The sequence below is a fragment of the Streptomyces sp. NPDC001493 genome (genome assembly GCF_053597235.1).
Map to the genome: position 1 here is coordinate 1 of NZ_JBSFHV010000005.1, position 55,066 is coordinate 55,066.

General features: G+C 71.7%; 55 protein-coding genes and 2 pseudogenes (1 of these 57 cut by a window edge). 26 read left to right on the top strand and 31 right to left on the bottom strand.

Going from position 1 to position 55,066, the window contains the following annotated elements:
• Positions 1-489 (bottom strand): transposase (locus ACWCWD_RS09450; protein WP_450771908.1); only part of this gene is annotated, 489 nt, incomplete at its 3' end.
• A 167-nt stretch (positions 490-656) separates the two neighbouring features.
• Here ACWCWD_RS09450 and ACWCWD_RS09455 point away from each other — a divergent pair.
• Positions 657-1,280, top strand: a pseudogene (locus tag ACWCWD_RS09455) (RNA-guided endonuclease InsQ/TnpB family protein); the annotation flags it as partial.
• Positions 1,281-1,355: 75 nt separating this feature from the next.
• Here ACWCWD_RS09455 and ACWCWD_RS09460 read toward each other — a convergent pair.
• Positions 1,356-2,276, bottom strand: coding sequence for an alpha/beta hydrolase family protein (locus ACWCWD_RS09460; RefSeq protein ID WP_450771483.1), 921 nt, complete (start codon positions 2,274-2,276; stop codon positions 1,356-1,358).
• A gap of 178 nt (positions 2,277-2,454) precedes the next feature.
• Between ACWCWD_RS09460 and ACWCWD_RS09465 the strand changes: the two genes are divergently transcribed.
• From ACWCWD_RS09465 to ACWCWD_RS09475, 3 genes are all read left to right on the top strand, one after another.
• Complete coding sequence (locus ACWCWD_RS09465) at positions 2,455-3,342, top strand: helix-turn-helix domain-containing protein (RefSeq protein WP_450771484.1); 888 nt, start codon at positions 2,455-2,457, stop codon at positions 3,340-3,342.
• A 233-nt stretch (positions 3,343-3,575) separates the two neighbouring features.
• Positions 3,576-4,193, top strand: coding sequence for a response regulator (locus ACWCWD_RS09470; protein WP_450771485.1), 618 nt, complete (start codon positions 3,576-3,578; stop codon positions 4,191-4,193).
• Between the two features lie 391 nt (positions 4,194-4,584).
• On the top strand, positions 4,585-5,718 hold the full coding sequence (locus ACWCWD_RS09475) for a MarR family transcriptional regulator (protein ID WP_450771487.1): 1,134 nt from the start codon (positions 4,585-4,587) through the stop codon (positions 5,716-5,718).
• 106 nt (positions 5,719-5,824) lie between these two features.
• On the opposite strand, the gene ACWCWD_RS09480 is transcribed toward ACWCWD_RS09475, so the two are convergent.
• Both ACWCWD_RS09480 and ACWCWD_RS09485 read right to left on the bottom strand, forming a co-directional pair.
• On the bottom strand, positions 5,825-7,009 hold the full coding sequence (locus tag ACWCWD_RS09480; protein ID WP_450771910.1) for a UDP-N-acetylglucosamine--N-acetylmuramyl-(pentapeptide) pyrophosphoryl-undecaprenol N-acetylglucosamine transferase: 1,185 nt from the start codon (positions 7,007-7,009) through the stop codon (positions 5,825-5,827).
• A 231-nt stretch (positions 7,010-7,240) separates the two neighbouring features.
• Positions 7,241-8,179: an aldo/keto reductase gene (locus ACWCWD_RS09485; RefSeq protein WP_450771488.1), complete on the bottom strand. Its 939-nt coding sequence runs from the start codon at positions 8,177-8,179 to the stop codon at positions 7,241-7,243.
• Between the two features lie 120 nt (positions 8,180-8,299).
• Here ACWCWD_RS09485 and ACWCWD_RS09490 point away from each other — a divergent pair, with 120 nt between their 5' ends.
• Positions 8,300-8,899 carry a TetR family transcriptional regulator gene (locus ACWCWD_RS09490; protein WP_450771490.1) on the top strand — a complete coding sequence of 200 codons (600 nt, stop codon included), beginning with the start codon at positions 8,300-8,302 and terminating at the stop codon, positions 8,897-8,899.
• Positions 8,900-8,941: 42 nt separating this feature from the next.
• Here ACWCWD_RS09490 and ACWCWD_RS09495 read toward each other — a convergent pair whose 3' ends face one another.
• The 3 genes from ACWCWD_RS09495 to ACWCWD_RS09505 all read right to left on the bottom strand — a co-directional run bounded on the left by ACWCWD_RS09495 (position 8,942) and on the right by ACWCWD_RS09505 (position 11,012).
• The gene (locus ACWCWD_RS09495) at positions 8,942-9,352 is read right to left on the bottom strand and encodes a hypothetical protein (protein ID WP_450771491.1); all 411 of its coding nucleotides are present in this window, start codon (positions 9,350-9,352) and stop codon (positions 8,942-8,944) included.
• Complete coding sequence (locus tag ACWCWD_RS09500) at positions 9,349-10,494, bottom strand: methyltransferase domain-containing protein (protein ID WP_450771493.1); 1,146 nt, start codon at positions 10,492-10,494, stop codon at positions 9,349-9,351. The genes ACWCWD_RS09495 and ACWCWD_RS09500 overlap by 4 nt, the downstream gene beginning before the upstream one ends.
• Positions 10,495-10,754: 260 nt before the next feature.
• Positions 10,755-11,012, bottom strand: a complete 258-nt coding sequence (locus ACWCWD_RS09505; RefSeq protein ID WP_450771494.1) for a hypothetical protein — start codon at positions 11,010-11,012, stop codon at positions 10,755-10,757.
• Positions 11,013-11,116: 104 nt separating this feature from the next.
• Here ACWCWD_RS09505 and ACWCWD_RS09510 point away from each other — a divergent pair, with 104 nt between their 5' ends.
• From ACWCWD_RS09510 to ACWCWD_RS09525, 4 genes are all read left to right on the top strand, one after another.
• The gene (locus tag ACWCWD_RS09510) at positions 11,117-11,956 is read left to right on the top strand and encodes a helix-turn-helix domain-containing protein (protein WP_450771496.1); all 840 of its coding nucleotides are present in this window, start codon (positions 11,117-11,119) and stop codon (positions 11,954-11,956) included.
• Entirely contained in the window at positions 11,953-12,162 is a 210-nt protein-coding gene (locus ACWCWD_RS09515) for a DUF397 domain-containing protein (protein WP_450771498.1), read from the top strand. Before ACWCWD_RS09510 ends, ACWCWD_RS09515 begins: the two co-directional genes overlap by 4 nt.
• A 201-nt stretch (positions 12,163-12,363) precedes the next feature.
• A complete protein-coding gene (locus ACWCWD_RS09520; RefSeq protein ID WP_450771499.1) occupies positions 12,364-12,573 on the top strand; it encodes a DUF397 domain-containing protein in 210 nt (69 codons plus the stop codon).
• A gap of 613 nt (positions 12,574-13,186) precedes the next feature.
• Positions 13,187-14,518 (top strand): VanZ family protein, encoded by a 1,332-nt coding sequence (locus tag ACWCWD_RS09525; RefSeq protein WP_450771501.1) that lies wholly within the window; start codon positions 13,187-13,189, stop codon positions 14,516-14,518.
• A gap of 59 nt (positions 14,519-14,577) precedes the next feature.
• Here the strand turns inward: ACWCWD_RS09525 and ACWCWD_RS09530 are convergent, their stop codons facing one another.
• Positions 14,578-16,302 carry an eCIS core domain-containing protein gene (locus tag ACWCWD_RS09530; RefSeq protein WP_450771503.1) on the bottom strand — a complete coding sequence of 575 codons (1,725 nt, stop codon included), beginning with the start codon at positions 16,300-16,302 and terminating at the stop codon, positions 14,578-14,580.
• A 404-nt stretch (positions 16,303-16,706) separates the two neighbouring features.
• Between ACWCWD_RS09530 and ACWCWD_RS09535 the strand changes: the two genes are divergently transcribed.
• Together ACWCWD_RS09535 and ACWCWD_RS09540 are read left to right on the top strand one after the other, a co-directional pair.
• Positions 16,707-18,113, top strand: coding sequence for an MFS transporter (locus tag ACWCWD_RS09535; RefSeq protein WP_450771505.1), 1,407 nt, complete (start codon positions 16,707-16,709; stop codon positions 18,111-18,113).
• 39 nt (positions 18,114-18,152) lie between these two features.
• A complete protein-coding gene (locus tag ACWCWD_RS09540) occupies positions 18,153-18,668 on the top strand; it encodes a DinB family protein (RefSeq protein WP_450771506.1) in 516 nt (171 codons plus the stop codon).
• Between the two features lie 35 nt (positions 18,669-18,703).
• On the opposite strand, the gene ACWCWD_RS09545 is transcribed toward ACWCWD_RS09540, so the two are convergent.
• Together ACWCWD_RS09545 and ACWCWD_RS09550 are read right to left on the bottom strand one after the other, a co-directional pair.
• Positions 18,704-19,201 (bottom strand): SAM-dependent methyltransferase, encoded by a 498-nt coding sequence (locus ACWCWD_RS09545; protein ID WP_450771507.1) that lies wholly within the window; start codon positions 19,199-19,201, stop codon positions 18,704-18,706.
• Positions 19,202-19,241: 40 nt separating this feature from the next.
• The gene (locus tag ACWCWD_RS09550; protein ID WP_450771508.1) at positions 19,242-20,645 is read right to left on the bottom strand and encodes a Tat pathway signal protein; all 1,404 of its coding nucleotides are present in this window, start codon (positions 20,643-20,645) and stop codon (positions 19,242-19,244) included.
• A gap of 376 nt (positions 20,646-21,021) precedes the next feature.
• On the opposite strand from ACWCWD_RS09550, the gene ACWCWD_RS09555 reads away from it, so the two are divergent.
• A complete protein-coding gene (locus tag ACWCWD_RS09555; RefSeq protein WP_266708726.1) occupies positions 21,022-21,393 on the top strand; it encodes a hypothetical protein in 372 nt (123 codons plus the stop codon).
• A gap of 37 nt (positions 21,394-21,430) precedes the next feature.
• Here the strand turns inward: ACWCWD_RS09555 and ACWCWD_RS09560 are convergent, their stop codons facing one another.
• The 3 genes from ACWCWD_RS09560 to ACWCWD_RS09570 all read right to left on the bottom strand — a co-directional run bounded on the left by ACWCWD_RS09560 (position 21,431) and on the right by ACWCWD_RS09570 (position 25,177).
• Positions 21,431-22,711: an MFS transporter gene (locus ACWCWD_RS09560; RefSeq protein ID WP_450771509.1), complete on the bottom strand. Its 1,281-nt coding sequence runs from the start codon at positions 22,709-22,711 to the stop codon at positions 21,431-21,433.
• Positions 22,712-22,865: 154 nt separating this feature from the next.
• Positions 22,866-23,873: a glycoside hydrolase family 3 C-terminal domain-containing protein gene (locus ACWCWD_RS09565; RefSeq protein WP_450771511.1), complete on the bottom strand. Its 1,008-nt coding sequence runs from the start codon at positions 23,871-23,873 to the stop codon at positions 22,866-22,868.
• 32 nt (positions 23,874-23,905) lie between these two features.
• The gene (locus ACWCWD_RS09570) at positions 23,906-25,177 is read right to left on the bottom strand and encodes an RNA-guided endonuclease InsQ/TnpB family protein (RefSeq protein WP_450771513.1); all 1,272 of its coding nucleotides are present in this window, start codon (positions 25,175-25,177) and stop codon (positions 23,906-23,908) included.
• Positions 25,178-25,220: 43 nt separating this feature from the next.
• Here ACWCWD_RS09570 and tnpA point away from each other — a divergent pair.
• Positions 25,221-25,569: pseudogene (tnpA, locus tag ACWCWD_RS09575) on the top strand (IS200/IS605 family transposase); the annotation flags it as partial.
• 98 nt (positions 25,570-25,667) lie between these two features.
• On the opposite strand, the gene ACWCWD_RS09580 reads toward tnpA, so the two are convergent.
• From ACWCWD_RS09580 to ACWCWD_RS09615, 8 genes are all read right to left on the bottom strand, one after another.
• On the bottom strand, positions 25,668-26,348 hold the full coding sequence (locus ACWCWD_RS09580) for a GntR family transcriptional regulator (protein ID WP_266708738.1): 681 nt from the start codon (positions 26,346-26,348) through the stop codon (positions 25,668-25,670).
• Positions 26,349-26,486: 138 nt separating this feature from the next.
• Positions 26,487-27,419, bottom strand: a complete 933-nt coding sequence (locus ACWCWD_RS09585) for an NAD(P)-dependent oxidoreductase (RefSeq protein ID WP_450771515.1) — start codon at positions 27,417-27,419, stop codon at positions 26,487-26,489.
• Between the two features lie 141 nt (positions 27,420-27,560).
• A complete protein-coding gene (locus ACWCWD_RS09590; protein ID WP_450771912.1) occupies positions 27,561-28,979 on the bottom strand; it encodes a GntT/GntP/DsdX family permease in 1,419 nt (472 codons plus the stop codon).
• Positions 28,980-29,053: 74 nt separating this feature from the next.
• A complete protein-coding gene (locus ACWCWD_RS09595; protein WP_266708742.1) occupies positions 29,054-29,566 on the bottom strand; it encodes a ribose-5-phosphate isomerase in 513 nt (170 codons plus the stop codon).
• A gap of 63 nt (positions 29,567-29,629) precedes the next feature.
• Complete coding sequence (locus ACWCWD_RS09600; RefSeq protein WP_450771518.1) at positions 29,630-31,378, bottom strand: dihydroxyacetone kinase family protein; 1,749 nt, start codon at positions 31,376-31,378, stop codon at positions 29,630-29,632.
• 242 nt (positions 31,379-31,620) lie between these two features.
• Positions 31,621-32,556: a sugar phosphate isomerase/epimerase family protein gene (locus tag ACWCWD_RS09605; protein WP_450771519.1), complete on the bottom strand. Its 936-nt coding sequence runs from the start codon at positions 32,554-32,556 to the stop codon at positions 31,621-31,623.
• A 195-nt stretch (positions 32,557-32,751) separates the two neighbouring features.
• Positions 32,752-33,618 carry a transglutaminase-like domain-containing protein gene (locus ACWCWD_RS09610; protein WP_450771913.1) on the bottom strand — a complete coding sequence of 289 codons (867 nt, stop codon included), beginning with the start codon at positions 33,616-33,618 and terminating at the stop codon, positions 32,752-32,754.
• Positions 33,619-33,663: 45 nt separating this feature from the next.
• The gene (locus ACWCWD_RS09615) at positions 33,664-34,665 is read right to left on the bottom strand and encodes a GNAT family N-acetyltransferase (protein WP_450771521.1); all 1,002 of its coding nucleotides are present in this window, start codon (positions 34,663-34,665) and stop codon (positions 33,664-33,666) included.
• Positions 34,666-34,782: 117 nt separating this feature from the next.
• Between ACWCWD_RS09615 and fdxA the strand changes: the two genes are divergently transcribed.
• Together fdxA and dapC are read left to right on the top strand one after the other, a co-directional pair.
• On the top strand, positions 34,783-35,103 hold the full coding sequence (gene fdxA / locus ACWCWD_RS09620; RefSeq protein ID WP_065490770.1) for a ferredoxin: 321 nt from the start codon (positions 34,783-34,785) through the stop codon (positions 35,101-35,103).
• Between the two features lie 121 nt (positions 35,104-35,224).
• A complete protein-coding gene (gene dapC / locus ACWCWD_RS09625) occupies positions 35,225-36,325 on the top strand; it encodes a succinyldiaminopimelate transaminase (RefSeq protein WP_450771523.1) in 1,101 nt (366 codons plus the stop codon).
• A 92-nt stretch (positions 36,326-36,417) separates the two neighbouring features.
• Here dapC and ACWCWD_RS09630 read toward each other — a convergent pair whose 3' ends face one another.
• Together ACWCWD_RS09630 and ACWCWD_RS09635 are read right to left on the bottom strand one after the other, a co-directional pair.
• Positions 36,418-36,828: an ATP-binding protein gene (locus ACWCWD_RS09630; protein WP_450771524.1), complete on the bottom strand. Its 411-nt coding sequence runs from the start codon at positions 36,826-36,828 to the stop codon at positions 36,418-36,420.
• Between the two features lie 290 nt (positions 36,829-37,118).
• Complete coding sequence (locus ACWCWD_RS09635) at positions 37,119-38,174, bottom strand: hypothetical protein (RefSeq protein ID WP_450771525.1); 1,056 nt, start codon at positions 38,172-38,174, stop codon at positions 37,119-37,121.
• 148 nt (positions 38,175-38,322) lie between these two features.
• Here ACWCWD_RS09635 and dapE point away from each other — a divergent pair, with 148 nt between their 5' ends.
• On the top strand, positions 38,323-39,402 hold the full coding sequence (gene dapE / locus ACWCWD_RS09640; RefSeq protein ID WP_450771527.1) for a succinyl-diaminopimelate desuccinylase: 1,080 nt from the start codon (positions 38,323-38,325) through the stop codon (positions 39,400-39,402).
• 84 nt (positions 39,403-39,486) lie between these two features.
• A complete protein-coding gene (locus tag ACWCWD_RS09645; RefSeq protein WP_450771529.1) occupies positions 39,487-40,272 on the top strand; it encodes an LOG family protein in 786 nt (261 codons plus the stop codon).
• A gap of 80 nt (positions 40,273-40,352) precedes the next feature.
• On the opposite strand, the gene folP is transcribed toward ACWCWD_RS09645, so the two are convergent.
• Positions 40,353-41,225, bottom strand: a complete 873-nt coding sequence (gene folP / locus ACWCWD_RS09650) for a dihydropteroate synthase (protein ID WP_450771531.1) — start codon at positions 41,223-41,225, stop codon at positions 40,353-40,355.
• Positions 41,226-41,336: 111 nt separating this feature from the next.
• Here folP and ACWCWD_RS09655 point away from each other — a divergent pair, with 111 nt between their 5' ends.
• Together ACWCWD_RS09655 and ACWCWD_RS09660 are read left to right on the top strand one after the other, a co-directional pair.
• Positions 41,337-41,711: a DivIVA domain-containing protein gene (locus tag ACWCWD_RS09655; protein ID WP_450771533.1), complete on the top strand. Its 375-nt coding sequence runs from the start codon at positions 41,337-41,339 to the stop codon at positions 41,709-41,711.
• A complete protein-coding gene (locus ACWCWD_RS09660) occupies positions 41,708-42,295 on the top strand; it encodes a DNA-3-methyladenine glycosylase I (RefSeq protein WP_450771534.1) in 588 nt (195 codons plus the stop codon). Before ACWCWD_RS09655 ends, ACWCWD_RS09660 begins: the two co-directional genes overlap by 4 nt.
• Before the next feature lie 44 nt (positions 42,296-42,339).
• Here ACWCWD_RS09660 and chcB read toward each other — a convergent pair whose 3' ends face one another.
• Complete coding sequence (gene chcB / locus ACWCWD_RS09665) at positions 42,340-43,152, bottom strand: 2-cyclohexenylcarbonyl CoA isomerase (protein WP_450771536.1); 813 nt, start codon at positions 43,150-43,152, stop codon at positions 42,340-42,342.
• Positions 43,153-43,467: 315 nt separating this feature from the next.
• On the opposite strand from chcB, the gene ACWCWD_RS09670 reads away from it, so the two are divergent.
• Positions 43,468-43,635 (top strand): DUF3117 domain-containing protein, encoded by a 168-nt coding sequence (locus ACWCWD_RS09670; protein ID WP_003966491.1) that lies wholly within the window; start codon positions 43,468-43,470, stop codon positions 43,633-43,635.
• A 140-nt stretch (positions 43,636-43,775) separates the two neighbouring features.
• On the opposite strand, the gene ACWCWD_RS09675 is transcribed toward ACWCWD_RS09670, so the two are convergent.
• Positions 43,776-44,441 carry an O-methyltransferase gene (locus tag ACWCWD_RS09675; protein WP_386887463.1) on the bottom strand — a complete coding sequence of 222 codons (666 nt, stop codon included), beginning with the start codon at positions 44,439-44,441 and terminating at the stop codon, positions 43,776-43,778.
• Positions 44,442-44,620: 179 nt separating this feature from the next.
• Between ACWCWD_RS09675 and sigE the strand changes: the two genes are divergently transcribed.
• The 5 genes from sigE to ACWCWD_RS09700 all read left to right on the top strand — a co-directional run bounded on the left by sigE (position 44,621) and on the right by ACWCWD_RS09700 (position 49,657).
• On the top strand, positions 44,621-45,382 hold the full coding sequence (gene sigE / locus ACWCWD_RS09680) for an RNA polymerase sigma factor SigE (RefSeq protein WP_450771538.1): 762 nt from the start codon (positions 44,621-44,623) through the stop codon (positions 45,380-45,382).
• Positions 45,379-46,437, top strand: a complete 1,059-nt coding sequence (locus ACWCWD_RS09685; RefSeq protein ID WP_450771540.1) for a zf-HC2 domain-containing protein — start codon at positions 45,379-45,381, stop codon at positions 46,435-46,437. Before sigE ends, ACWCWD_RS09685 begins: the two co-directional genes overlap by 4 nt.
• 170 nt (positions 46,438-46,607) lie before the next feature.
• The gene (locus ACWCWD_RS09690) at positions 46,608-48,236 is read left to right on the top strand and encodes a trypsin-like peptidase domain-containing protein (RefSeq protein ID WP_450771542.1); all 1,629 of its coding nucleotides are present in this window, start codon (positions 46,608-46,610) and stop codon (positions 48,234-48,236) included.
• A gap of 120 nt (positions 48,237-48,356) precedes the next feature.
• Positions 48,357-48,869, top strand: coding sequence for a sec-independent translocase (locus tag ACWCWD_RS09695; protein ID WP_450771544.1), 513 nt, complete (start codon positions 48,357-48,359; stop codon positions 48,867-48,869).
• A 122-nt stretch (positions 48,870-48,991) separates the two neighbouring features.
• The gene (locus ACWCWD_RS09700) at positions 48,992-49,657 is read left to right on the top strand and encodes a hypothetical protein (RefSeq protein ID WP_450771546.1); all 666 of its coding nucleotides are present in this window, start codon (positions 48,992-48,994) and stop codon (positions 49,655-49,657) included.
• Positions 49,658-49,767: 110 nt separating this feature from the next.
• Here the strand turns inward: ACWCWD_RS09700 and ACWCWD_RS09705 are convergent, their stop codons facing one another.
• The 3 genes from ACWCWD_RS09705 to ACWCWD_RS09715 are packed head-to-tail and all read right to left on the bottom strand — an operon-like array spanning position 49,768 to position 52,768.
• On the bottom strand, positions 49,768-50,901 hold the full coding sequence (locus tag ACWCWD_RS09705) for an Mrp/NBP35 family ATP-binding protein (protein WP_450771548.1): 1,134 nt from the start codon (positions 50,899-50,901) through the stop codon (positions 49,768-49,770).
• 42 nt (positions 50,902-50,943) lie between these two features.
• A complete protein-coding gene (locus tag ACWCWD_RS09710) occupies positions 50,944-51,504 on the bottom strand; it encodes a DUF1003 domain-containing protein (protein WP_450771549.1) in 561 nt (186 codons plus the stop codon).
• On the bottom strand, positions 51,494-52,768 hold the full coding sequence (locus ACWCWD_RS09715) for a magnesium transporter MgtE N-terminal domain-containing protein (RefSeq protein WP_266708786.1): 1,275 nt from the start codon (positions 52,766-52,768) through the stop codon (positions 51,494-51,496). The genes ACWCWD_RS09710 and ACWCWD_RS09715 overlap by 11 nt, the downstream gene beginning before the upstream one ends.
• A 230-nt stretch (positions 52,769-52,998) precedes the next feature.
• On the opposite strand from ACWCWD_RS09715, the gene ACWCWD_RS09720 reads away from it, so the two are divergent.
• Positions 52,999-53,766 carry a hypothetical protein gene (locus tag ACWCWD_RS09720; RefSeq protein ID WP_450771551.1) on the top strand — a complete coding sequence of 256 codons (768 nt, stop codon included), beginning with the start codon at positions 52,999-53,001 and terminating at the stop codon, positions 53,764-53,766.
• Between the two features lie 27 nt (positions 53,767-53,793).
• Here the strand turns inward: ACWCWD_RS09720 and ACWCWD_RS09725 are convergent, their stop codons facing one another.
• Positions 53,794-54,312, bottom strand: a complete 519-nt coding sequence (locus tag ACWCWD_RS09725; protein WP_450771553.1) for a hypothetical protein — start codon at positions 54,310-54,312, stop codon at positions 53,794-53,796.
• Positions 54,313-54,367: 55 nt separating this feature from the next.
• On the bottom strand, positions 54,368-55,066 hold the 3' portion of the coding sequence (locus ACWCWD_RS09730) for a magnesium and cobalt transport protein CorA (protein ID WP_450771554.1). Its footprint extends 429 nt past the window's final position; only the last 699 of its 1,128 coding nucleotides appear in the window; the start codon falls outside the window, past its right edge — the gene reads right to left on this strand; its stop codon occupies positions 54,368-54,370.

Consider the following 55,066-nt stretch of genomic DNA (forward strand, 5'->3'; position numbering starts at 1 on the left):
AGGTCCCAGCCGGACCACGTCCAGGATCGCGGTCCAGGACGTGGCGCCCGGCTCCAGCACGGCCACGAACGAGTAGGGCCAGCCCGGAATGACCTGCGAGGCCGACTTCGCGCGGCCGTGGACGTGGCAGAACAGGCGCTCGGCCGAGCACGGCGCGTCCGAGCGGAGCCACGGCGACACATCGACCGCCAGGACCAGGCGCCCGCCCTCAAAACGCGGCAGCGCCAGCCCGGCCAGCGCCGCCCGTAACCGGTCGGCGTTGATCCGGCCGTGGTTCAAGCCGCCGTACATCGCTCCGTGCCCACGGCGATGCTCGGGTAGCAGCGTCAGGTCCACCGGCGACTTCACCGCACCCTCGGCACACAGCACCGCGTCCGCCAGCTCGAACAACTCGTCACGCCGAGCGGTCAGACACGCGTAGAACTCTCCCCGGAAGCGTGACGCTTCCGCGAACGCTTCCCGCCGGACATCATCAGGCAGCAGACTCACCCTCACGGCCTTCGTCGTGGTCACGTGCACCTTGGTCGGAGCACAGGATCAGACGAAGGCCGCCTCCATGTCCGGCGAACCCTCAGGTGAGCGACCCAGTACGAGACCTCGTTCGAGCCCGAAAGAAAAAGACCAAGTTTAGGCCGCGTGTCGGAAGTACCGCCTGCCCCGAACCGCAGGTGTACGAGCCCGCCGGGTTCGTCGGCGTGGATCTCGGCATCGTCGACATCGCCACCACCTCGACCGGCTACCGGGCCGCCGGCCGCGGCCTGAACAGGCACCGCAAGCGGCACGTGGAGCTGCGGAAGAAGTTGCAGGCCAAGGGCACCAAGTCCGCGAAGCGCCTGCTCAAGAAGCGCTCCCGCGAGGAAGCCCGGCACGCCGCCAACGTCAACCACATCATCTCCAAGACCATCGTCACCACCGCTGAACGCACCGGCGCGGGTATTGCCCTGGAAGACCTCACGGGCATCCGCGACCGGGTACGGCACTGCAAGGACCAGCGGACCTCTCTGCACTCGTGGAGCTTCCACCAGCTCGGCCGGTACATCGAGTACAAGGCCAAGCGGGCGGGGGTGCCGCTGGTGTACATCGAGCCGGCGTACACCAGCCGGCAATGTTCCGAGTGCGGTCACATCGACCGGAAGAACCGCGTCGATCAAGCGACGTTCGCGTGCCGGTCCTGCGGGGCCCTCATGCACGCGGACGACAACGCGTCCCACAACATCGGCCGCAAGGGCGAGACCGTGTGGACTGCGGGGCGTGAGTCACGCGTCCCTGCCACCCCCTAACGGGGTGTCTGAACGGAGGAGGCCACCCAGCAGCCAGCTGGGCCCTACCTCCAAGCCCGGTCCTTGAGGGCCGGGTCAAGTTGACTTCATGTGCGTGTCGAACCAGTCGAGCAGCTGCTCCGGGTGTTCGGGGAAGTAGGTGTAGCCGGACCAGCGGGCGGTGCTGCCCTCGATCCAGAACAGCTTCTTGTCGGCTACGGGGATCGCGTCGAAGATCGCCTGTACGTCCTCGGGCCGGGTGAGTACGTCATCGCGGACCTGGGTGATGAAGGTGGGCACCTGGCAGCTCTTCGCGTACTCGATGGGCGACACCTGGTCGATGGTGAAGCTGGTGACCAGCTGGAACGCTCGGTCGAAGTCGTCGATCCGGTCCGCGAGGCCCATCGCGCCGAGGGCCTGTCCGGCCATCACACGCAGGGAGACCGGCTGCGGGTTGACCAGGCAGCGGACGTCCTCGAAGAGTTCGGGGTGGCGGGCCATCGCGACATAGGTGGAGTTGCCGCCCATGCAGCGGCTGAGCAGACCGAGCGTCATGCCAGCGGTATCGGGCCGGGACTTGACGAACTTGAGTGAGCCGGCGACGTCACGGGACTCGAACAGGCCCCAGGTGAAGAGCCCCCCGTTGGCGGCACCGCTGTGACCGTGGTTACGGGCGTCGTAGGTCAGGATGTTGTAGCCGGCGTCGTGCAGGTGCTTGTACTCCGGCAGGAAGTTGACCTCGAAGTCGTTGCCGCCGGGGACCATCGACTTCCACGGATCCAAGTGCGAGGGGAAGCCGTAGCGGCACATGGGCAGCGGATGGTTGGCGACGATCAGCTTGTCCGAGCCGGGGGCGGGGATCCACCACGCTTCCAGCGGGGTGCCGTCCAGGGACGGGAAGGTGACCTCCTCATGGGCCATCCCGTACTCGTCGGGGGTGTGCAGCAGCGGTGTCCGGACCGGGTGGGTGAACATCCCGCCGACCAGGCCATTGATCATCTCCGAGGTGTCGGCCATGACACTTCCACCTTCACTTTCTACCTCATGGCGAAATCGCCCGATATGACCCTCCCTCAAAAAGGAACCTAGCTTCCGGACTGAAGGGAAGCCACTGGTCAAGGGTGTACTGGCATTACACCCCTCCGTGCCTCTTCCGCACCCCGTCCACCAGGCGAATTCCCCTAACCTGGCGTCCGTGGACCTTGCAGCCGAGACCCGGGCGTTTCTGACCTCCCGCCGCGCCGGAATCAGCCCCCAGGAGGCGGGACTGCCCGCCCCCGGCACCCGCCGGGTACCGGGGCTACGGCGTGCCGAGGTCGCCCGGCTCGCCGGGATCAGCGTCGAGTACTACGCCCGGCTGGAGCGCGGCAACCTGTCCGGGGTGTCGGACCAGGTCCTGGACGCCCTTGCCCGGGCGCTGCGGCTGAGCAAGCACGACCGCACCCATCTGGAAAGCCTCGCCCGTGCTGCCGGTACGGGACACCGGCGCCGACGCGGTCCGGCTCCCGCTGCCACGGTACGGCCGAATGTTCAGCATCTTCTGGACTCCATGACTGGCCCGGCCTTCGTCGTGAACGGCTGCGGTGACGTGCTGGCCGCCAACGCCGTGGGCCGCATCCTCTACGCCCCCATGATCGAGTCGGCCGGGGGTGCCACCCCCAACCACGCCCGGTTCACTTTCCTCGCCCCCGGCTCCCGCCAGTTCTGGGGCGACTGGGAGAGCGCGGCAGACAACCTCGTCGCCCTCCTGCACGCCCAGGCCGGCCGCGACCCGTACGACAGGGCCCTCACCGATCTCATCGCGGACCTGACCACCCGCAGCCAGGCGTTCCGCACCCGCTGGGCCAGCCACGGCATCCTCCAGTTCCATCAAGGCGCCAAGGCCATCCGTCATCCCGATGCAGGCCTTCTCCACCTCTCCTACGAAACGCTCGACCTCCCCGGTGACGATCTGATCCTCTTCACCTACGGTGCCGAGCCCGGCAGCGACTCCGAAGAGGCCCTGCACATCCTGGCCGGCCGTGCTGCCGAACCCGGCCTCGCCCCGGGTCGGCCGAGCCCTCCCCCGAGCAGGGGCGAGTAGCGGCAGCCGGCCAAACCCTTCGGCGAGACGCCCCCTCGCGGGAACGACGCCCTTCGAGAGCAGTCAGACACCCCGTCGACTTCGACACGCCGACGCGCCAACCCTGCGCGCCCCGATTGGATCGAGATCACTGTCAACAACGCTCGTGGTCATTACGCCTAAACCGTGTTGTGAAAGTAGCGCCGTCCGCCCGCCGGGAGCCTTCATGCCGGGCACGGTCTAGGATCGCCGGAATGAGCGAGAGCGTGATCAGGCTCCTCCTCGCCGAGGACCAGTCCATGGTGCGTGAGGCCCTCGCCGCGCTGCTCGGCCTGGAACCCGACATCGAGGTGGTGGCCCAGGTGGCGCGCGGCGACGAGGTTCTCGACGCCGCCCGTGCCCACGCGGTCGACGTGGCCCTCCTGGACATCGAGATGCCGGGCATGACCGGTATCGAGGCCGCCGGCGCGTTGCGCCGGGCACTCCCGGCCGTGAAGATCGTCGTCGTCACGACCTTCGGCCGCCCCGGCTATCTCCGCCGCGCGATGGAGGCGGGTGCCGACGCGTTTCTGGTGAAGGACGCGCCCGCCGCCCAACTCGCCGAGGCGGTACGGAAGGTGATCGCCGGAGAGCGCGTCATCGACCCCGCGCTCGCCGCCGCCGCGCTCGCGGAGGGCGCCGACCCGCTGACCGAACGCGAACGGGACGTGCTGCGCGCCGCAGCGGACGGCTCCACCAACGCCGAGATCGCCGCGGCCCTCCACCTCTCGCACGGTACGGTCCGCAACTACCTCTCGACCGCGATCCAGAAGACCGCCGCCCGCAACAGGGCCGACGCGGTACGGATCGCGGCGGACAAGGGCTGGCTGTAGGCCGCCGGTTCCGCGCGGCGCCGGTCCCGGAGCTCGGAGATCGGGTCTTGGGTCTCGGGATTCCGGATTCGAGCTTCGCCATGGGCTCATCACTCGTTCGAGGGAACAGAATGGGTGCGCGGGCCGACGCTTGAGCTTCGGGATTCGGGGGTCGGGATGCGAGGTCCGGGATTCGAGCGGTGTTGTTCATCCGGGAGGTAGGTAGGGGGGTTTGAGGAAAACCTCCCCCCCTCCCACCCCCCGTCACGGCCAGCAAGTATGACTAATGGTGAGCGAGTTGCGGCAGAGAGTTACGCGCGCTTACGGTGCCCACAACGAATCGACCCCGACGCGGTGTCCTACCACCAGGCCGGGGTCTCACCAAAGATCGACAACCTAGAAAGACGATCTCGTGGCTACCCAGCACCTTAGCCCCGCCCCGCCCGCGCCCGCAGCCTCGCGCCCGTACCGCAGGGCCAACGTCGGCTACGGCAAGCAGTCCGTTTCCGGCCAAGTCGCCGCCGGGCCGCGTGACTTCGCGTTCCTGCCGGAGCGTGAGCGGTATGTCGCCGCCTACGTCGACCACCTGCCCGACGGTGCCGCGATGGACATCAAGTCGCTGGCCAAGGACCTGCCCCTGTACGGGCAGATGGCGATCGGTACCGCTCTGCGCGCCCTCGGTGTGGCCGGGCATCTGCGGCGCGTACGCAGGCGGGCAGAAGGGGGCGGCCCGTGCCGGTGGGTGACCTTCACCTTCTGGTCGCGTACCGCCCGCGACAACGAGTGGTGGACCGCCCATCTCGAAGGTGAAGCCGCCGCGCCCGAGCAGCCCTGCGCGCCCTCCGCCGAGCCGTGGCCCACGTCGCGACCCGACCCGGTCGCCCCCCGGCAGCGCACCGCCGATCCGGCCCCCGGCCGGCCTCCGGCCCCGGCCCGGACGTCTGAAGCAGTCACCACGGCCGACCCCGGCCCGGATCTGCCGGTGCCCCCGGGGCCGCAGGGTGCGCCGGTTGTCGCGACGCCTGCCACCCACCCGGCTCTTGGTGCTTCTCCGGTCGCCGAGGGTCCCTCGCCCGCCTATGTCGCCCTGGCGGAAATCGCTCTCCGTGAGCCTCGTCTGCCGCTCTCGGCGGCGGACTGCGAGGTCCTGGAGCCGCTCGTCGCTGCCTGGTTCGCGCGGGGTGCGAGCGCCGAGTACCTGACGACGGCGCTCACCGCCGGGCTTCCCGAGCGGGTCGGATCGCCCGCCGGGTTCGTGCGTAGCCGCCTCACCGACAAGATGCCGCCCCGACTGTCCGCGACCCCCACCCCGCCGCCGGTCCCGGCACCGGGCGCCCCCGTCTCCCCGGTACGCCGTCTCCTGGTGGAGTGCACCGACTGCGGGCGCCCCGCCAGGGTCGAAGCACTCCCGGACGGCCTCTGCGCCCCCTGCCGCGCCGCCCACCGGGCCCCGGAACCCGCCGACCCGGCTACGGTCCCGGCCCAGGTCGAACGCGACGTCCCCGCCATCGTCGCCAGCCTCCGCAACCTGATGCGGACGCCGTGATCCCGGCGGGCCGCCCGTACCCGGCCGACGCTCCAGCAGGAACGCGCCCACGCGTAGAGGTGGGACTCCCCGCCGAGGTGCCGACCGGGAGTCCCGGAAGCGCGGATCAGCCGGACGCGGCGGACAGGATCACGTCCACGAGCCTGTCCGCCGCGTCCGGCCTTCCGTGCTCCCGAGCCCGCTGAGCCATCGCCTCCCGCCGCGCGGGGTCGGTGAGCAGTGGGCCCACCGCGTCCTTGAGCCGGTCGGCGGTGACGTCCCCGAGCAGGGCGACGGCAGCCCCGGCATCTTCCAGGTGGAGGGCGTTGTGCGCCTGCTCGTTCCCCGCTGACGTGGCGAGTGGGATGAACACCGCGGGCTTGCCCAGCGCGGTCACCTCGGCGAGTGTGCCTGCCCCACTGCGGGAGACCACGACATCCGCGAGCGCCAGGACGTCGGGCAGCTCCGGGCCGACGAATCCGGTGAGGTAGTACCGGTCGAGCAACTGCGCGGGCAGCCCGGCCGCATGCACCCGCAGGTCCTCGACGTTGTCCGGGCCGCACTGGTGGATCACGTTCGCGCGTTCCAGCAGCCACTCCAGCGCGGCACGGACGGTGCCGTTGATCTGCTGGGCACCCTGGGCGCCGCCGGTGACGTACACCGTCGGCAGCCGCCGGTCGAAGCCGCGCAGCTCCAGAGCCTCAACTGCTTTGTCCGCGTGCCCGGTCAGAATCTGCGGGCGTACCGGATTCCCGGTGACCACCGCATGGCCGCGTACCGCCTCCGGCAACAGCGGCAACGTCGACTCCGAGGACACCGCGATCCGCGTCGCCGAGCCCGCCAGCTTCCGGTTCGCCAGCCCCAGGCGCACGGTCTGCTCGTGCAGCACCAGTGGGCGGCGGCAGAGACGGGCTGCCAGACCGGCGGGGACGGCCACGTACCCACCGGTGGCAAGCACGACGTCGGGCCGGAAGTCGGCCACCAGCTTCCTCGCCTGCGCCACGCCGAGCGGAACCCGGGCCATGTCCTTCACGTTCGCCGCGGACATCATCTTGAGCGGGTTGCTGGACCTGCGGATTTTTCCCGTGGCGACGGTGGCGAACGCGATCCCCTCGGCCGGTGCGACACGCGCCTCCAGGCCGTCAGCCGTGCCGATCCACAGCACGTCGAGGGTCCCGCCCTCGGCCGACAGCCGCTCTTGAAGGGCGCGGATGGCGGTGAGCGCAGGGTAGGTGTGCCCCCCGGTGCCTCCTCCGGTGACGATCAGGCGGAAGGCGTCGGCGGGTCCACGTGCACGGTTCACCCGCAGCAGCGTACTGACTTCGCCGCCCCACCACCGCAGGGCGGGCGGAAGGCACTTCATCGTTCGCGGACCAGCTCGCCCTGTCGTGGGTCGGCCGGCCGGATCCGACTCCCGTCGGCCCCGAGGGACGGGCGGCCTTCCGCGTCCTCGTGGAGGTGGCGTACCGCCGTTTCCCCCAGGGCTTCCGGGACTCCCGGCCGGGGTGCCGACCGGGGTGCCGACCGGAGAAGAGGGGCGGTGTCAGCCCAGGTGCCCGCCAATGGCGCCTTCGGGCGCGAGGGCGGCGATGTGGGCGAGGTCCTCGGCTGTCAGCATCAGTTCGGCCGCGGCGATGTTCTGCGCGACGCGGGCCGGGTTGCGGGAGCCGGGGATCGGGACGATGTACTCCCTCTCCGCGAGCAGCCACGCCAACGCCAGCTGCGCGAGGGTGGCGCCCTTGCCCGCCGCGAACGCGGACAGCTCGTCGGCGAGGGCCGTGTTCGCCCCGAAGTTCTCCGGTGCCCACCAGGCCAGCCGCTGGCGGAAGTCGTTCGCGTCGTACTGCTCGCGCGGTTTGGCGTTGCCGCTGAGGAACCCGCGTGCGAGCGGCGAGTAGGCGACGAACCCGATGCCGAGCTCCTCCAGTACGGGGAAGAGCGCCTTCGACCCGGGCGCGAAGACCGAGTACTCGTTCTGCACGACCGAGACCGGGTGCACCGCGTGGGCCCTGCGGACGGTGTCCCCGTCGGCGTTGGAGAGCCCGAGGTACGCGACCTTCCCGGCGTCGACCAGCTCCTTCATCACGCCGACGACCTCTTCGACCGGGACGCGGGGGTCGGGCATGTGCTGGTAGAGCAGGTCGATCGAGTCGACGGCGAGATTGCGCAGGCTGTTGTCGACCACCTCGCGGATGTGCTCGGGCCGCGAGTCCTGGCCGAACGATTCGGTGAGGCCGAACTTGGTCGCGATCGTCACCTCGTCGCGGATCGGCGCGAGCGCGTGGCCGAGCAGCTTCTCGCCCTCGCCCCAGCCGTACATCTCGGCGGTGTCGAAGTGGGTGACGCCGAGCTCGTGCGCGCGGCGGATCGCGGCGATCGACTCGGTGTCGTCGGAAGGGCCGTAGCCGATCGCGGTACCCATCGCGCCGTAACCGATCGCGGCGGCGGTCAGGCCCTGGCTGCCCAGCTTCCTCGTCTCCACGAGCTGCTCCTCAGTTCTCGTCACTACCCAAACCAAACTGTTCGGTTTTACCGTACGCCTCCTCCGGGGGTACGCCAAACCGAACGGTTCGGTGGAGGCGTGGCCAGGTAGATTGGGCCCATGGCTCCTCCCACCGGCACCGGCACCGACTCCACCCGCGACCGCATCATCACCGCGGCGACGGCGGAGTTCTCCCGGTACGGAATCGCCGGGGCGCGGATCGATCGCATCGCGAAAGGGGCGCGGACCAGCAAGGAACGCCTCTACGCCCACTTCCGCAGCAAGGAAGAGCTCTACGCGACCGTCGCCGCCGCCGAGCTCTCGGCGGTCGCCGGAGCCACCCGCCTGGACCCCACCGACCTCCCCGGCTACGCGGGACGCGTCCACGACTACTTCGCGGCCCACCCCGAGCGCCTGCGCCTCATGAACTGGGGCCGTCTCGAACTGGCCGGCGGGACCCCGGCCGCTCCGGACGACCCCCTCCGGGCGACCGTGGCTCACAAGACCGGGCAGGTGCGCGAGGCGCAGGAAGCGGGCCATCTCGACCCGGCATGGGACCCCGCCGACATCCTGATGTTCGTCAACCAGCTCGCCATGTCGTGGGTCGGCCAGCCGGATCTGACGCCCGTCGACCCGGACGAGCGGGCGGCCTTCCTCGCCGAGCGCCGGGCGGCCATCGTCGCGGCCGTGCAACGCCTGTTCCCGGCCGCTTCGGCCTGACCGTTCCTGACGTACGGGCCGGACTCGCACCACCCCGAGGGGTTACCCGCCCGGAGCTGAATCCCCGCGCTGGGGCGGCAGTTCGGGGGGCCCGTCCTCGCCGGTCTCGATGATCCGCCATGAGTGGGCCGCCGGGTGGTTGTCGAAGAGCCCGCAGGCGTCGCCGAGTTCGTCCGTCGCGGTGCACCAGAACAGCATCACCCGGTACATCCGGGTGTCGGTCCACCGCACCCAGAGCGCCCCGCCGAGCCGGTCGTCCTCCCACAGCAACTCGGCGTGCTCGGCGCGGTGGTGCTCCGCCAGCTCGCAGCGGAGCGGCCGGGCGCGATCTCCGGCTCCCCCGGAGGCGGTGGCCGCTGCCACGACCTGCGCCGGGGGTGGCATCAGGGCGGTGGCGGGGCAGCGGTTCAAGAGGTTGCCGGTCTTCTCCGGGCCCTGCCGTCCCGCGCTCATCGGTCGCCGACCGAGGTGTGCCACTCGCCCCGGGACAGGTGGACGACCCCGTCCGGGGTGATGCGGACCCGCGCCCCGAGCAACGGCAGGGAGCCATCGGTGTTGAGCCGGTTCCGGAGGCGTTCCAGTACGTCCCAGAGGCGTCGCGGGCCGCTCTGGTGCACGGCGGGAGGGTCGGTCCACTCGGCGGACGCGCGGGCCCACGAGCCGTCCGGATGCACCAGATAGGCGGTACGCGTCTTCCCCCGGGTACCGAAACCGAGCTCCACCCCGGGCGCGACGACCTCCAGCATGGACCGCAGCTCCCACGCGTTCTCCAGGTCCACCACCGGATAGCGGCCCGTACCGACGTCGTTCCCCTCCGCCACGTGCGCGAGGGCGAACAGGCCGGTGCAGGCGTCCGGGTAGTCGTCGCCGGACCGGGCCGGCATGAACCCGGCCATGTCCCGCTCGACTTGGCCCACCACGTCCCCGTTGGCGCGCTTCCACCCGGTGATGATCAGGGTGGTACGCGCCAGCGTCATGGCGAGCCGCCCGCCGGGCACGAGCGAGGCGAGCACCGCGCGGAGCCCGGGTCCGGGCGGCAGCCCGACCGTGGACACGATCCGCTCGTACGTCCCCGGCACGTGCTCGGTCGCGTCGGCCGTGAGCATCGTCGGGTAGTACCCGAGCTCCGCGAGCCGTTCGCCCGCGACGGACGAGAGGTAGGGGTCCACGTCCAGGCTCGTCACGTGCTTGTCCCCGATGCGGAAGGACGCGTACGCGGTGAGCCCGCCCGCCCCCGTACCCAGGTCCAGCAGCGGAAGCCCGTCCCCGAGCCGCGCGTGCCGGAGCATCCGGACCGTGAGGCTCGGCAGCGTCGCCGACGACGTGGGCAGCCCTTCGGGCTGGTCCTCGGCCGTTGCGTGGTCGGCGTGTAATCCGCCCACCCGAGTCACCAACGACCGGTCCGCGTAAGCCGCTTCGGCCCACGCCGACGGGTCGCCCGCCCCGTCGCGCAGGGCCCACGCCCCCGTACCGTCGGGCTCCCACCAACGGGGCACCAACTGGTGCCGGGGTACGAGCGCCACCGGCGGGAGCCAGCGGGATACGGGGTCCACGATGTCGGTGGCGAGTCGCTCGGCTTTGATCTGCCAGTCCATGGGTCGGCCTTTCGGTCGGTCTGGTGGGTCTGGTTGGGATGGTGGGTCCGGTGGGTCCGGTGGGTCTGCTGAATCCGTGACGGACGTCGAGAGCTTGGGTGTTGGCGGGGCGCGTACGCCTCCGAATCGCGCCACGCGCCCCGCCTTCGGGTGGAATTCGCCCGGTACCCCGGCGCCCGCGCCGCGTGCCGTGCGTCGCGAACTCCGTTCCCCGTGAACTCCGTTCCCCGCAAACTCCGTGTCCCGTGTTCCGGGTTACGTCAGAGCGCTTCGCCCCGACTCCGCGCGTTGCACCGGGCGTTCTCGGCCCGCAGCCGCTCTATGGGAGTCGCAGGGCGTACGCACTCGGGTGCGGCCTCCCATTCGAGCCCGCCGGCGAGAGGGCGTATGGCCCAGTAGGGGCCGGAGCGGCCTCGGAACTCGCCGACACGGTCCTGACGGCTCGTGTCGACCATGACCGCACCGAGGACGGGGGGTGGGGGACCCACGGCATTCGGACTGACGTTCTCTCCGGACACCTTTCGCTCCTCTCTGTAGCGAATGCACTACGGGGGGTCTTCAGGGTGTCCTAGAGTCAACTTCCCTTCAACTAGCGAGAATGGAAGGAAGAGGAGGCCCCGGCATGGTCAACCGCTTGGAGCTGAACCCGGAAGCAAGCCCGCGCGCGGCATACGGTGCGCGCATCAGACGGATGCGGGAGAGGCGCGGGTGGAGCCAGGAGGAACTGGCGTCCCATCTGACCTATTCCAGTCAGCATGTCTCAGCGGTTGAAACTGCTCGGAAACCGCCAACTCTCCGCTTTTCGCGTGAGATCGATGCCGCATTCGGCGTCGCAGGCTCGGCGGAGTCGTTCGAGAACGAGTGGCGCGAAATCCGGCACGGGTCGCTGCTGGAGGGGTTCCCCGAGTTCGTCGCCTACGAGGGGCGGGCGGTGGAGATCCGGTTGTTCGAGGTGGGGATCATCCCTGGCCTGTTGCAGACGCCGGAGTACGCACAGGTGTTGGCGTACAGCGCGGTGCGGAGGGGCGTCATTACGCCCGAGCAGGCGGACGAACGTGTGGCCCTTCTGGCGGAGCGCCAAGCGGTCCTGGAGCGGCCCCGGCCGCCCATGATGATGGTGGTGATGGACGAGAGCTGCATCCGCAGGCAGGTCGGAGGGGCCAAGGTGATGGACGCGCAGCTGGCGCGCCTCGTCGAGTTCGCTGAACTGCCGAACACGGTGCTCCACGTCGCCCCCTACGACATGGGCGAGCGCCGTCCGTTCAACCTCCCCATGAGCCTGCTCACGCTGACGGACCTGTCCATGATGGCCTACGCGGAGTCCCAGATGCGTGGCCATCTGGAGCGTGAAACGACTGCCGTGCTGCCTCAGTTGGTGGCCTACCATCAACTACAGGCCGAAGCGCTGTCTCAGGCGGCCTCGGTGGCCATGATTGAAAAGGTACGAAAGGGCACCCCATGACGACCGAATCCCCCCGTTGGTTCAAGTCTTCGTACAGCGACAACGGTGGCCAGTGTGTCGAGGTCGCTTCCAACCTTGCCGTGGCGCAGAACGTCGTACCTGTCCGTGACTCCAAGGTTCCCAGTGGCCCGGTCCTGGGCTTCACCGCCGACTCCTTCACCTCGTTCGTGGCGGGCGTGAAGGCCGGAGAGTTCGGCGCCGTCTGACCCTCGGCGTCGGTCAACCGAACCAGGCAGAAGGAAGCCCCACCGTGAGACGCACGGTGGGGCTTCTTCGTGGCCGGAGGGCAGTAGGCGTGTTTTCGCCTCGGTGGGGGTGAAGTTGGCCGCCTACGATCGCCACGCGAGGTGACTCTCGCCCCGTGTGGCATGCGTGGTCGTGATCGAGCGCTGGTGAAAGGGCATCCCGTGATGACTGAGTCCCCTCGTTGGTTCAAGTCCTCGTACAGCAACAACGGTGGCAACTGCGTCGAGGTCGCTGCCAACCTCGCCGTGGTGCGCAACCTTGTCCCGGTCCGTGACTCCAAGGTTCCCGGCGGCCCGGTCCTGGGCTTCACCGCCGACTCCTTCACCTCGTTCGTGGCGGGCGTGAAGGCCGGGGAGTTCGGCGCCGTCTGACCCTCGGCGCCAGCCCTTCTGCATGAGAAAAAGGGAAGCCACATCGTGCGCACCATGGTCGGGCTTCCCGTTGTACGAGCGGGCTTCGGGTGTGAGGTCCGCCCGCTGAGGGCGACGGCAAGGGCGGGCCCCGAGAGCGCCTTGCGATCGTAGGCACCGGACGCCGCTGGACCCGACCTCCGAGTGGACGAGGTCCCCTCGGTGTGACATTCGCCCAATCTGCCGAGGGGCAGGCGGCCACCTACTTGCATCGGGGCCTCGTCGCCCAGTCGCCCGCGGTCAGGAGCAGCGTTCGCCGGTTCGCCCGGCGGTATGGAGGACGGGTGCGATCGACGGTCCAGCGATTTGGAGGGGGCGCCACGCGCAGGGTTCGCTTCTGGGCGACTGCTGCCGCGCTGGGGACTGGATCGCTCACGCTGCCCACAGGGCCCCCATCGAAACGCCCGCCGGCCCCTCATGCTTCTTGTCTCGCACGATCACGAAATGGCTTGAGTGTGAGCGGGCAAGGCCTGTTCCAGACGCCTTCCGTAACCTGCTGATTGCTGTACCGGGATGACGAAGGGGGTTCGTCTCCCGCGAGGGGGTCGGACCCCTCTCTAGTGAGAGTGAAAGAGTGTTTCAGGCTATATTTCAGGGCAAGAGCGAGTTCGTCATTCTGCTCGCATCTATTTCGTTTGCGCTCGCGTTGATTGTCTATTGGTGGCGCAATAGGCGGCAGAACCCTGCGCTCATTCCTTCGGCTTTCGTCTTCTGCCTGGCGATTGTTCTGGGGGTTACTCTCTTCCTCTCCGGGGGCGGGGGAGCCAGCCACGAGTGCACGCTCAATCACGAGATCGGGGAACCGTTCCGAACGACGCAGGGCCTGTTGAACGGGTTGATGACCGCTCCTCTGGGGTTCCTGGGACTGCTCGCGTCGCGACGTCGACTGCTGACCCTCACGGGTGTCGTTCTGGGTCCTTGCCTGGTCGAAGTCGCTCAGGCTTCGGTGAACGCGTTCTCGCGGCTGTGCGACAGTTCGGATGCCGAGATGAACATCCTGGGCGGTCTGGCGGGCGTGGGCCTGGCGTGGTGGGTGGCACGTGCGCGTGGCCTGAAGCTGAAGCCGACTCTGAGGGAGCGCACTCCCACGGTTGTGGCGTCTCTGGCCGGTATCGCGGTGCTGGCCGTGGCGGTGTCGGACATCACCTTCACCGCCGTCGACGCCACCAGCGTGCAGAGCGGTTCGGGGCAGCAGGCCGACGCCATGCGCGATGCCCTGGACGAAGCGTTCGGCGACAAGTTCAAGGACCTGGGAGACGGGCGGCTTCAGTACTCGCCGGTGGAAGGGCTCAACCGGGGGAGTGTCCACTTCTCGGATCGGAGAGTCGACGCGGAACTGTCCTGGCCTTCGACGCTCAAGCTCTCGGCGATGTTCGAGTGGAGCGACAAGCCAACCAGCCGATCGGTATCCATCGACGGCCGCGAGCATCCCCACATGGACCTTGCCGAGGCGAAGAAGCTGGCGACGCGGTACGCGGACGAGCACTATCCGTGGGCGGACGCCGCAACCCACGTGACTGTGGTACCGGTCGCCGACGGCGAGTTCGGCTGGATGGCCTCGTGGCGGGTGATGGACCACGACGTCCTGATGCCGGCCATGCTCGACGTGCAGATCAACAGAGTCGGCCGCATCAGCCAACTGCTCGTATCGAGGGGTCCCACGCACCTTGACGAACTGCCGTCCGTCGACGTCAGCCGCAGCGAGGCGATCGACATCGCGAAGAAGTCCATGACCCATTCCGAGTCCCTGGAGTTCCATGCGAACGTTCTTAAAGCGTCCCTGCGCAGCGGACATTGGAGGCCTGAGTACATAGTTCAGGCCACGGTTCGAGGGGCAACGGACGGATCAACCGACCTGTACGTCGACGCGCACACAGGGAAGCTGCAACCGACCGCCCCGGAGTGACCCGGACGGAGACCGGGACGTCGCTCCAGACGCGGCCGGGTTGCCCGCGGGCCGCCGGGTCAGTAGTTCTGGTTCTCGCTCTCCGCCGTCAGCCACTCCATGTGATCGTGGAAATGCTGCCCCGCCTGCTGGAACAGCTGGTGCTCCCCGTTCTGGAGGCTCTCGACCCCGAACTCCGAGCTGAGGTGCCGGTCGACGACCTGGAGGAGGGCGAAGGGCCCGGTCAACGCGGGTCCGCCCGCGTGGAGGTCATCGACGGGCAACTGCGCGATGGGACCGGAGATCTTGGCGATCATCTTCTCCATGACAGCGGAGTTCCGCTGCGCGCCGATGAAGTGGTTGCCGTACCCGCCCGTGTCGAGGAGGTAATCCGCCGCGGTTCTGACCTGCTCGGCGGTCACGACCCCCTCGACGGGCGGCGCCCCCGCGGCCTTCAGCGGGGCGTCGAGGCTCTGCCTGTCCCGGATGAGGGGTCCGAGGAGAGGCATGTCCTTCTCGCGAAGCTCCGGGCGGTTCTGCTTGAGGTCGATCGTCCCGGACCCCAGGTCCACGTCGGCGTACACGCCGCCGTGCTTCTTGAGGATGCTGTACCGGGCGATGTCCGAGGCCAGGGGATAGGCCATGTCCGGCCCCGCGGTGGCCCTCTCGTACGTGGCGGCGACCCGTTCGTCGATGGCGTCCTCGATGTACTTGAACTCGATCGACTTGGCCACCTTCACCCGGCCCGAGTCGGCCCACGACCACGTACTGCGCTTGTCCGTCCAGAGGTTGATGCGCCAGTCGGTGTTCTGGGCCTTCGCCGCCCAGGCCAGGACGTTGTTGAGCGCATCCCTGCTGATGCCGCGGCCGATCCAGATGAAATGGACCAGGGCCGGGATGCGAACGCGTTCCTCAGCGGGGAAGTGGGACACCACCTCGCGGAGCTTGGCGAGATAGGCCGGCTGCGGATCGAGGGCTTCGAGGCGCCTCATGACGAGCGTGACCGCCTCGTGGTCGCCCTTGCCGAGCGCGTCGAAGACGAAGCTGCGGACGTCGTCCTCGTTGTCGGAGTCCACGGGCTCCCGGCCCGCGTTCCCCTCTCCCGCGCGCGTGACGTCGAGCGGAGCGCGTTGCACGGCCGGCCCGGTTCCCGGGGAAGCCGCGGCCTGCGGCGGAACGGGCGCGGTGCCGTCCGCCTTCCGCTGCACCGGCGCCTGTCCGCGCATCACCTCGTGGGCCTGCCGCTCGGCGGCCACCTCCAGAGGATCGTCGGGCTTGGAGATGCGCAGGCCCCTCGGGTCGGCTTCACCGCCCACCGGCCCCTGCCGCTGCTGGAGGACATGTCCGAGTTCGTGTGCGAGCGTGTGCTTGTCGCCGCCGCCGTCGCCGATGACGATGCTGCTGCCCGACGTGAAGGCACGCGCCCCGACCTCTGCCGCCGAGTGGCGCGCCCGGGACCCGGTGTGCAGACGTACGTCGGAGAAGTCCGCGCCGCCGAACCGGGACTCCATCTCCTGCCGGAGCTCACCGCCCATCGGCTGCCCCGGGCTGCGCAGCACCTCGTGGACGGCCGACCGCTGCACGGTCGTGTCGCCGTGCCCGCAGTCGGGACCGTGCGCGTGCCGCTGCTCCTCGACCAGCCGGGCGACCGCCGCGTTGCCCGCCGACCGCTGGAGGGCTGTCATGTCGGCTCCGACCAAGGGCGTCCCGGGCGTCCAGCCCTTGGCCGCGACCGCCCGGGACACCGGCTTGGCCTTCGACTCCCGCTGTGCGGACGTGTCCGTCGCCACGTGTTCGTGCGTCAAAAGATCTCCCTGGTCTCATGCCGGACGCCCGGGCCGAGGCAGTCCTCACCGGGACACCTTCGACAACCGGTCAAGAAGTCACAAGGGCCACATGGCCCTGCTTGCGGGCAGACCTCGATGCCCGCGAGGCCCAGCCCCACGCGGTCGGTGGGCCACCGCCGTATCGTGTCCGGTCGGTCGCCGCCCCGTATCGTGTCCGGTCGGTGGGCCTCCCCGTGAAGTCGACCGTTCTCACCCCCTGTTCGTCCCCCCCCCAACACTTCTGCCGGCGCTGGAGCCGACGCCGGAGCGGTCCTGAACTCCCGCTCACCGGCGTCACCTTGGACGACTCCTGGCGACGGGGACCGTGCCCGCGCACGCGGCGCCGCTCCCCGGCCGTCCCACCGTGCAGCGGAAGGCCCACCGTGACCGCGCGTCACTGGTTCCGTCGTACCGCATCGGCTCTTCGTTCCCGCGCGGGGAGGCCCGGCCCGGCCGGGCCACCCCCGGCGGCACCGTCCGCCTCCTACCGTTCCGCCCTGCGCACCCCCGGTGCGGCGGCCTTCTTCCTCGCCGCCGCACCCGCCCGGGTCGGGGTGGCCATGACCGGTCTCGGACTGGTCTGGCTGATCCACGCGGAGACCGGGTCCTTCGGGGCGGCCGGTCTGGTCACCGGTTCGTTCGCCCTGGCGGAGGCGCTGGTCGGCCCGCAGGTGGCCCGCCTCATGGACCGGTACGGGCAGACACGCGTCCTCGTCCCCCTGCTGACCGCCCACGCGGCGGCGGTCGCGGTTCTCGTCACGTCGGCCCTGACGGGAGCGCCCACGGCGGCGGCGATGGCGGCCGGTCTCGCGGCCGGAGCGACGATTCCCCAGGTCGGTGCCTTGTCCTCGGCCCGCTGGTCGGCCCTGCTGCGCGGCAGAGCAACCGAACCGGCTGACGCGGCCCTGGCCCCGGCCTTCGCGCTCGAAGCCTTCGCCAACGAGGCCGCCTACCTCCTCGGCCCCGCCCTCGCCGTGCTCGCCGCGACCCGCCTGCACCCGGCCGCCGGAACGGTGCTGGCCGGCGCTCTCGTCGTCGGCGCCGGACTGGTCTTCGCGTCCCTGCGGCGTACGGCCCCGGAGCCCGCCGCGCGCCCGGTGCGGGAACGTCCGGGAGGCAGGGGTCCGCGACGGCTGTGGGGCCCGCGAAGGCCGACGGATGCGCCCGTGCTGGGAGGCCCGGGCGTGCTGTGGGGCCGGGGTTTCGTCGCCCTGCTGGTGGTCAACCTCGCGCTTGGCGTCTTCTTCGGCTCGACGCAGGTCTCGGTGAGCGCCATCGCCGCCGACCTCCACGCCGCCCCCGCTGCCGGGCTGCTGTACGGACTGATGGGCGTGGCAAGCCTGTTGGCGGGCCTGGCCTACGGGACGTACACCCGACGCACTCCGCTCGCCACCCAACTCCCCCTGCTTCTGTCCTTCCTGGCCTGCGCGTCGCTGCTGCCGCCGCTCGCCGACACCCCCTGGCAACTGGGCCTCGCCCTCCTGCTGCCCGGCGCGGGGATCGCACCGTGCGTCGTCGTCACCTCGACGCTCATGGCGTCGGCCGTGGACCGGTCGGTGCTCACGCAGGCCTTCACCTGGGCGAACTCCGCGAGCGCGGCGGGCATCGCGCTCTCCGCCGGTACGGTCGGCCGGCTCGTCGACGGGCCGGGCGGGGCCGGAACGGGCTTCACCGTCCCCTTCCTCACCCTGACCCTGACCGCGGCCCTGGCCCGGTCCAGCCGCCGCGCCCTCACCACGGGCCGGGCGGGCCAAACCGGGCGGTGCCCGGTGCCCCCGGACGCCGTATAACCGTTCGACAGCCCCGCCGGCCCGCGCGAGACTCCCACGATGACCCGACGAACCGATACACCTCCCGCCTGGGACGAGCGCACGCAGTTGATCACCTTCCTGGAGTACGCCCGTGACACCGCGCGAGCCAAGTGCGAGGGAGTGTCGGCGGAGGACGCCCGCAAGGCACCCCTTCCGGGCTCACCGCTGATGACCCTGTGCGGGCTGATCAGCCATCTGCGGTGGGTCGAGTACTACTGGATCCAGGTGATGTTCCTGGGAGAGGAACTCGCCGGCCCCCTCGCCCTGGCGACCGACGACGATCCCGACCCCGAGATGCGGACCGCGGTCGACGTCCCCCTGCCCGAACTGCTCGCCGCGTACGAGGAGCAGAGCGAGCGCTACCGCGGTCTGCTCCTCGCGTCCGATCCGGACGCGAAGGCCGAGCGCCCGCTCGGGAACGGAACCCACGCGGACCTCCGCTGGATCCTCCTCCACCTCGTCGAGGAGATCTCCCGGCACAACGGACACCTCGACATCGTGCGCGAGCTCGTGGACGGGCGGACCGGCGTCTGAGGGCTGCTGCCCCACGCCACTGGCGGCTGCGGGCCTCAGGCCCCGTCCGTAACGGGGTCCTCGCCCCCGGCCCAGTATTCTGCGAGCATCTCGCCCGGCCAGGCCGGTTCATGGACCGGGCCCCGGGGGCCCATCGCGGTGAACCAGGGGGCGAGGTCGTAGACCGGCGTACCGTCCACCGCGTCGAGATCCGCCACCCGCAGATCGAGGCCGTCCACCCCGAGCAACCGGGGGAAACTGGTGGCGAGTTGGTTGGGCCTGCGGTGGTTGCGGTGGGCGAAGGTGCCGGTGGGCGGCCAGGCCGGGTTGTTCCGGGGGCTCCTCGCGTGCAGGGCCACGTCGCCGGGGTCGGCCCGGTCGAAGTGCCAGACGACCACCAGGTGGGAGAACTCCTCCAGCCCGCGCACGACCTCCGGCGGGAAGTCCGGCCGCAGCCGGATCACCGCCTCGACGCCGCCCCAGTGGTCGTCGGCCACCTCGCGGCGCCCCCCGACCACGGTCCCGATCGGCTCGATGCCCAGTGCGTCCGCCATGCCCGTACCCCCAGCCCGATCCGTCAAAGGACCCCGGCCGTCAATGTAGCTGCGACAGATGCCTGTTGGCGCGTTCGGCCACCGCCGTCACCGACGGGATGCGACGGTGGCGCAACGGCGACAGCAGCCGCCGGACCTGGACGACCGCCGCTTCCGCCCGGCCCGACTGGATGCCCTCCTCCATCGAGTCCAGCAGCCCGCCCCACGTGGCGCAGGCCTCCTCCACCCGCCCGTCCGCCATCTGGGCGGCCCCCAGGTGCCCCAGGGTCACCGCGTGGGTGCGGCGGAAGGCCGCGCCCCGGGTGCGTACCGAACGGCCGAACTCGCGGATCGCACCCTTGCGGTCGCCGAGCAACCCCAGTGTGCGGGCGGACTCGTGGGCGAGGGAGGCCTCGCCGAAGAAGAAGGTCCGGTGCGGCTCGGGCACCCCCGCGTCGGCGGCGGCCAGGTCGTTCTCCGCGCGCAGGAGCGCCTTCACCGCACCGCGGGTGCGGCCCGCCGCCGCGAGCGCCCGGGCGTGCACCACGCCGAGCAGCGCCCGTTCGCGCGGGGTCGCTCCGGTGTAGCGGCGGTCCTGTACGGACGCCTCGGCGAGGGCGAGCGCGGTGTCGAAGTGGCCCAGATCCAGAGCCTGGTGGGCCATCGCGCGAAGGATGTGGCCGCCCAGCGGATGATCCTGGGCGTCCCCGGCGAGCTGGAGCGCGAGGGTGAAGTAGCGCTGGGCGAGCGGGTTCTCGCCGCTGTCGAAGGCCATCCACCCGGAGAGGTAGGCGAGTTCGGACGCCGCCGACTCCATCTCCCGGCGTACCCGCTCGTGCGCGTACCGGCCGTGCAGCAGATCCGTCACGTCGGTGTGCAGGTACTGCACCAGGGCGGTGCGGCCGTGCCCGCCGCCGCGCCGCTGGTCCACCGCCGAGAAGGCGTGGGTGAGTTCGCGGACGGTCGCCACGTCGCCCTGGGTCACCCGCAGGTGGTTGGACACCCGCTCGGCCGGTTGCGGCGCGGGCCCGGCGGACGACGGCTGGCGGTCGCCGGAAGGGACCGCCAGGGCCGCCGTGGAGTACACGATCCCGGCCAGCAGGTTCCGGCGGTCCGGGTGGAGGTCGGCCCGCCCGAGGTCCGCCAGTACGGTCAGGGCGTCGGCGGGCGGGCCGAGCGGCGCCGGACCCGGGGCGGCGAACCCCAGCTCGGCGACGGTGACCACCCGCTTCAGCCGCCGGGACAGGGCGAGCGCCAGGACGGCGGGGGCCGAACCGGACGGCCGGGTGCCGCCGACCCACATGGACACGTGCGAACGCCCGATCAGCGGACTGCCCGGACCGCCAGAACCGTCCGGGCTCCGGCCCTCCGCCGCCGCCCGGTTGAAGGCGCTCGCCGCCTGGGCGCGCGACCAGCCGGCCTCGCCCAGGAGGCAGGCCAGTTGCTCGTTCCGCGTACGTGTCATCGCATCCCCTGGTGCTCGATGCCCGGTGCCCGGAGGCCGATGGGTGGGAAGCCCGGTGCCGGTGCGCGGGGCTGCCGCGCACGCCGAGCACCGCCGGGAGACGACGAGAGCTCCGGCGGCGATCGGACGGGCTCAACGTAGCCACGGCCTTAGGCCGTCAGGGGACGGATTTCCGCACGTCACCTGTGTGGGGGTGATCCGGGACCGGTCCTGGGCGGGGCCTGTCGATCTTTGACCACTTTGATCAGGCGGGCGGGGCGTCACGCCCCCCGCGCGAGGGCGGATGCGGTTCGATTTCCGTACCGGACACCGCCTGACACGCCCCGTCCACCGGCGACAGGCGGGCGGGAAGACCTGCCGGCCGCCAGGAGGACCCATGAACACCAGCACCGCACGGGACGTCCGACCGAAGGACCCCGGCATCGACGTGGACGCGATCACCGACGCCATCGAGCACGCGAGGGCGGACCGGGCGGGCGTGCCGCCGCGGTCCGTCGTCAACGCCGGTACCGACGAACTCGTCGCCCACCTGCGGAAGCTGATGAGCGCCGACGAGTACGGACACGACGAGCCGGACCGGGGAGCCGTCCGGCTGCTGTTCCGTGCCGCCTACCGCCACCTCTCCCTCGCGGTGCGGCCCGACCCGAGCACCCCGGACCTCGCCGCGTACGCGTACTGGCGCACGGTCGCCTCCCTCACCGCCGCCTTCCGCGACCTCTACTGCGAGCCGGGGCGGGACGGCGCGTGAGCCGTCCCGCCCCGGACCGACCGCCGGGAGCGGCGGGTCAGCGCACCTTGCGTACCGGCAGGATCGCCAGCGCGCCGCAGAGGCAGACCGCCGAGGCGGTGATCAGCAGGATCGAGTAGTTGTGGCCACCGCCCAGGGAGATCAGCAGGGCGCCGAGCGCGGGGGCGAAGATCTGCGGGGCCGACATCGCGATGTTGAAGATGCCGAGGTCCTTGGAGGGGTTCTTCGGATCCGGCAGCACGTCGATGACGAGGGCGAGGTCCACGCCGAGGTAGGTGCCGAAGCCCAGGCCCAGGACGAGTTCCGCGCAGTAGAACACCCCGATCGTGTCGGCCTGGCTGAGGATCACCATGCCGATGCCGAAGAGGACCGCGGCGACGGCGATGAACGGCTTGCGGCGGCCGAAGCGGTCCGAGAGCCAGCCCGCGGCCTGCGCGGAACCCATCACGCAGAAGCCGTACATGAGGACGCCGGTGGCGAGCGTCTCGGTCGCCTCCGCGCTGGTGAGCCGCATCTCGTGCTGGAGGTAGATCAGGCGGAAGGTGGTGAACATCCAGTTGGCCAGCGTCAGCAGGAAGCGCGACAGCCAGGCCCAGGCGAAGTCCGGGTGCTGCCTGGGGTTGACCCAGTAGGTGCGCAGGACCGCCTTGAACCCCTCCCGCGGCGGCTTCGTCTCCAGCGGCTTGTCCGGCAGCACCATCACGTAGCCGACCACCAGCAGGATGCCGATGACACTGGGGACCAGGAAGAGCAGCAGCATCTGGTCGGTGAAGCACTTCGCGATCCAGGTCCCCGCCGTGGGGGCCAGGTTCTGCATGATGCCGAGCAGCCCGCTGATCTTGCCGCGCTTCTGCTCGGGGACGTTGTCCGCGACGGTCGCGACGAAGGCGGCGAGGGCCGCGTTGGCGGACGCCGAGGAGATGACGAACCCGACGGTGACCACGGCCACGCTGTTCGCCGTCGCGATGATCAGCAGACCGGCCAGCAGGCCCAGCATGCCGAGGATCAGCCAGGGGCGGCGGCGGCCGAACCGGCTGGTGGTGCGGTCGCTGAGGCGCCCGAAGAACGGGTTCGCCAGCATCGCCGCCACCGAACCGGTGGTGGTGATGATGCCGAGCGAGGCGACCTGGTCGTCCTCGGGGACGAACGACTGCACCTTGAGCTGAAGGCTCACCAGGATCGGGGTCAGGAGGGCCAGGAACAGGCCGAGTTGACCGGCCGCCATGCCGACGACCAGCCGGGGACGGGGAATCTTGGCGGCGGGGGAGCCGCCGGGCGCGGAGGTGCCGGCCGGGGTGCGGAGCGTATCCGTGGTCACGGTGAGGGCTGCTTCCTGTTGAGCGGGCAGGACGTTACGCAGACAGGGGGAAAACACGGCGCGGGCGAGGCTCGTACGCCGTGGACTTGGGACGGGGGACGGGGGTGGTGGGCCGCCGCGCGGACGTGATGCGCGCGGCGGCCGGGCGGGGGCCCTACGCGTGGACGAGGTGGCGGTCAGCGCCCACCACGCGCTGCGGCCCGGTGAGTTCGACGTCGGCGCTCAGCCGGATGTCGCCGCTGGACGAGCCGAGCATCAGGCGGATGGTGCCGGGCTCGACGATGCGCCGACCGTCGCCCGAGGCGTCCTTGGTGTACGAGGTCTGGTCGGCGTGGACCCTGAACGTGACCCGCTCCGCCTCACCGGGGGCCAGCTCGACGACGCCGAAGGCCGCCAGCTGCTGGGTGGGCCGGGCGACCTGGGCGACCGGGTCGTCGTAGTACAGCTGGACCGTCTCGCGGCCCGCCCGCTCGCGCGTGTTCCGTACGAGGCAGGAGACCTCGATGAACCCGTCGGTGGGCACCCGGCCCTCCCCGGCGACCCGCAGGTCCTCGTAGCCGAAGGAGGTGTACGAGATGCCGTGCCCGAACGGGTACAGCGGCGTGTTGTCCAGGACGCTGATGCCCTGGCTGAAACGGCCGAGCGGCGGGTTGAGGTAGGTGCCGGGACCGCTCCCCGGGAGGGCCGGGATCTGCACGGGCAGCTTGCCGCCGGGGGTCACCCGGCCCGAGAGCACGCGGGCCAGCGCGGGGCCGCCCTCCTCGCCGGGCATGAACGTCTGCACCACGGCCGCGCAGCGCTCCGCGAGACCGCCGAGCGCGTACGGGCGGCCCGAGACGACCAGCAGCACCACCGGGACGCCGGTGGCGAGCACCTCCTCGACCAGCTCCACCTGCACGCCCGGCAGCCGGAGGTCCGGCGCGTCGCAGCCCTCGCCCGAGGTGCCGTTGCCGAACATCCCGGAACGGTCGCCGACGACGACCAGCGCCAGATCGGCCGAGGCGGCGGTACGCACGGCGGCGGGCAGCCCCGAGCGGTCGGTGCCGCTGACCGCGCAGCCCCGCTCGTAGGCGAACTCGACGTCCGGCAGCTCGGCGGTGAGCGCCTCGCGCAGGCTCGGCAGCGCGAGGCCCGCCGGGTGCCCGGGGTGCTTCGGCAGCACGTGGTTCGGGAAGGATTGACATCCTCCCCGGCCTATAGGCCGAGGATTCCCGCCTGCATCCAGCCGGTCGGCCGGCAGCTTCGGGTGGGTTCCTGCTTCTTCCGCACCGGGGTGCGGGTTGCGCGCTGTGCCGGTACGGGTACCGGTCCTACCTGCGCTCCACGGGCGTTTACGGTCTCCGCCTGTCCGGCGGCGACCTTGGATCCTTCGATGCGGATGTTGCGGCCGGCGTTCACGTCGCGGTCGTGGATGGTGCCGCAGCCCCGGCACGTCCACACGCGGACGTTCAGCGGCTTCGGCCCGTCCTCTACGCCACAGACGGAGCAGAGCCGGGAGGAGGGGAAGAACCGGTCCACGCGGGCGAAGGTCCGCCCGTACCGGACCGCCTTGTACTCCAGCATCCCGACGAACGCCGACCATCCCGCGTCGTGCACCGACTTGGCGAGGCGCGTGCGGGCCAGGCCCTTCACCGCGAGGTCCTCGACGTACACCGCTTGGTTCTCGCGGATCAGCGCCGTGGACAGCTTGTGGTGGAAGTCCCTGCGCGCGTCGGCCGTGCGGACGTGTGCCCGCGCCACCTTCACGACGGCCTTCTTGCGGTTGCTGCTCCCCTTAGCCTTGCGGGCGAGGTTCCGCTGAGCCTTGCGGAGCTTCTTCTCCGCGCGCCGGAAGAACTTCGGCGCAGAGATCTTCCGGCCATCGGAGAGCACCGCGAAGTGCGTGAGCCCCAGGTCGACGCCCATCTCGGGTGTGGTCCCGGGCAGCACCTCAAAGCCGTCGGTCTCGATGACGAAGCTCGCGAAGTACCGGCCCGCCGCGTCCTTGACCACGGTCACCGTTGACGGCGCCGAGGGGAGCCGGCGAGACCACCTGACCTTGACGTCGCCGATCTTCGGCAGCCGCAGTTTCCCGCCGGGGGTGATCGACCAGCGGGCGTTGGCGGTGAATCGGACGGCCTGCCGGTTGTCCCTGCGGGACTTGAAGCGCGGCGCGCCCATGCGCGGGCGCTTGCCCTTGAGCCCATCGAAGAAGTTCCTGTACGCGGCGTCCAGGTCCCTGAGGGACTGCTGGAGAACAACCGCCGAGACCTCGCCGAGCCAGGCCCGCTCGGGCGTGTGCTTCGCGCCGGTGATGAGTTGCTTGGACAGGTCGCCGGTCTTCGGGAATGGCAGGCCGTCCCGGCGGGCGTCCTCCCGGGCCCGCAGGGCGTCGTTGTACACCACCCGCGCGCAGCCGAACGCCCGGCCCAGCGCGATGCGCTGACCCGGACCCGGCTCGACACGGAAGGTGTACCTGAGCTGCATGATCCACACCGTAGCAAGTTGGTTTATAGCCGACAATTAGAACATTCGCACGGGCAGGCACTGCGCCTCCGCCCTCCACGCCCACGTGGTTTTCGTGACGAAGTACCGGCATGAAGTGTTCGACGATCGGCACCTGACGCGCCTCGAAGAGATCATGCGCGCGGTGTGCGAGGACTTCGAGGTCGAGCTGGTCGAGTTCAATGGCGAGAACAACCACGTCCATCTCGTTGTGAACTTCCCGCCCAAGATCGCCCTGTCCGAACTGGTCAACAGCCTCAAGGGCGTCAGCTCCCGCAGGCCGCGGCAGGAGTTCCCCGGTGCGGCACTACTACCGGGTCAACAAGCTCTGGTCCGGCTCCTACTTCGCCGGATCCGTCGGCGGGGCTCAGCTCAGCTCAGCATCGTGGAACGCGACATCGAACAGCAGAACCGGCCGCGAGATCTCGGGCAGCTCCGGATTCAGTCGGTCGGGAGTCCGGGCCCGTGGGTGTCAGTGGCCGAACGACCGGTGCGCCACACCCTCCAGGTGCGCGCGCATCGCCGACTCGCAGGTGTCCGCGTCCGCCGCCTCGAACGCGTCGAGGACGGCCGCGTGTTCGGCGAGCGCCTCCTGCGTGTCGGTGACCCGGCCGCCGGTGAAACGCCGGAAGCGCTGGATGTGCGCGCCCAGCGGATCGATGGCCGCCGAGAGGAACCGGTTGCCCGCGGCACGGGCGATGGTCGCGTGGAAGGCGGAGTCGGCCTGGAGGTACGCCCGGAAGTCGTCCGCCACCCGCTGCACCGCCGCAGCCTCCATCAGCCGGTGGCTCTCGGCCAGCGCACGCGCCGTGCCCGCCGCGTCCCGCTCGCAGGCCTGACGGGCACTGAACGGCTCGATGAGGAGCCGGGCACCCATCAGCTCACGGAACCCGCCGTCGTCCAGAAGCGGGGCGACCGTGTAACCGCGGTGCGGGACGCGGACGACCAGGCCGGTGTTCTCCAGCTTGGCGAGCGCCTCCCGCAACGGCGTCGGCGAGACGCCCCAGTCCTTGGCGATGGTGTCGATGCGCAGCGGAGTGCCCGGCTCCAGGCCCTCGTCGAGGATCAGCGCGAGCAGCGCGTCGTACGCCTCGTCCATGAGCACGGTCCTGCCGAGCCCCGCCGGACGTACCTGCCTGCCGGCTGGTCCCATCGTCGACTCTCCCTGTGATGTGCCGGACCCGCCCGGCGTACCGGGTGCGAGCCCGGCGTTCAGCCCGGCGGTCGGCCTGGATTCCAGCCGGGTTTTCAGCCTAACCGGCGCCGCCGGCCCTCCCCCCACGGGGCGGTCTCAGCGCGCGGTGCGCGGGGAGAGGAGGGTGACCAGTGCCGAGTCGTCCTCGGCGGCCAGGCCCTGGCTGATGGCGAGCTGGTAGAGCTGGTCGGCCGCGGCGGCCACCGAGGTGGCGACACCGGCCTTCTTGGCCAGCGACACCACGATGTTCATGTCCTTGCGGATGATGTCGAGACGGGACCGCAGCTCCGGACCACCGGTGCCGTCCTCCTTCACCTCGTACTGCTGGACCATGCGCGGACCGCGGTCGGCCAGCATGAAGGAGGCGGCGGCGCCCTGACCGAGTACGTCGACGGCGCGGTCCAGGTCGATGCCGAGGGCGCGGGCCAGCGCGAGGGACTCGGCCGCCGCCGCCGTGTGGATGCCGCACAGCAGCTGGTTGACGGTCTTCATGATCTGACCGTCGCCCACCCGGGGGCCGACGACGTGCAGCGTGGAGCCCAGCCGGGCGAGGACCGCGTCGGCGGCGGCGAGCGTCTCGTCGTCCGCGCCGACCATGATCAGCAGATCGCCGGTCCCGGCCCGCACCGCCCCACCGCTCACCGGAGCGTCGACCAGCCGCACACCCTGCTCGGCCAGGCGCGCCGCGACGGACTGCACCCCGTCGACACCGACCGTCGAGGTGACCACGACGACCGCGCCCTCACGGAGCGACTCCGCGGCACCGCGCTCGACGATCCCGCCGCCGAACAGGCAGGACTCCAGCTGCTCCTGGTCGCGGACGGCGATGACGACCACGTCGGCGCCCTCGGCGGCCTCGGCCGGCGTGGCGGCGGGTACGGCACCGGCCTCGGCGGCGAGCGTACGGCGCTCCTCGAAGACGTCGAAGGCGCGGACCGGGAAGGCACCGGCGAGGCGGGTGGCCATCGGCAGGCCCATCGCGCCGAGACCGAGGACGGCGGTGGTGGGGGTGGGGTTCTCAGCGGACATCGGGTGCTTCTTCCTTGCGGGATGCGGTCGTGAGGGCCGCACGGACAATTCTCTTACGGGGTGCCACCGGACACCGTCCGGAGCGGTCCCCACGGGCGGGGCGGGCCCCGTGGGTGGGGCGGACCCCACGGGCGGGACGGGTCAGACGAAGACGGCGTACAGCAGCAGGGACATCGCCAGGCCCATCACCGCGACGATCGTCGACAGGGCCGACCAGGTCTTGATGTTCTGGGAGACGCTCATCCCGAAGTACTCCTTCGCCAGCCAGAAACCGGCGTCGTTGACGTGCGAGAAGAAGAGCGACCCCGCACCCACGGCGAGCGCGATCAACGAGGCCTCCACCGGCGGGACGCCCGCCGCGAGCGGCGCCATGATCCCGGCGGCGGCGGTGGTGGCGACGGTGGCCGAGCCGGTCGCCAGCCGGATCAGCACGGCGAGCAGCCAGCCGAGGACCAGCAGCGGCAGATGCGCCTCCGCGGCGAACTTGCCGATGGCGTCCGCGACCCCGGTGTCGACGATGAGCTGCTTGAAGCCACCGCCCGCACCGACGATCAGCAGGATCCCGGCCACCGCGGGCAGGCCCGCGGTCACGGTCGTACGGACCTCGGCACGGTTGCGGCCGAGCCGGAAACCGAAGACCACCATGGCGACGAGCACCGCGATGAACATCGCGATGAGCGGGGTACCGAGGAAGTCCAGCAGGTGGTTGAACCAGGCGTCACCCGGGAACGCGATGTCGGCGACCGACTTGGCGAGCATCAGCACCACCGGCAGGGCGACCGCCCCGACCGACACGGCGAAGCTCGGCAGCCGGCGCTCCGCACCCGGCTCCCGCCCCTGTTCGGCCTCCTTGACCAGCGAGGCGATCAGCGCGGCCGGGGCCTCGCTGCGCACATGGCGGGCGATGAACTTCCCGTACAGCGGTCCCGCGAGGATCACCGTGGGGATCGCCGCGAGCAGACCCAGGCCGAGCGTGGTGCCCACATCGGCGTTGAGCGCGCTGACCGCGACCAGCGGGCCGGGGTGCGGCGGCACGAACGCGTGCATGGTGCCCAGCCCCGCGAGGGCGGGCACGGCGAGCAGGACCAGCGGCGTCTTCGTCCGCTTGGCCATCACCACGATGATCGGCACCAGCAGGACGAGACCCACCTCGAAGAACATCGGCAGCCCGATGACCGCGGCGATCAGCGCCATCGACCACGGCAGCAGACGCGGACCCGACCGCGAACCGATGGTGTCGACGATGCGGTCCACACCCCCCGAGTCGGCCAGCAGCTTGCCGAGGATCGCGCCGAGTGCGATCAGGGCGCCGGTGGAGCCGAGGGTGGAACCCATCCCGGCGCTGAACGAGTCGACGACCTTGGAGAGTTCGGTGCCCGAGCCGATGCCGAGCACGACGGAACCGCCGATGAGGGCGACGAACGGGTGGAAGTCGAGGATCGCGATCAGCGAGACGATCACGCCGATGGCGAGGGCGACCATGACGATGAGCCGGGTGTCGTGGCCGGTCCAGGGCTCGGTCGCGGCCGCGAGTATCTCTGGTCTGGTCAGGGCGGTCATGGACATGCGGGGTGCACCTTACGTCGTTGTAAGTGGTGGCGGGGCGGGAGTGCGGGACGGCGGGAGGGACCGGCTCAGCAGCCGGCGGGACCGTCCTCGGCACCGGCGGGCGCGGCCGTGTCGTACGCGTCGAGGACGGCGACCTTCTCGCCGGACGGAGAGGCCTCGTCGAAGCGGTAACCGACCCACTCGCGGACCAGCCGGCGGGCGAGTTCGAGGCCGATGACGCGCTGGCCCATGGTGAGGACCTGGGCGTTGTTGCTCAGGACCGCCCGCTCGACGGAGAAGCTGTCGTGCGCCGTGACGGCGCGGATGCCCTTCACCTTGTTGGCGCTGATCGCGACCCCGAGCCCGGTACCGCAGAACAGCAGGGCACGGTCGGCGTCCCCGTCGGCCACCACACGGGCCGCGGCCACCCCGATGTGCGGGTACGCGGTGTGCTCGTCGGCCTTCACACCGACGTCGACGACGGACGCGACGCGCGGATCGGCTTCCAGGTCGGCCTTGAGGGCTTCCTTGTACGCGTATCCGGCGTCGTCGCAGCCGATGACGATGCGGAGCGGAGCGAGGGTCTGGTTCTGCGTCATGTCGGGGTTCCCGGGGGTGGTGGGGTGGTCGGGGGCGTGCGTGGCGCGGGCGGCCGTCGCGGGTCAGCCGGTCGTGGCGCCGGTGCCAGTGCCGTCGCCGGTGCCGTCGCCGAGCAGCGCCGCGACGGTCCGGGCGCACAGGGCGAGCGAGAGGGCGCCGGCGTCGGGGGTGCCGACGCTGCGCTCGGCGAGCGGGCGGGCGCGGCCCAGGCGCGGGGTGAGCGCGGCGGTGGCGTCGGCCGCCCCGGTGGCCGCGGCCGCGGCCTCGGCGAAGGCGGACCGGGGGTCCGTACCGCGAGCGACGCCCGCGGTGAAGGTGTCGACGAGCGGGACGAGGGCGTCGACGAGGGTCTTGTCGCCGGGCTTCGCCCCGCCGAGCGAGGTGACGGCGTCCAGCGCGGCGCGGGCGCCCCCGGCGGCGCGCACCCCGTCGGCCCGGCCCGTGTCGCCGAGCTCCTGGGCCAGGGCGCGCAGCGCGACGCCCCAGAGCACACCGGAGGTGCCACCGGCCTGGTCGGCCCAGGCGTCGGCGGCGGCGCTCAGCAGCGAACGGGCCCCGGCCTGCGCCTCATCGGCCTCCTCGGCGGCCCGGACGGCCGCGTCGACGCCCTTGGTCATGCCGCGCCCGTGGTCACCGTCACCGGCGACCGCGTCGATCCGGCCGAGCTCCTCGGCGGCCTCGTGCAGCGCGGTGCGCAGCGCCCGCAGGGCGGCGAGGACATCGGCAGCGGCGGCGCGGGACGCGGCGTCGCCCCGGACGACCGGGGCCTTCGGCTGCTCGTCGGGGTGGACGCGCGGCGCGTCCGGGACCTTCGGCAGCGGCATCCGGCGGAAGCCGGGGGCGTCGGCGGAGGCGCACCAGCGGCGCTCCAGGTCCTCGTCGAGCCACATCAGGGTGAGGGAGCAGGCGGCCATGTCGAGGCTGGTGACGAGCTCGCCGACCTCGGGGCGTACCACCGTGAGACCGGCCTCGGCCAGGGCGTCGGAGACATGGCCCCAGAGCAGGAAGAGTTCTTCGTACTTGGTGGCGCCCAGCCCGTTGAGGATGGCGGCGACGCGCGGGTCCGCCCCTTCCGGGCGCTCTTCGAGGAGGCGCTCGACGAGGGTGCGGGCGATCGTCGGGGCGTCGGCCATGTCGGCGTCGCGCACGCCCGGTTCGCCGTGGATGCCGAGGCCGATGGCCATCTTGCCCTCGGGGACCGTGAAGAGCGGGGTGTCGGCGCCGGGCATGGTGCAGCCGTCGAAGGCGATGCCGAAGGAGAACGTACGGTCGTTGGCGTGGCGGGCCGCGGCCTCCACGCCGTCCAGGTCGAGGCCCTCCTCGGCGGCGGCCCCGGCGACCTTGAAGACGGTGAAGTCGCCCGCTATGCCCCGGCGTTCGTGGCGGCGCTCGGCGGGGGCGCTGGCCACGTCGTCGGTGACCATGACCGTACGGGTGTCGATCCCGGCGTCCCGCAGCCGGGCCTGGGCCATGCCGAAGTTCATGCGGTCGCCCGCGTAGTTGCCGAAGGAGAAGAGGACCCCCGCGCCGGTGTCGGCGGCCCGTGCCACCGACTCGGCCTGGCGGGCGGACGGCGAGGTGAAGATGTTGCCGACCACGGCACCCGCCGCGAGCCCCTCGCCCACCAGCCCGCTGAACGCGGGGTAGTGCCCCGAACCGCCGCCCACGACCACCGCGACCCGGCCCGTCTCCTGCGGCCGGGAGCGGACGACGCCCCCGGGCACCACGGTGACGTGCTCCGGGTAGACCGCGGCGAAACCTCGCAGCTGGTCCTCGCTGAAGCGGTCGGGGTCGTCGAAGAGCCGGGTCATGGCGGGTGAACTCCCAGTCGGAGAGGTACGGGGGTGGGTGCGGGCGCGGGGGATCGCCCCGCGCACCGGGGGACGCCCGCGGGGTCTCGTACGCGCGGGTGTGGGGCCGCACGGAGAGGTACGCGGACGGGTGGGGCCCGCTCGCCGGGCGGCGGCGGGCCCGCCGCCCCGCCGCCCTGGGGCAGGGCCGGGTACGGGGGTACGGCCCGGGCGGTGGGCGGCGGGGGCGGGGAACGGGGTGGTCAGGCCCCGGTGCCGCGCGGCAGGATGCGCCGGATGTACTCGCGGTTCGAGGCGGCCACGCTCAGGCCGTCGCCGCCGTAGTGCTCGACGCAGAACGCGCCGGTGTAGCCGTGCGCCAGGGCGATCTTGATCGCCTGGCGGTAGCTGACGAAGCCGGACTCCATCGGCGCCGGGGACGTGAGAACCGTGCCCGTGGCCGGGTCCTCGACGCGGTAATAGCTCTTCACGTGCCAGTAGTTGGCGTGCGGCAGCGTCTTGGTGACCATCGACTCCCAGGACTCGATGGGGCGCTGCATCCGGATGAGGTTGCCGAGGTCCGGGTTGAGGCCGACGTTGGAGCGGTCGATGTCCGTGAGCAGGGCGACGGAGGAGTCCGCGGTGCCGAGGTAGGTGTCCTCGTACATCTCCAGCGACAGCTCGACGCCCACCGAGGCGGCGTGGTCGGCGAGTTCGCGCAGCCGGGTGACGGCCTTGTTCCAGGTCTCCTGGTCGCCGACCGGGTCCTTCGGGCCCGGCACCGTCCAGAACCAGAGCACCGACTGCTGCTCGGGGGTGAGCGGCCGGTGCAGACCGACCGAGACGAGCGGCACGCCCAGCGCGGCGGCGGCGTCGATGGTGCGGTGCGAGTAGGCGAGGTTGTCGTCGCCGTCGACGGGGTCGATGACGCTGCGCCGGATCGCGGAGATGGCGGGGGCGGTCAGGCCGACCTCCACCAGCGTGGAGCGCAGCTCCTCCAGGCGGGCGGGGGCCAGGTCGCCGGGGCGCAGCCAGCCGTCCGTGAGGTCGACCTCGGTGAACCCGGCGTCCGCGACGTCCCGCAGGCTCGTGGCCCACTGCTCGGCGGTCTGCTCCTGGGTGGAGACACCGTCGGGTCCGACGTTCGGGAACTGCAGCAGGGCGGCGGCGATCGGCCAGGTTTCTGCGGTGTGAGTCATCATCGGCTCCCTTTCTCTATTTCCTATAGGATCTAGAATCGTAGAAGCTGTCAATGTGCTCCATCTCACGCACTGGTTCGTGGGGAGAGGGCCGGACGCGGGGGCCGGCCGGAGGGATCGGCCCGGCGCCGGGCGCCGGCGCGGCTGCGGACCACCGCCCGGGATCGGTTCAGCCGGGCCGGGCCGCCCGGTGGATCAGTTCAGCCGGGCCCGGGCCGCCCGGGCCGCACGCCGTATCGACTCCGCCGCCGTCGGCTCGATGCCGCCGATGACGTCCGCGTACTCCTCCATCTCCACCGCCCCGCGCAGGAAATCCCCTCGCTGGACCAGGAGTTGAGCGCGCTCGTACCGCAGGCGCGCCGGATGGGAGGGGAGCAGGAGCGAGAGCTCGACCGCCCACAGCGCCACGTCGGAGCGTTCGGGGCGGGCCGACGCCCAGGCGCGGATGTTGTTGAGGATGCGCAGCACGATCGCCTGCGGCCGGGCGGGCGTCGGCAGCGACTCGCGCAGCGGCACCCCGGTCGAGCCCGCCACCATCAACTCGGCGTCCTCACCGGTCAGTACGACGCCCCCGGCGAACGGATCGGCCAGCACGTGCTCGGCCGGATCGCCGAAGCCGACCACGAAGTGGCCCGGCAGCGCGACCCCGTGGACCGGGGCGCCCGCCCGCCGCGCCACCTCCATCCACACCACGGAGAGCAGGATCGGCAGCCCCCGGCGGCGGGCCAGCACCTGCTGGAGGAGCGACGACTCCAGCCGCTGGTAGTCGGGGGAGGCGCCGCAGAAGCCGTAGCGGCCGCCGAGCAGTTCGCCCAGCGCCGTCGCCCACTCCAGCGGGGTGGCCAGGCCGTGCGGGAGGAGACCGGCCAGCCGGTCCAGCTCGATCTGCGCCGCGTCGATGCCGTACGGATCGGGGGAGCCGGGCGGCGGCCCGGGCATCGCCTCGGCGCCCACCAGCAGGCAGAGCAGCGCGAGATCGGGCCGTTCCGAGCGGGCCTCCTCGGCGAACCGGGCCCGCCGCCCTGCGGTGGAGAAGTCCTCGGAAGCCGATCCGTCGTCCACGGGGTCCACGTCTGACACCTGTTCCGCCGCTCCGAACGCCCGTGCCTACGCGGAACGGAAGTGGTGGTACCGGTGGTGGGTCGCGAAGCCCATCCGGTCGTACATGGCGATCGCCCCCGCGTTGTCCTCCTCCACCTGGAGCCAGGCCGCCGAGGCGCCCTCCGCCAGCGCGGTACGCGCCAGCGCGGTCATCACCGTGGTGGCGAGGCCCCGGCGCCGGTAGTCCGGGTTCACCTCTATCGCCCCGAAGCCGGCCCACCGGCCGTCCACCACGCACCGGCCGATCGCGGCGGGCGCACCCGCCGGGTCGTCGCCCGGCACGGTCGCGAACCAGACCGACGGACCCTGGGTCAGCACCCGGAGCATCGGAGCCGAGTCCGCTCCGGCGCGGTGGTAGCGCTCCAGCCACCGGGCGTCGGCCGTCCGGTCCAGCAGCACCCGGGAGATGTCCGAGTCCTGGTCACCGATCGGCGCCAGCGCGGCGATCCGCACCTCGGCGGAGACCTCGCGCCGCCAGCCGCGGTCCTCCAGCTCGGCGCAGAGCGCCTCCTGGGTGTCGGCGGCCCCGGTTCCGGTCTGGACGTACGCGGGCAGGCCGCGCTCCGCGTACCAGCGCGTCGCGTGCGCCAGCGCGTCGGCGACCGGCATCCCCGGATCGCCCAGCGGCAGGACCGAGTTGGCGCGGCGGGTGAAGCCGCTCGCGGCGCGCAGCTGCCACTCGCCCAGCGCCTCGCTCTCCACCGGCTGCCAGGCGCGGGCCGTCACCCGGGTGAGTTCCGCGAACGTGGCCGCGGGACCGGGACGGCGTGCCGGGGCGGGAGGGACGACCTTGCCGGCGACGAGCGTGGATTCCGCGATGTGGACACCCTGCCCACTCCTGGGTGTGATCCGGAGCACGCCCGAGTCCCAGGATGTGAGAACACCGACCGTGTCCGTGAACCCGGCCCCCTCGGCACCACCCTCGCAACGGCGGCGGACGGACACGCGTTTTCCCACATCAGCCTGGGTAATACGGACCTCAAGGCGTCCGCCGACGGTGAATTCCACGGCTCCTACCGCCCCTCCTGTTCGGATCGTGCTGAACTACGGAGATACTAGGTGAGGGCATCATCGACGCCGCGCTCCCGCGCGAGAGCCAACGCCCTACCGAGGAGGAACGACAGCGTGACCTACGTCATCGCGCAGCCTTGTGTCGACGTAAAGGACAAGGCCTGCATCGAAGAGTGCCCCGTCGACTGCATCTACGAGGGCCAGCGGTCCTTGTACATCCACCCGGACGAGTGTGTCGACTGCGGTGCCTGTGAGCCGGTCTGTCCGGTCGAGGCCATCTTCTACGAGGACGACACCCCCGAGGAGTGGAAGGACTACTACAAGGCGAACGTCGAGTTCTTCGACGACCTCGGCTCGCCCGGTGGCGCTTCCAAGCTGGGGCTCATCGAGCGCGACCACGCCTTCGTGGCCGCGCTGCCGCCCCAGAACCAGTAGCAAACCGCCTCAGCCCCGCCGCAGCCGGCACCACGCGGCGGCAGATGTGGCGCCCGGTCCCGTACGGTTCGTCACCGTGCGGGACCGAGGTGTTTTCGCCCGTACGAGAAAGCAGAGTTCCGTGTCCGCAGCACTCTCCTCCCGTCTCCCGGAATTCCCCTGGGACCGCCTCGCACCCCACAAGGCCACCGCCGAAGCCCACCCGGACGGCATCGTGGACCTGTCCATCGGCACTCCCGTCGACCCGGTGCCCGCGGTGATCCAGGAAGCGCTCGCCGCAGCGGCCGACAGCCCCGGCTATCCGACGGTCTGGGGGACGGCGGAACTGCGGGACGCGCTCAGCGGCTGGGTGGAGCGGCGCCTCGGCGCGAAGGACGTCACCCACCACCACGTCCTGCCGGTCGTCGGCTCCAAGGAGCTCGTGGCCTGGCTGCCGACCCAGCTCGGCCTGGGCCCCGGCGACAGGATCGCCTTCCCGGCGCTCGCCTACCCGACGTACGAGATCGGCGCCCGGCTCTGCGGCGCGGAAGCCGTCACCTACGACGACCCGACCACGCTCGACCCGGCCGGGCTCAAGCTGCTCTGGCTGAACTCCCCGTCCAACCCGACCGGTCGCGTGCTCTCCGCCGAGGAACTCACCCGGATCGTCGCCTGGGCCCGCGCCCACGACATCCTGGTCGTCAGCGACGAGTGCTACCTGGAACTCGGCTGGGAGGCCGACCCGGTCTCGGTGCTCCACCCGGACGTCAGCGGCGGCTCGTTCGACGGCCTCGTCGCCGTCCACTCGCTCTCCAAGCGGTCCAACCTGGCCGGATACCGGGCGGCGTTCATCGCCGGTGACGCGGCCGTCCTCGGCGAACTGCTCCAGATCCGCAAGCACGGCGGCATGATGACCGCCGCCCCCGTGCAGGCGGCCACCGTGGCGGCCCTCGCCGACGACACCCACGTCGCCGAACAGCGCGCCCGCTACGCCGACCGGCGCGCGGCGCTGCGGACGGCCCTGGAGGGCCACGGCTTCCGCGTCGAGCACAGCGAGGCGAGCCTCTACCTCTGGGTGACCCGCGACGAACCCTGCTGGGACACCGTGGCGTACCTGGCCGGACTCGGCATCCTCGTCGCACCCGGCGAGTTCTACGGCCCGGCCGGAGACCGCTTCGTGCGGGTCGCGTTCACGGCGACCGACGAGCGGGTCGCGGCGGCCGTGAAGCGGCTGACCGCCTGAACCGCGCGGCCTGACCGACAACGCCGAGGGGCCACGGGACTCGGTCCCGTGGCCCCTCGGCGTCACTGATGTCCTGCGGGTAGGCGGCCGGTTCAGCCACCGAGCGGCAGGGCCCCCGCGAGGCGCTCGACGGGCAGCGAACCGCCGGTCGCCTTGTTGGCGGCGCCACCGACGACCTCGGCCGCCTGGCCGGTGGTCTGGCCGGCCTTCTCCTTGGCCTGGGGAGCGACCAGCTCGCCCGCCTGGTTCACCGTCTTCGCGGCGACCGGGACGGCCGTGCCGACCAGCTTGCCGCCCGTCTCGTTCAGCGTCTTCGCGCCCTGCTGGGCGGTGCTGTCCAGGGTGCTGCTCAGGTGCGTGCTGTCCAGCTTGGTCAGGCCGCCCAGGTCCGGCGTCTGCGGGAGACCCGCGGCGTTCGCGGCACCGGCCGCGCCGATCACCGGAGCGGCGGCGGCGATCAGCAGGGCGGCGCGGGCGATACGGCGGGTCAGGGGGAGGGACATGATGCTCCTTCGGCGGGAAGTTCGGCAGTGCTCGTCCGGCGTTCCGGACGGACTGATCAACTGCGCCGGGGGCGGGGGAGGTTGCGGTGGGCCGAGGTAAAGAGTCAGCAATGCGTCGGATAATCCGCACCCCGGACGCATGGTCCGGCAGCGGCGGAACGGCGCGACCGGAGTACCGTCACTTCCCTTGTGGCGCACGGGAAACGAGACGTCCGCCCAACGCCCTCGACCGGTGCGCGGGTACCCCTGCGGCGGTGGCCCGGGATGCCCCCTGCGGGGGATCGGCCGCGCTACTGTGCGAGGCGCATCCGGACCTCGCCGGTGTCTGAATCTGCCGCATCCGCCGGTTTCGTCGCTTCCTTCGATCCTGCCGCATCCGCGCGCCAGCCCGTACCCGGGGTCCACACCCGGCCCGCGTAGCGGACCTCGTCGATGCCGAGTTCGCCGGAGCGGGCGACCGCCCAGAGCGCCAGCGACCAGCCCCGCCGGGCGCCCGTCGTCACGGCACCGCCGTCGGCGGATGCGTCGGACGAGGCGTCGGTGGAGGACGCGCCGGTCCCGTCCGCCGCCTCCGCCCCGCCCGTCGCGCGCTCCGGAACCGGCACCGCGACCGTGCGCGTCGCCGCCGGACCCGCGGACTCCTCGGCCGGCCGGACCCCCTTGCCGAAGTCCCGTACCAGCTCGGTGCGGAGCCGGTCCGGATCGCCCGGGGCGGCGGCCGTCGCGGTGACCGGCTTCGCGCAGTTCAGCGCGGCGGGAATCCGCCCGGTCAGCACCGACGCCAGGAGTATCGCGTCCGGCTCGTGCTGCGCGTACGCCTCCGGGAAACCGCTGCGCTGCACGCGCTGCGCCGCCTCCGTCAGCGGCAGGTCCTGGTAGCCGCTGATCTTCGCGAGGTGCTCGTAGAACTTCCCGGACGCGTACACCGGGTCCTGGATCTGCTCCGCGGTGCCCCAGCCCTGCGAGGGGCGCTGCTGGAAGAGGCCGAGGGAATCCCGGTCGCCGTAGTCGATGTTGCGCAGCTGCGACTCCTGGATCGCGGTCGCCAGCGCGATGGCCACGGCCCGCTCCGGCATCCCGCGCGCGACCCCCACGGCGGCGATCGTCGCCGCGCCGGCGGCCTGGTCGGCGCCCATCTCGTACGTCTGTTCCTCGGCGCCCTTCGTACCGTCGTCGTAGCGCACCTCGCAGCCGGTCAGCAGGTCCTTGCTGCCGGAGAGGTACTGCACCGCGAGATAACCGGCCAGCGCCGCGAGCACGACGAACGCCGCCAGCACCTGGTAGAGGCGGCGGCGGCCGGAACGGCGGCCGGTGGGGGAGGAGAGTGTCGTCCGAGGCACGGGCATACCGTACTGGAGGGTACGGGCCGGGCCGAGATCCGTGCGGCCCCGAGAACCCCCGCCCGGAACGCCCCGGTGTCCGGCCCCGCCGCTCTCCGCCGCCCCGCCGTCCCCCGGCAGAGGCGGGCCCCGCCGGAGTAATAGGGTCGGAGCCATGGCCGAACGCACGCTTGATCTCGCTCTGGACGCACCCGCACTCACCGCCCGACTCGTCGACTTCCCGTCGGTGAGCGGGCAGGAGAAGGACCTGGCGGACGCCATCGAGGCGGCGCTGCGCGCACTGCCGCACCTGACCGTCGACCGGCACGGCAACAACGTGGTCGCCCGCACCCACCTCGGCCGCCCCGAACGCGTGGTCCTGGCCGGTCACATCGACACCGTGCCGATCGCCGACAACGTGCCCTCCCGGCTCGACGAGAACGGCATCCTCTGGGGCTGCGGCACCTCCGACATGAAGTCCGGCGTCGCCGTCCAGCTGCGGATCGCCGCGACCGTCCCCGAGCCCAACCGCGACCTCACCTTCGTCTTCTACGACAACGAAGAGGTCGCCGCCCACCTCAACGGCCTCGGCCACGTCGCCGCCGCCCACCCCGACTGGCTCGAAGGCGACTTCGCCGTCCTCCTGGAGCCCTCCGACGCCCAGGTCGAAGGCGGCTGCCAGGGCACACTCCGCGTGATCCTGCACACCGAGGGCGAACGCGCCCACTCCGCCCGCAGCTGGATGGGGTCCAACGCCATCCACGCCGCCACCCCGATCCTCGCGGCGCTCGCCGCGTACGAACCGCGCCGCCCGGTCATCGACGGCCTCGAATACCGCGAGGGCCTCAACGCGGTGAAGATCGAGGGCGGCGTCGCCACCAACGTGATCCCGGACGCCTGCACCGTCACCGTCAACTACCGCTACGCCCCCGACCGCACCGCCGAGGAGGCCCTCGCGCACGTCCGCGAGGTCTTCGCCGACTGCCCCATCACCGAATTCATCGTGGACGACCACTCCACCGCCGCCATGCCGGGCCTCTCGCACCCCGCGGCGAAGGCGTTCATGGAGGCCGTCGGCGGCACCGCCCAGCCCAAGTTCGGCTGGACCGACGTCTCCCGCTTCGGCGACCTCGGCGTCCCCGCCGTCAACTACGGTCCCGGAGACGCGCTCTACGCCCACAAGCGCGACGAACACGTGGCCACCGCACGGATCACCCACTGCGAGGAGCGCCTGCGCTCCTGGCTCACCAGCTGACCCACGGCATTACCCCGCCCGTAACCTCGACCGATCTAGGCTGACGGGGAACAGCCACAACGCAGGTCGGTGGAGGGAGCAGTCATGGGCAACCCGGAGGACGCGCGGATTCCCGAGCACGCCGAGATTCCCGAGGGCGCGGTCAGGCCCGAGGAACAGCGGCTGGGCCCGGTACTGCGCCGCAGGGAACAGGTACAGCCCGGCACGACCGATCAGCGGCTGCTGGACTCCGAGGACGACTCGGAATGGGTGCACACCGACCCCTGGCGGGTCATGCGCATCCAGTCCGAGTTCGTCGAAGGGTTCGGGGCGCTCGCCGAGCTGCCCAGCGCGATCAGCGTCTTCGGCTCCGCCCGCACCGCGGCGGACACCCCGGAGTACGACGCCGGGGTACGGATCGGCCGGGCGCTCGTCGACGCGGGCTTCGCCGTCATCACCGGCGGCGGCCCCGGCGCGATGGAGGCCGCCAACAAGGGCGCCAGGGAAGCGAAGGGGATCTCGGTCGGACTCGGCATCGAGCTGCCCTTCGAGTCCGGGCTGAACCCGCACGTCGACATCGGCGTCAACTTCCGCTACTTCTTCGTCCGCAAGACGATGTTCGTCAAGTACGCCCAGGGCTTCGTCGTCCTCCCCGGCGGCCTCGGCACCCTGGACGAACTCTTCGAGGCGCTGACCCTCGTCCAGACCGGCAAGGTCACCCGGTTCCCGATCGTGCTCTTCGGCTCCGCCTACTGGAGCGGTCTCGTCGACTGGCTCCGGAACACCGTGGTCGCCCAGGGCAAGGCGTCCGAGAGGGACCTGCTGCTCTTCCACGTCACCGACGACGTGGACGAGGCGGTGGCCCTGGTGACGAAGGAGGTCGGCCGGTAGGCCCACCTCGTCACCGGTTCTCCGGTGCGTCCCCGGTCCGTCCGGTCCCTCCCGGGCCGGACGGACCGGACCCCGGCGTCCTACGCCAGCCCGCGCCGCGCCACCGCGGGCGGCCGGTGGCCGGCGATCGACGCGACCATGTCCAGTACCTGACGGGTCTCCGCCACCTCGTGCACCCGGTACACCTGGGCCCCCAGCCACGCGGAGACCGCCGTGGTCGCCAGCGTCCCGATCACCCGCTCCTTGACCGGGCGGTCCAGGGTCTCGCCGACGAAGTCCTTGTTGGAGAGCGAGACCAGCACCGGCCAGCCGGTCGCCGTCATCTCGTCGAGACGCCGGGTGGCCTCCAGCGAGTGCCGGGTGTTCTTCCCGAAGTCGTGACCGGGATCGATCATGATCGCGTCCCGGCGCACCCCCAGCTCCACCGCCCGCTCCGCCAGCCCCAGGGTGACCTCCAGGATGTCCGCCATCACGTCCTCGTACTCCACCCGGTGCGGGCGGGTACGCGGCTCCGCGCCCCCCGCGTGGGTGCAGACCAGCCCCGCGCCGTACCGGGCGGCGACCTCCGCCAGCTTCGGGTCCACCCCGCCCCACGCGTCGTTCAGCACGTCGGCGCCGGCCTCGCACACCGCCTCGCCCACGTCGTGCCGCCAGGTGTCCACGCTGATCACCACGTCCGGGTGGCGGCGGCGGACCTCCGCGACGAACCCGACCGTGCGCCGCGCCTCCTCCTCGGCGGACACCTCCTCGCCCGGTCCCGCCTTCACGCCGCCGATGTCGATGATCGCGGCGCCCTCCGCGACCGCCTGCTCGACCCGGGCGAGCGCCGGCTCGTCCCGGAACGTGGCGCCCTGGTCGTAGAAGGAGTCGGGGGTCCGGTTCACGATTGCCATGATCACCGGTTCGTGCGGACCGAATTCCCGCCGTCCCAGCCTGAGTGGACCGCTTCGCATCCCGTGTTCCTCCTCGTAGATCGACCCTGGGGCCGAACCAACGACCCTAACTGTCACCGGCGCATGGCACGATCGGACCCGGACTGATTCCCGCCCTCTGGGGAGGCGCACGTGTTCTTGTTCCTGTTGCTCGCGATGGTCGTGGTCGTCGCCGCGGTCACCCTTGCCGTGGTCGGTGGGGGCGACCGCGCGGTGCTCCAGGACACCGCGCCCGAGTTCCCCACCGACCCGCTGCCGGTGACCCGGCCCCTGGTCACCGCCGACATGGAGCAGCTCCGGCTGCCGATGGCCGTACGCGGCTACCGCATGGCCGACGTCGACGAGGCGCTCGACCGGGTCGCCGCCGAGCTGGCCGAGCGCGACGCCCGGATCGCCGACCTGGAGTCGGCGCTCGCCGGAGCCCTCGCGCAGGACGCGCCCGGGCCCGACCTCCGCAAGCGGCCCACCGACCTCAAGCCCGGCGACGAAGACGGAGAGACCCGATGAGCGGCGGAGCCGAACCCGGCCCGGACGGCAGGCTGCGCTGCCCCTGGGGCCTCAGCACCGAGGACTACCTCGCCTACCACGACACCGAGTGGGGCCGGCCGGTCCACGGCGACGACGCCCTCTTCGAACGCCTCTGCCTGGAAGCGTTCCAGTCCGGCCTCTCCTGGCTGACGATCCTGCGCCGCCGGGAGGGCTTCCGCGCCGCCTTCGCCGGGTTCGAGATCGCCGAGGTCGCACGGTTCACCGACGCCGACAAGGAGCGCCTCCTCGCCGACGCCGGCATCATCCGCAACCGCGCCAAGATCGACGCCACCCTCGCCAACGCCCGGGTGCTCGCCGAGTGGGCCCCCGGCGAGCTGGACGAGCTGATCTGGTCGTACGCCCCCGATCCGGCCACCCGGCCCGCCCCCCGGAAGCTCGGGGACGTGGCGGCCGTCACACCGGAGTCCACGGCGCTCGCCAAGGCGCTGAAGAAGCGGTCCGTCCGCTTCGTCGGCCCGACCACCGCCCACGCCCTGATGCAGGCGTGCGGACTGGTGGACGACCACCTCGCCGACTGCGTGGCGCGGGGCGCCACCGGCTGACACCGGCCCCCGGGCCGCCCGGTACGCGGCCCGGAGGGCGGTTCTCACTTGCCGAGGTACCGCGGCTTCTCCTTGGCGAGGAACGCCTTCACCGCGATGGTGTGGTCCTGCGAGGCGCCCGCCGCCGTCTGGAGCTCGTCCTCCTTCTCCAGCGTCTCGGCCAGGGTGTGCCCCGCGCCGTACGCCATCGACGCCTTCAGCGCCGCGTACGCCACGGTCGGCCCGTCCGCCAGCGCGCGCGCCACCGACGCGGCCTCGGCCGCGAGGTCGGCCGCCGGCACGACCCGGTTGACCAGGCCCAGCCCGTACGCCTCGGCCGCCGTGATCGACCGCGGGAAGAGCAGCAGGTCGGCGGCGCGGCTCGGCCCGATCAGCCGGGGCAGCGTCCAGGACATCCCCGAGTCGGCGGTCAGCGCGACCCCCGCGAACGAGGTGTTGAAGGAGGCGGTGTCGGCGACCACCCGGTAGTCGGCGGCGAGCGCGAAGCCGAAACCGGCCCCGGCGGCGACCCCGTTCACCCCCGCCACGACCGGCTTCTCCATCCCGGTGATGGCCAGCACGATCGGGTTGTAGTGCTCGCTCACCGTGCTCAGCGCGTTGCCGCCGCCCGTCTCCTGCGCGGCCGCCAGCGAGGCGATGTGCTCCTTCAGGTCCTGGCCGACGCAGAAGGCGCGCCCGGTGGCCGTGAGCAGGACGGCGCGCACCGAGGAGTCACCGGCGGCGGCGTGCAGCGCGTCCCGCAGGGCGACCTTGGCCGCCGTGTTCATGGCGTTCATCGCGTCCGGCCGGTTGAGGGTGATCGTCGCCAGTCCGTCGCTCACCTCGTAGAGCACGGCGCTCGCCAGTTCCTCGGCCATGGTGGTGTCCCCTCGCTGTCCAGGTTCGGTGCTTCGCCAGGCAAGCATGGCCGACGCCCCGCCGGGCCGACATGTGACCTGCGTCTAACGATTGGCTCTCACCTCGGGCCGCGAGGGGGCGAAGTATCGCAGCCGGATCGCCGAATTGGGTGGTTTTGGTGGTGTGCGTTGCGCAAGCGATGCCGATCGATGTTGGTCATCGGGGTGTCGCATGCGGGATAATGACCTGGAAGCAATGTGTTCGATGCCGGTGAGGCAGCGCCTGTCATGGGGCCGCCGGTTGCGATTGAGCTGGTTTCAGGAAGGGGAACGAGCATGGCGGCCATGAAGCCGCGGACGGGCGACGGCCCGCTCGAGGTGACAAAGGAGGGGCGGGGCATCGTCATGCGCGTTCCGCTCGAAGGCGGCGGTCGGCTCGTTGTCGAGCTGACTCCGGACGAGGCAGACGCGCTCGGCGACGCGCTCAAGAAGGTTGTCGGCTGACCCTCTGCGCGCCCACACTTCACTTCTGCCCCGGCACGGTTCACCGTGCCGGGGCAGAAGCGTGTCCGGGGCCGTATACGAAAGGGTCGCGCGGCCCGCGCCGGTGAGCGGCTTGCCGGGCCCGGTCCGGAGCGCACGGCTCAGCCGCGGCGGACCGCGCAGAGCAGCCCGTCGCCGACCGGCAGCAGCGTGGACATCAGCTCCTGGCTCTCCCGCACCGCCCGCAGCAGCTCCCGGATGCGCTGGACCTCGGCGGGCTGGGCGGCCGCGTCGACCGTACGGCCGTCCGCGAAGACCCCCTCGAAGCAGACGACCCCGCCCCGGCGGAGCAGACGCAACGATTCGGCCAGGTACTCCAGGCTCTCCAGCCGGTCGCCGTCGCAGAAGACGAGGTCGTACCCGCCGTCCGCGAGGCGCGGCAGGACGTCCAGCGCACGGCCGGGGATGAAGCGGGAGCGGTTGGTGGCGAACCCCGCCGAGCGGAACGCCTCACGGGCGAACTGCTGACGCTCCGGCTCGGGGTCGACGGTGGTCAGCACCCCGTCCGGGCGCATCCCGTTCAGCAGGTAGATGCCGGACACGCCGGTACCGGTGCCGATTTCCGCCACCGCTTTGGCGTCCGCCGCGGCGGCGAGCAGCCGCAGTGCGGCACCCGTGCCGGGGGAGACGGAGCGGATCCCGAACGACCTGGACCGCTCGCGGGCCAGGTACAGAGCCTCGTCCTCGGGGACAAAGGCGTCGGCGAACGCCCAGCTCGTCTGCCGGTTGGCGGTAATGACCCTCTCCTGTCCCCGTAGTTGGCGCAACGGTGACTGTATCCGCTGCGCAGGGGAACCCGCAGATGGGACCGGACGTTGGGGAGGGAGAGGGGAAAGCGCCCGAAGGGGGCCCGCGGATCGGGCCCACCGGACCGGCGGAAGCAGGCCCCGGGCACCGCCCGGCCCCTCCGAAAAAGGCTTATACGGAGCTAACGGGCGAGGTGGCTATGGTAGGGGCTCCACTGGACACCACCAGAGCCGACAGGGGAGGTGCGGCTGCGCCTGGGGATCGGGGAGGAGCGCTGCGGCGCTTTCTCAGGTCGGCGGGTGAGCCGAAATCCGTGACCAACAACGCTGACCGTTCTTCCAACGATTCCGCAACGACCGCGACCTTCGCCTCCGACACGGAATCCCCGGCGTGGACCCCGCCCTCATGGGAAGAGATCGTCAGCACCCACAGCGGTCGCGTGTACCGACTCGCGTACCGGCTGACGGGCAACCAGCACGATGCGGAGGACCTCACCCAAGAGGTGTTCGTCCGCGTCTTCCGGTCGCTGTCGACCTACACCCCCGGCACCTTCGAGGGGTGGCTGCACCGCATCACCACCAACCTCTTCCTCGACATGGTCCGCCGCAAGCAGCGGATCCGTTTCGACTCCCTCGGGGACGACGCGGCCGAGCGGCTGCCCAGCCGTGAGCCGTCGCCGCAGCAGGCGTTCAACGACACCCACTTCGACGCGGACGTGCAGCAGGCGCTGGACACCCTCGCGCCCGAATTCCGTGCCGCCGTGGTGCTCTGCGACATCGAGGGACTGAGCTACGAAGAAATCGCGGCCACCCTCGGCGTCAAGCTGGGCACCGTGCGCAGCCGCATCCACCGAGGCCGTTCGCATCTGCGCAAGGCGCTCAAGCACCGGTCTCCCGAAGCCCGCGCCGAACAGCGCTCCCTGGCGGGCGCGGTCCTCGTGGGGGAGGGCGGAACGGCGTGACCCCCACAGGCCCCACCCCTGCCGAGCAGCACTTGGGGGACCGGCTCGCCGCCCTGGTCGACGGCGAGCTCAAGCACGACGCCCGCGAACGCGTCCTGGCCCACCTCGCCACCTGCGCCCGCTGCAAGGCGGAGGCCGATGCCCAACGGCGGGTCAAGTCCGTGTTCGCGCAGACGGCTCCCCCCTCACCCAGCGAGGGCTTCCTCGCCCGCCTCCAGGGCCTTCCCGGGGGCACCGGCGCCGACGACGGATTCCCGCGCGGGCCCTTCGGCCCCGACGGGCGGCCGGTCGACGACTACCGCCTCCCGGGCGGCCCCTCCGGCGGCCCCGGCGGCCGCCGGACGGAGAAGGTCCCCTCGCCGCTGGACGGCTTCGGCTACCTCCCCACCGCGCACGGAGCGGGCTCCGTGCTGCCCGGCGGCGCCGGCGGCTTCCGCATACACGAGGTGGCCCGCGAGGCCGACCGCTCCCCGTGGCGCGCCCGCCGGTTCGCGTTCGCGGCCGCCAGCGCCGTCTCGCTGGCGGCGATCGCCCTGGGCGGCGCCATCCCGGTGGACGACGCGTTCGACGCTCCGCTGCGTGCCGAGGGGGCCGGCTCCGCGAGGACCCCGCTCGACGCCGACGAACGCGCGGCGAGCGGAATCGCCTCGGCCAGCCGGGGCAGTTCCCAGGGCGGCGCCCTCTCCGTGGAGGACCGTTCCGGCATCACCTCCACCTCCACCTTCGCGGCGTCCTCCGCACCGGTGGGGCTCACCACCACCACCTCGCCGGGCCTGTCCGGCACCGGCACGGAGACCCTCCTCGGGGCCGGGCAGGAGCACACGCAGCCGACGCGGAAGGTCTCGCTGGCCTCGCTGATATGCCCCAGCACGGCGTCCCCGCTCCTCGCGCCGCTCTTCCCCGCCGCGGCCGCGCAGCCGAGGGTCACCGCGTCCGCCACCGTCGCCGCCCCGTCCCCGTCCGCCCCGGCGCCGTCCGCCGCGTCGTCCGCCGCCCCGTCCGCCTCCGCCACGCCGCTCTCGGCCCTGCCGTCGGCGCAGCAGGCGCTGCGCTGAACTCCCCCGCGCCGGTCACGCCCGGCGCGGGACCGGCATCCCCCGGGGGCCCGCACCGACAGCCCTCCTCAGCGACTCCCCGCCGTCGCCGCTCGCCCCGCCCAAAACCTGGTTGAATTCCGCTCGGAGCGCTCCGGGGAGGGCGTGCGGAGGCCATGTGCGGGGAGAGTATGGACGAGGGACAGCCCACCGGACCGAAGCCGAAGTGGTGGAGCCGCCCCGCGACGGGACCCACCCCCCTCGCTCCGGAACCCGCACCCGTACCGGTCGCCCATGAACCCTCCGCGCCGCTCGCCGACGGACCCGTACCGGTGGCCGACGGACCCGCGCCGGTCGCCCACGAACCTTCCGCCCCGGTGACCGACGCACCCGCCTCCACCGCCCCGGGGGTCCCCGGGCCCCGTACCCCCGGCGCCGCGCGCCCGCTGCACGAGCCCGACGAGTACGGCACCCCGCCCTACGGCGGCCCCGGCCCCTGGGCGCCCGCCCCGCCGGTCCAGCACCCCGCCACGACCCCGGCGCACGGCACCCCCGTGCCCGGGGCGTACGCCACGCACGCGGCCCACGCGACGGCTCCCCGAACGCCCTGGCAGCACTACGACCCCTGGGCCGCGGGCTCCCCGCTGCAGCAGTCGCCGGCCCGGACCGTCCCGGGGACCTCAGGGGTCATCCAGGCGGCGGGGCGTCCGGGCGGGCGGCGCGGGTCGCTGCTCGTCGGGGCCGTACTCCTCGCGCTGGTCGCGGGCGCCATCGGCGGCGGGGTCGGCGCGTACGTCGAACGGAACGGCGGCATCACCACCGTGCACCTCCCGCAGGCCGACGGCGTACCCGCGGGCCGGGCACCGGACAGCGTCGCCGGGATCGCCGCGAGCGCCCTGCCGGGCGTGGTCACCCTGCACGTCAGCGGCAGCGGGGAATCCGGCACGGGCACCGGGTTCGTCCTCGACGGCCAGGGCCACATCCTCACCAACAACCACGTCGTCGCGCCCGCCGGTTCGTCCGGCGACATCACCGTGACGTTCAGCGGCGGCGAGAGCGCGAGGGCCGAGGTGGTCGGCAAGGACAGCGGCTACGACCTGGCCGTGGTCAAGGTCAGCGGGGTCTCCGGGCTGCGGCCACTGGCGCTCGGCAACTCCGACAACGTCGAGGTCGGCGACCCGGTGGTGGCCATCGGCGCCCCGTACGACCTGTCGAACACCGTCACCTCAGGGATCATCAGCGCCAAGCAGCGCCCGATCACCTCCGGCGGCGAGGCGGCCGGTTCCACCGACGTCAGCTACGTCGACGCCCTCCAGACCGACGCACCCATCAACCCCGGCAACTCCGGCGGCCCGCTCCTCGACGCCCGGGCTCAGGTGATCGGCATCAACAGCGCCATCCGCGCGGCCGACACCGGCTCCGCCGAGACCGGCGCCCAGGCCGGGTCGATCGGCCTCGGGTTCGCCATACCGATCAACCAGGGCAAGCGGGTCGCCGAGGAACTCATCAACACCGGCAAGGCCACCCACCCGGTCATCGGCGTCACCCTCGACATGGAGTACCTGGGCGACGGCGCGAAGGTGAACACCCGGGGCGGGGGCGGTACCGCCGCCGTCACCGAGGGCGGCCCCGGTGACCTGGCGGGCATCCGGCCGGGCGACGTCATCACGGCGGTGGACGGCGTGCGCGTCCACAACGGCGAGGAGCTCATCGTGAAGATCCGCGCCCACCGCCCCGGAGACCGGCTCGTCCTGAAGCTCGTACGCGGGGGTAAAGAGCTGTCCATGACTTTGACCCTGGGGTCCGTGACCGGCACCTGAACGTCCACGCGAGGTACCGTCCGTACAGCTTGGCCAGGTACCGTTTGCACGGCCGGACTTTCCGGCCGTGCCGGTGGGAGACCACGCGACGAACACGCGGAGCACACGAGGAGCGGCAAAGTGTTCAACGACATAGGCGCACTTGAGCTGCTTACTCTCGGGATTCTCGCCGTCCTGGTCTTCGGCCCGGACAAGCTGCCGAAGGTCATCCAGGACGTCACGCGCACGATCCGCAAGATCCGTGAGTTCTCGGACAGCGCCAAGGAAGACATCCGCTCCGAGCTGGGACCGCAGTTCAAGGACTTCGAGTTCGAGGACCTGAACCCGAAGACGTTCATCCGCAAGCAGCTGATGGACGGCGAGGACGATCTCGGGCTCAAGGAGATCCGCGAGAGCTTCGACCTCCGCAAGGAGATCACCGACATGACCGACGCCGTGCACGGCCGCGAGAGCGTGGCCTCCGCGGCGGCGGCGACGGTGGCCTCGGCCGGGTCGGACGTCGGCGCGCTGACGAAGTCCCCCGCCGCCGACCCCCTGGCGAAGACGGACCCCCTGGCGAAGGCGGACCCCCTGAAGAAGGCCGCTCCGGCCGCTCAGGACGACCGTCCGCCGTTCGACGCCGACGCCACCTGAGACCCGTCAATCCCGGCTCGTCCGGACGGTATGGCTATTCTCCATCTGTCCGGTTGCGAGGATGCCCGAGCCCGCGGGGGGCGGGCCGCTCCGGATCTGAGATCGAGGAGGCGGCCGGGTAGATGGAGACCACGAGTCGGGTTGACACGGATGGCACGCCCAGCACGGACACCGCGGAGGCGGAGGGGGTGCCCTCGGCCCGGCCTGCGGTCGTCGACGGCTATCTGCAGGCGTCCTTCCCCTGGTACGCACTGGACGAGGCGTTCACCGGTCCGCGCAGGCTGACCCCGGTCGGCCGGGCGGCGGACGGCGCCGTCCAGCACGGCGCGATCGGCCACGGCGACGAGCCGCTGGCACGCCCCGACACGGGCCCCGAGAAGGAGCGGTTCGCCGTCGTGGTGACCGTGGCCAGCAGCCCCGTACGCGGCAGTGGCGACGGCACCGGAACCCTGGAGGCCACCACGGTGTCCACGGTGGCCTGGCTGGCCGGCTCCGGGCTGCTCGCCTGCACCTGGCCGCAGCAGCTCGACCACGGCCTGCGCGACGACTGGCTCGACCAGCAGACGGAGATCGCGTTCGAGCTCGCCGACGAGCTGGACGAGGCGCCCTGGTCGACGCTCTCACTGCCGGTGGACGGCGTGCCGGTCGAGTTCCACTACCGCGAGTCCGAGTTCGGCTGGGTGCTGGCCGGATCAGCGAAGGGCGTGCACCTCGGCGCGTACGGGCGGGGGATGAGCGCGTACGGGCTGGGCTTCTCGGCCGTCGAGGACGTCGCCGCCTACGCCTGAGCCGTACGCGGCACCGGCCATCGGCAGCACCGGCCATAGGCATCACCGGCCGGACGCACGAGGAGCCGGGCGGTCCGTTTTCCCACGGACCGCCCGGCTCCTCGGCCGTCTCAGAACTTGTTGCGCGGGGTGATGCCCAGCGACATGCCGGACAGGCCGCGCTGACGGCCTCCCAGCTTCTCCGCGATGGAGCGCAGCGCCCGGCCCGCGGGGGAGTCCGGGTCGGAGAGCACGACCGGCTTGCCCTCGTCGCCGCCCTCGCGGAGCCGTACGTCGATCGGGATCGAGCCGAGCACCGGCACCTCGGCGCCGACCGTCTTCGTCAGACCGTCGGCCACCCGCTGACCGCCGCCGCTGCCGAACACGTCGACCATCTCGTCGCAGTGCGGGCACGGCATGCCCGACATGTTCTCCACGACACCGGCGATCTTCTGGTGCGTCTGCACCGCGATCGAACCGGCCCGCTCGGCGACCTCGGCCGCCGCCTGCTGCGGGGTGGTGACGACGAGAATCTCCGCGTTCGGCACCAGCTGCGCCACCGAGATCGCGATGTCACCGGTGCCCGGCGGCAGGTCGAGCAGCAGGACGTCGAGGTCGCCCCAGTAGACGTCGGCGAGGAACTGCTGGAGCGCGCGGTGCAGCATCGGGCCGCGCCAGACCACCGGGGCGTTGCCCGGGGTGAACATGCCGATGGAGATGACCTTCACGCCGTGCGCCGACGGCGGCATGATCATGTTCTCGACCTGGGTCGGCTTGCCGTCCGCACCGAGCATGCGGGGCACGCTGTGGCCGTAGATGTCCGCGTCGACGACGCCCACCTTCAGCCCGTCGGCCGCCATCGCCGCGGCGAGGTTGACCGTCACCGAGGACTTGCCGACGCCGCCCTTGCCGGACGCGACCGCGTAGACGCGGGTGAGCGAGCCGGGCTTGGCGAAGGGCACCTCGCGCTCGGCGGTACCGCCGCGCAGCGCGCCCGCCAGCTCCTTGCGCTGCTCGTCGCTCATCACGTCGAGGGTGACCTCGACCCGCGAGACGCCCTCCACCGCGGCGACCGCGTCGGTCACGTTCCTGGTGATGGTCTCGCGCATCGGGCAGCCGGAGACCGTGAGGTACACCGTGACAGCCACCACACCGTCAGGATCGATCTCGACCGATTTCACCATGCCGAGTTCGGTGATCGGACGGTGGATCTCCGGGTCGTTCACTGTCGCCAGTGCTTCGCGCACCGCGTCTTCCGTAGCCATACGACGATGTTACGGCGCGTTGCGCTACGCGCGGGTAGCCCCTCAGCGGTCGCCTTCGTCACTCTCGTGCGGGAGGAGGACGCGCCGGTCCTCCAGGTCCCTCATGAGGTCCTCCAGCTCCGAGCGGATCCAGTCGCGGGTGGCGACCTCGCCGAGCCCCATCCGCAGCGCCGCGATCTCCCTGGTGAGGAACTCGGTGTCGGCGATGGACCGCTCGTTCTGCTTGCGGTCCTGCTCGTGGGTGACCCGGTCCCGGTCGTCCTGCCGGTTCTGCGCGAGCAGGATCAGCGGCGCCGCGTACGAGGCCTGGAGCGAGAGCATCAGCGTCAGGAAGATGAACGGGTACTCGTCGAACCGCAGCGCGACCGGCGCGAAGATGTTCCAGAGCACCCAGACGATGATGATCAGCGTCATCCAGACGATGAACCGCCCGGTGCCCAGGAAACGCGCGATCCGCTCCGAGAACCGGCCGAACGCCTCGGGGTCGTACTCCGGCAGCAGCCGGCGGCGTGGCGCCTTCGGCTGGTCCAGCCGGAACCTGGGCGGGCGCACCATCCCGGACGAACCGGTGGACGCCGCCTTCGCACGCTCCTCAGCGGCCACGGGCGATCCCCTCCTCGCCGTGGAAGTCGGTCTCCCGCCAGTCCTCCGGCAACAGGTGGTCCAGGACGTCGTCGACGGTCACCGCGCCCAGCAGCGAGCCGCTCTCGTCCACCACGGGAACCGAGACCAGGTTGTACGCGGCCAGATAGCTGGTCACCACCGTCAGCGGGGTGTGCGGCGGCAGCGGCCGGAGGTCGCTGTCCACGATCGAGCTGACCAGCGCGAACGGGGGATCCCGCAGCAGCCGCTGGAAGTGGACGGTGCCGAGGTACTTGCCGGTGGGCGTCTCGTCGGGCGACCGGCAGACGTACACCTGCGCGGCGAGCGCCGGGGAGAGGTCCGACTGCCGCACCCGGGCGAGCGCGTCCGCGACCGTGGCGTCCGGGCGCAGCACGATCGGCTCGGTCGTCATCAGACCGCCCGCCGTCCGCTCCTCGTAACTCATCAGCCGCCGCACGTCGGCCGCGTCGTCCGGGCGCATCAGCGTCAGCAGCCGCTCCTTGTCCTCCTCGGGCAGCTCGGAGAGGAGGTCCGCCGCGTCGTCCGGGTCCATCGCCTCCAGCACGTCCGCCGCGCGCTCCTCCTTGAGCTTGCCGAGGATCTCCACCTGGTCGTCCTCCGGCAGCTCCTCCAGCACGTCGGCGAGCCGGTCGTCGTCGAGGGCGGCGGCCACTTCCGCCCGGCGCTTGGGCGTCAGATGGTGCAAGGCGTTGGCGACGTCGGCGGGGCGCAGCCGTTCGAAGGTGGCGACCAGGCTCTCGGCGCCCTGTCCGTGCTCCTCCAGTGCGAAGCCGCTCACCGCCGACCAGTCGACGGTCAGCGTCTCGCCCTTGCGGCGCAGCGCCCCGCCGCGCCCCTTGCGGACGAAGTACTTGTCGATCTCCCAGTCGCGGCGGGCCGGCAACTGGTGGATGGCCACGTCGAGGACGGTGACCTCCTCGCCGGACTCCGTGAGCCGCACCCGCCGGTCCAGGAACTCGCCGAGCACCAGGCGCTCGGTGGGCCGCTGCTCGAAGCGGCGCATGTTGACCACGCCGGTGGTGATGACCTGGCCGGACTCCACGCCCGTCACCCGGGTCATCGGCAGGAAGATGCGCCGTCGGCTGACCACTTCCACCACCATGCCGAGCAGCCGGGGCGGCCGGCCGCCGACGCGCAGCATCGCCACCAGATCGCGGACCCGGCCGACCTGGTCGCCGTTGGGGTCGAAGACCGGGACTCCGGAGAGGTGCGAGACGAAGACCCTGGGCGCGCCCGATGCCATTGCGCACCCCTTCCGTGCCGGTTGCCGCGTGCGATGCCTGACGTGGTCATTTCATGGCACGTCAGGGGCGTCGATGACGCCGGTATGCCGGATTCAGGCTAGCCCGTACCACTGCGTACCGCTCCGTACCGGCCCCGGAGCGCGTCCGGACGGCTCCCTTCCGGACAGCGCCCGAACCCCGGGTACGCTGCCGCTTGCCATCCCACACGTATGACGAGAGGCAAGTGCGCGTGACCTCCTACGCTCCCGCCGTACGGGCCCGCCGGACCGCGCTCGCCGTGGCGCTCGGGGCACAGCTCGCCCTGGGCCTCACCGCCTGCGCGGGCGACGACCCCGACGAGGGCACGAACGGAATCGGCAAGCTCTCCGCCGCGGAGATCGACACCCGGGCCAGAGCCGCCGCCGACGGCGCCACCGCCGTCCACCTCGCGGGCACCCTCATCAGCAAGGACGGCAGCTACACCCTCGACATGCGGCTCAACGCCGACGGCGGCACGGGCTCCGTCACCTCGGAGGAGAACACCTTCGCCGTGCTCCGGGTCGGCGACGACCTCTACCTCAAGGCGGACGCTGCCTTCTGGAGCGCCGAGCGGGACGCGCAGGACGGCAAGGGCGGGGACGACGACGCGGAGGCCGCCGAGAAGCTCGACGGCAAGTACGTCAAGGTCCCCGAGGACGACCCCACGTACAAGCGGCTGCGCGGCTTCACCGAGAAGGACACCCTGCTCGACGGAGTGCTCTCGCTGCACGGCACCGTCAACAAGGGCGGCCGGGACAAGGTCACCGGCGTGCCCGTCATCCAGATCCTGGGCGGGAAGGGCGAGGGCGGCGCGCTCGACGTATCGCTCAAGGGCACCCCGTACCCCGTCAGGGTGGCGCGCGGCGGCGGAGGCGGCACGGTCACCCTCGCCGACTGGGGGCGCTCCTTCGAACTGGCGGCCCCGCCGCAGGACGACACCGTCGACTACGGCGGCCAGCTGCCGAAGAACTCCGGCTGAGCCGTTCGTACGTCCGGGGCCGTGCGCTCAGCCCTTGCCGCGGCGCTTCCTCTTCAGCAGCAGCCGGGGGAGCCCGGCCGGCACCGGCTCCCGGGTGATCGCCGGGGTGTCGAGCGGGCGGGCGGCGAGCGAGCCGTCCGGCAGGTCGGTGGTGTGCGCCACCGGCGTCAGCCGCACCACCCGGCAGCCGGCCGCCCAGCGCTCCGTCAGCCGCTCGGCGTCCGGCGCGTTCAGCCGCTTCCCCTTGAGCTCCGCGACCGCCGCCTCCCACTCCTCGGAGTGCGGGGCGAGTTCGGCCACCTCGGCGGTCCACGCGACGATCCGGCCGCCCTTGTCCTTGCTGCGCACCGTCACCTCGGCCCGTACGCCGTCCGCCAGCCCCTCCGGGAGCGGCTGCTCGCCGGGCCCGCCGACGAGCACCGCCGCGCCCTCGTGCCAGACGTGCCAGAGCGCCCGGGCGGCGCCGGAGGCGCGCACCCAGACCAGGCCGGACTTCTTGGTGGCCTCCTCGACGAGGGCCTGCCCGAGCAACGAGTCAGCAGTCATGGCGAAGAGCCTAACGGCCCGCCGTACGGGGCCGTCCGGGCGTCCACGGGGTCCGCTACAGCCAGCCGTTGCGCTTCAGCGTCCGGTGGATGGAGAAACAGACCACCGCGATGACGCCCAGCACCATCGGATAGCCGTACGTCCACCGGAGTTCCGGCATGTGCTCGAAGTTCATGCCGTAGACCCCGCAGATCATCGTGGGTACGGCGACAATGGCGGCCCAGGACGTGATCTTGCGCATGTCCTCGTTCTGGGTGACGGTCGCCTGCGCCAGATTGGCCTGGAGGATCGAGTTCAGCAGTTCGTCGAAGCCGAGGACCTCCTCCTGCACCCGGGCGAGGTGGTCGGCCACGTCGCGGAAGTACTTCTGGATGTCCGGGTCGATCAGCCGCATCGGCCGCTCGCTGAGGAGCTGCATCGGCCGCTGGAGCGGCGAGACGGCCCGCTTGAACTCCAGTACCTCGCGCTTGAGTTGGTAGATCCGCCCGGCGTCGGTGCCGCGCGCGCTGCCCTTCGTCGGGGTGGAGAAGACGTCGATCTCGACCTCGTCGATGTCGTCCTGCATCGCGTCCGCCACCGCGATGTACCCGTCCACCACGTGGTCGGCGATGGAGTGCAGCACCGCGGACGGTCCCTTGGCGAGCAGCTCCGGGTCGTCCTGGAGGCGGTGGCGCAGCGCGCGCAGCGAGCCCTGGCCGCCGTGCCGGACGGTGATCACGAAGTCCCGGCCGGTGAAGCACATGACCTCGCCGGT

Excerpts from the sequence above, each read along its gene's own strand:
- ACWCWD_RS09540 (WP_450771506.1), top strand. The coding sequence starts at position 18,153 with ATGACCCGACGAACCGATACACCTCCCGCCTGGGACGAGCGCACGCAG.
- ACWCWD_RS09590 (WP_450771912.1), bottom strand. The coding sequence starts at position 28,979 with ATGACCGCCCTGACCAGACCAGAGATACTCGCGGCCGCGACCGAGCCC.
- ACWCWD_RS09470 (WP_450771485.1), top strand. The coding sequence starts at position 3,576 with ATGAGCGAGAGCGTGATCAGGCTCCTCCTCGCCGAGGACCAGTCCATG.
- ACWCWD_RS09690 (WP_450771542.1), top strand. The coding sequence starts at position 46,608 with ATGGACGAGGGACAGCCCACCGGACCGAAGCCGAAGTGGTGGAGCCGC.
- ACWCWD_RS09670 (WP_003966491.1), top strand. The coding sequence starts at position 43,468 with ATGGCGGCCATGAAGCCGCGGACGGGCGACGGCCCGCTCGAGGTGACA.
- ACWCWD_RS09570 (WP_450771513.1), bottom strand. The coding sequence starts at position 25,177 with ATGCAGCTCAGGTACACCTTCCGTGTCGAGCCGGGTCCGGGTCAGCGC.
- ACWCWD_RS09580 (WP_266708738.1), bottom strand. The coding sequence starts at position 26,348 with ATGGGACCAGCCGGCAGGCAGGTACGTCCGGCGGGGCTCGGCAGGACC.
- ACWCWD_RS09595 (WP_266708742.1), bottom strand. The coding sequence starts at position 29,566 with ATGACGCAGAACCAGACCCTCGCTCCGCTCCGCATCGTCATCGGCTGC.
- ACWCWD_RS09550 (WP_450771508.1), bottom strand. The coding sequence starts at position 20,645 with ATGACACGTACGCGGAACGAGCAACTGGCCTGCCTCCTGGGCGAGGCC.
- dapE (WP_450771527.1), top strand. The coding sequence starts at position 38,323 with ATGGCCGAACGCACGCTTGATCTCGCTCTGGACGCACCCGCACTCACC.
- ACWCWD_RS09460 (WP_450771483.1), bottom strand. The coding sequence starts at position 2,276 with ATGGCCGACACCTCGGAGATGATCAATGGCCTGGTCGGCGGGATGTTC.
- ACWCWD_RS09700 (WP_450771546.1), top strand. The coding sequence starts at position 48,992 with ATGGAGACCACGAGTCGGGTTGACACGGATGGCACGCCCAGCACGGAC.
- sigE (WP_450771538.1), top strand. The coding sequence starts at position 44,621 with ATGGTAGGGGCTCCACTGGACACCACCAGAGCCGACAGGGGAGGTGCG.
- ACWCWD_RS09545 (WP_450771507.1), bottom strand. The coding sequence starts at position 19,201 with ATGGCGGACGCACTGGGCATCGAGCCGATCGGGACCGTGGTCGGGGGG.
- folP (WP_450771531.1), bottom strand. The coding sequence starts at position 41,225 with ATGCGAAGCGGTCCACTCAGGCTGGGACGGCGGGAATTCGGTCCGCAC.
- ACWCWD_RS09490 (WP_450771490.1), top strand. The coding sequence starts at position 8,300 with ATGGCTCCTCCCACCGGCACCGGCACCGACTCCACCCGCGACCGCATC.
- ACWCWD_RS09645 (WP_450771529.1), top strand. The coding sequence starts at position 39,487 with ATGGGCAACCCGGAGGACGCGCGGATTCCCGAGCACGCCGAGATTCCC.
- ACWCWD_RS09705 (WP_450771548.1), bottom strand. The coding sequence starts at position 50,901 with ATGGCTACGGAAGACGCGGTGCGCGAAGCACTGGCGACAGTGAACGAC.
- ACWCWD_RS09515 (WP_450771498.1), top strand. The coding sequence starts at position 11,953 with ATGACGACCGAATCCCCCCGTTGGTTCAAGTCTTCGTACAGCGACAAC.
- ACWCWD_RS09725 (WP_450771553.1), bottom strand. The coding sequence starts at position 54,312 with ATGACTGCTGACTCGTTGCTCGGGCAGGCCCTCGTCGAGGAGGCCACC.
- ACWCWD_RS09605 (WP_450771519.1), bottom strand. The coding sequence starts at position 32,556 with ATGACTCACACCGCAGAAACCTGGCCGATCGCCGCCGCCCTGCTGCAG.
- ACWCWD_RS09630 (WP_450771524.1), bottom strand. The coding sequence starts at position 36,828 with ATGTCCCTCCCCCTGACCCGCCGTATCGCCCGCGCCGCCCTGCTGATC.
- ACWCWD_RS09715 (WP_266708786.1), bottom strand. The coding sequence starts at position 52,768 with ATGGCATCGGGCGCGCCCAGGGTCTTCGTCTCGCACCTCTCCGGAGTC.
- ACWCWD_RS09555 (WP_266708726.1), top strand. The coding sequence starts at position 21,022 with ATGAACACCAGCACCGCACGGGACGTCCGACCGAAGGACCCCGGCATC.
- ACWCWD_RS09495 (WP_450771491.1), bottom strand. The coding sequence starts at position 9,352 with ATGAGCGCGGGACGGCAGGGCCCGGAGAAGACCGGCAACCTCTTGAAC.
- ACWCWD_RS09660 (WP_450771534.1), top strand. The coding sequence starts at position 41,708 with ATGAGCGGCGGAGCCGAACCCGGCCCGGACGGCAGGCTGCGCTGCCCC.
- ACWCWD_RS09510 (WP_450771496.1), top strand. The coding sequence starts at position 11,117 with ATGGTCAACCGCTTGGAGCTGAACCCGGAAGCAAGCCCGCGCGCGGCA.
- ACWCWD_RS09500 (WP_450771493.1), bottom strand. The coding sequence starts at position 10,494 with ATGGACTGGCAGATCAAAGCCGAGCGACTCGCCACCGACATCGTGGAC.
- ACWCWD_RS09635 (WP_450771525.1), bottom strand. The coding sequence starts at position 38,174 with ATGCCCGTGCCTCGGACGACACTCTCCTCCCCCACCGGCCGCCGTTCC.
- ACWCWD_RS09585 (WP_450771515.1), bottom strand. The coding sequence starts at position 27,419 with ATGTCCGCTGAGAACCCCACCCCCACCACCGCCGTCCTCGGTCTCGGC.
- ACWCWD_RS09600 (WP_450771518.1), bottom strand. The coding sequence starts at position 31,378 with ATGACCCGGCTCTTCGACGACCCCGACCGCTTCAGCGAGGACCAGCTG.
- chcB (WP_450771536.1), bottom strand. The coding sequence starts at position 43,152 with ATGGCCGAGGAACTGGCGAGCGCCGTGCTCTACGAGGTGAGCGACGGA.